Source organism: Pseudodesulfovibrio thermohalotolerans (assembly GCF_021353295.2).
Classification (GTDB): Bacteria; Desulfobacterota; Desulfovibrionia; order Desulfovibrionales; family Desulfovibrionaceae; genus Pseudodesulfovibrio; species Pseudodesulfovibrio thermohalotolerans.
Window position 1 is genome coordinate 397,648 of record NZ_CP120635.1, and the last position, 57,671, is coordinate 455,318.

General features: G+C 61.2%; 44 protein-coding genes, 1 pseudogene and 1 riboswitch (2 of these 46 only partly in view). Of the genes and pseudogenes, 21 read left to right on the top strand and 24 right to left on the bottom strand.

Features of this window, described 5'->3' with window-relative positions:
• The 4 genes from LF599_RS01870 to LF599_RS01885 form a co-directional block, all read right to left on the bottom strand.
• A protein-coding gene (locus tag LF599_RS01870; protein ID WP_279522086.1) for an FtsX-like permease family protein crosses the window boundary here: on the bottom strand, window positions 1-4,199 show its 5' portion. It extends 676 nt beyond the left edge of the window; the window shows 4,199 of its 4,875 coding nt (coding positions 1-4,199); its start codon is at window positions 4,197-4,199; its stop codon lies beyond the left edge, outside the window.
• Window positions 4,200-4,202: 3 nt separating this feature from the next.
• The gene (locus LF599_RS01875) at window positions 4,203-4,967 is read right to left on the bottom strand and encodes an ABC transporter ATP-binding protein (RefSeq protein ID WP_269940981.1); all 765 of its coding nucleotides are present in this window, start codon (window positions 4,965-4,967) and stop codon (window positions 4,203-4,205) included.
• 9 nt (window positions 4,968-4,976) lie between these two features.
• The gene (locus LF599_RS01880) at window positions 4,977-5,636 is read right to left on the bottom strand and encodes an ABC transporter permease (protein WP_279522087.1); all 660 of its coding nucleotides are present in this window, start codon (window positions 5,634-5,636) and stop codon (window positions 4,977-4,979) included.
• A gap of 138 nt (window positions 5,637-5,774) precedes the next feature.
• Window positions 5,775-7,253, bottom strand: coding sequence for a PP2C family protein-serine/threonine phosphatase (locus tag LF599_RS01885; protein WP_279522088.1), 1,479 nt, complete (start codon window positions 7,251-7,253; stop codon window positions 5,775-5,777).
• Between the two features lie 211 nt (window positions 7,254-7,464).
• Here LF599_RS01885 and LF599_RS01890 point away from each other — a divergent pair, with 211 nt between their 5' ends.
• From LF599_RS01890 to LF599_RS01900, 3 genes are read left to right on the top strand one after another with little or no spacing between them, the layout of a single operon-like run.
• Window positions 7,465-8,070: a hypothetical protein gene (locus LF599_RS01890; RefSeq protein WP_279522089.1), complete on the top strand. Its 606-nt coding sequence runs from the start codon at window positions 7,465-7,467 to the stop codon at window positions 8,068-8,070.
• Window positions 8,070-8,999, top strand: coding sequence for a hypothetical protein (locus tag LF599_RS01895; protein WP_269940987.1), 930 nt, complete (start codon window positions 8,070-8,072; stop codon window positions 8,997-8,999). Before LF599_RS01890 ends, LF599_RS01895 begins: the two co-directional genes overlap by 1 nt.
• The gene (locus LF599_RS01900) at window positions 8,977-9,354 is read left to right on the top strand and encodes a PqqD family protein (protein ID WP_279522090.1); all 378 of its coding nucleotides are present in this window, start codon (window positions 8,977-8,979) and stop codon (window positions 9,352-9,354) included. The genes LF599_RS01895 and LF599_RS01900 overlap by 23 nt, the downstream gene beginning before the upstream one ends.
• Window positions 9,355-9,427: 73 nt before the next feature.
• On the opposite strand, the gene LF599_RS01905 is transcribed toward LF599_RS01900, so the two are convergent.
• Both LF599_RS01905 and LF599_RS01910 read right to left on the bottom strand, forming a co-directional pair.
• Window positions 9,428-9,712 (bottom strand): DUF4911 domain-containing protein, encoded by a 285-nt coding sequence (locus LF599_RS01905; protein ID WP_279522091.1) that lies wholly within the window; start codon window positions 9,710-9,712, stop codon window positions 9,428-9,430.
• Between the two features lie 163 nt (window positions 9,713-9,875).
• On the bottom strand, window positions 9,876-10,877 hold the full coding sequence (locus tag LF599_RS01910) for an HD-GYP domain-containing protein (RefSeq protein WP_269940990.1): 1,002 nt from the start codon (window positions 10,875-10,877) through the stop codon (window positions 9,876-9,878).
• Window positions 10,878-10,934: 57 nt separating this feature from the next.
• A riboswitch (cyclic di-GMP riboswitch) is annotated at window positions 10,935-11,009 on the bottom strand.
• A 108-nt stretch (window positions 11,010-11,117) separates the two neighbouring features.
• On the opposite strand from LF599_RS01910, the gene uvrA reads away from it, so the two are divergent.
• Window positions 11,118-13,880, top strand: a complete 2,763-nt coding sequence (gene uvrA / locus LF599_RS01915; RefSeq protein WP_279522092.1) for an excinuclease ABC subunit UvrA — start codon at window positions 11,118-11,120, stop codon at window positions 13,878-13,880.
• Between the two features lie 114 nt (window positions 13,881-13,994).
• Here uvrA and LF599_RS01920 read toward each other — a convergent pair whose 3' ends face one another.
• Window positions 13,995-14,195, bottom strand: a complete 201-nt coding sequence (locus LF599_RS01920) for a hypothetical protein (protein WP_269940993.1) — start codon at window positions 14,193-14,195, stop codon at window positions 13,995-13,997.
• A gap of 242 nt (window positions 14,196-14,437) precedes the next feature.
• A pseudogene (locus tag LF599_RS01925) lies at window positions 14,438-15,213 on the bottom strand (integrase domain-containing protein).
• Window positions 15,214-15,522: 309 nt separating this feature from the next.
• Here LF599_RS01925 and tnpA point away from each other — a divergent pair.
• On the top strand, window positions 15,523-15,954 hold the full coding sequence (tnpA, locus tag LF599_RS01930; protein ID WP_269940994.1) for an IS200/IS605 family transposase: 432 nt from the start codon (window positions 15,523-15,525) through the stop codon (window positions 15,952-15,954).
• Between the two features lie 495 nt (window positions 15,955-16,449).
• On the opposite strand, the gene LF599_RS01935 is transcribed toward tnpA, so the two are convergent.
• Window positions 16,450-18,627 carry a molybdopterin-containing oxidoreductase family protein gene (locus LF599_RS01935; RefSeq protein ID WP_279522093.1) on the bottom strand — a complete coding sequence of 726 codons (2,178 nt, stop codon included), beginning with the start codon at window positions 18,625-18,627 and terminating at the stop codon, window positions 16,450-16,452.
• A gap of 329 nt (window positions 18,628-18,956) precedes the next feature.
• Between LF599_RS01935 and LF599_RS01940 the strand changes: the two genes are divergently transcribed.
• The 3 genes from LF599_RS01940 to LF599_RS01950 all read left to right on the top strand — a co-directional run bounded on the left by LF599_RS01940 (window position 18,957) and on the right by LF599_RS01950 (window position 23,914).
• Complete coding sequence (locus tag LF599_RS01940) at window positions 18,957-19,637, top strand: TetR/AcrR family transcriptional regulator (RefSeq protein WP_279522094.1); 681 nt, start codon at window positions 18,957-18,959, stop codon at window positions 19,635-19,637.
• A gap of 81 nt (window positions 19,638-19,718) precedes the next feature.
• Entirely contained in the window at window positions 19,719-20,837 is a 1,119-nt protein-coding gene (locus tag LF599_RS01945; RefSeq protein WP_279522095.1) for an efflux RND transporter periplasmic adaptor subunit, read from the top strand.
• Window positions 20,834-23,914 (top strand): efflux RND transporter permease subunit, encoded by a 3,081-nt coding sequence (locus LF599_RS01950; RefSeq protein WP_279522096.1) that lies wholly within the window; start codon window positions 20,834-20,836, stop codon window positions 23,912-23,914. The genes LF599_RS01945 and LF599_RS01950 overlap by 4 nt, the downstream gene beginning before the upstream one ends.
• Window positions 23,915-24,468: 554 nt before the next feature.
• On the opposite strand, the gene LF599_RS01955 is transcribed toward LF599_RS01950, so the two are convergent.
• Window positions 24,469-24,861 (bottom strand): 3D domain-containing protein, encoded by a 393-nt coding sequence (locus LF599_RS01955; protein ID WP_279522097.1) that lies wholly within the window; start codon window positions 24,859-24,861, stop codon window positions 24,469-24,471.
• A gap of 109 nt (window positions 24,862-24,970) precedes the next feature.
• On the opposite strand from LF599_RS01955, the gene LF599_RS01960 reads away from it, so the two are divergent.
• Window positions 24,971-25,696, top strand: coding sequence for a type 2 periplasmic-binding domain-containing protein (locus tag LF599_RS01960; RefSeq protein WP_279522098.1), 726 nt, complete (start codon window positions 24,971-24,973; stop codon window positions 25,694-25,696).
• Window positions 25,697-25,740: 44 nt separating this feature from the next.
• On the opposite strand, the gene LF599_RS01965 is transcribed toward LF599_RS01960, so the two are convergent.
• Window positions 25,741-26,457: a glutamine amidotransferase gene (locus LF599_RS01965; RefSeq protein ID WP_279522099.1), complete on the bottom strand. Its 717-nt coding sequence runs from the start codon at window positions 26,455-26,457 to the stop codon at window positions 25,741-25,743.
• 150 nt (window positions 26,458-26,607) lie between these two features.
• On the opposite strand from LF599_RS01965, the gene LF599_RS01970 reads away from it, so the two are divergent.
• Entirely contained in the window at window positions 26,608-27,939 is a 1,332-nt protein-coding gene (locus tag LF599_RS01970) for a M48 family metalloprotease (RefSeq protein ID WP_279522100.1), read from the top strand.
• Between the two features lie 127 nt (window positions 27,940-28,066).
• Here LF599_RS01970 and LF599_RS01975 read toward each other — a convergent pair whose 3' ends face one another.
• From LF599_RS01975 to LF599_RS01995, 5 genes are all read right to left on the bottom strand, one after another.
• Window positions 28,067-29,080, bottom strand: coding sequence for a DUF362 domain-containing protein (locus LF599_RS01975; RefSeq protein ID WP_279522101.1), 1,014 nt, complete (start codon window positions 29,078-29,080; stop codon window positions 28,067-28,069).
• A gap of 134 nt (window positions 29,081-29,214) precedes the next feature.
• Window positions 29,215-30,852, bottom strand: a complete 1,638-nt coding sequence (locus LF599_RS01980; protein WP_279522102.1) for an AMP-binding protein — start codon at window positions 30,850-30,852, stop codon at window positions 29,215-29,217.
• A gap of 97 nt (window positions 30,853-30,949) precedes the next feature.
• Complete coding sequence (locus tag LF599_RS01985) at window positions 30,950-31,498, bottom strand: helix-turn-helix domain-containing protein (protein WP_269941007.1); 549 nt, start codon at window positions 31,496-31,498, stop codon at window positions 30,950-30,952.
• Window positions 31,499-31,676: 178 nt separating this feature from the next.
• Complete coding sequence (locus LF599_RS01990; RefSeq protein WP_279522103.1) at window positions 31,677-33,317, bottom strand: AMP-binding protein; 1,641 nt, start codon at window positions 33,315-33,317, stop codon at window positions 31,677-31,679.
• 10 nt (window positions 33,318-33,327) lie between these two features.
• On the bottom strand, window positions 33,328-33,888 hold the full coding sequence (locus LF599_RS01995; RefSeq protein WP_279522104.1) for a helix-turn-helix domain-containing protein: 561 nt from the start codon (window positions 33,886-33,888) through the stop codon (window positions 33,328-33,330).
• Between the two features lie 301 nt (window positions 33,889-34,189).
• On the opposite strand from LF599_RS01995, the gene LF599_RS02000 reads away from it, so the two are divergent.
• From LF599_RS02000 to LF599_RS02015, 4 genes are all read left to right on the top strand, one after another.
• Window positions 34,190-34,927 (top strand): tetratricopeptide repeat protein, encoded by a 738-nt coding sequence (locus tag LF599_RS02000; RefSeq protein ID WP_319023428.1) that lies wholly within the window; start codon window positions 34,190-34,192, stop codon window positions 34,925-34,927.
• Window positions 34,928-34,929: 2 nt separating this feature from the next.
• Complete coding sequence (locus tag LF599_RS02005; RefSeq protein WP_279522105.1) at window positions 34,930-35,583, top strand: ABC transporter ATP-binding protein; 654 nt, start codon at window positions 34,930-34,932, stop codon at window positions 35,581-35,583.
• Complete coding sequence (locus LF599_RS02010; protein ID WP_279522106.1) at window positions 35,580-36,362, top strand: ABC transporter permease; 783 nt, start codon at window positions 35,580-35,582, stop codon at window positions 36,360-36,362. Before LF599_RS02005 ends, LF599_RS02010 begins: the two co-directional genes overlap by 4 nt.
• A gap of 2,105 nt (window positions 36,363-38,467) precedes the next feature.
• The gene (locus LF599_RS02015; RefSeq protein ID WP_279522107.1) at window positions 38,468-38,926 is read left to right on the top strand and encodes a glycine zipper domain-containing protein; all 459 of its coding nucleotides are present in this window, start codon (window positions 38,468-38,470) and stop codon (window positions 38,924-38,926) included.
• Between the two features lie 48 nt (window positions 38,927-38,974).
• Here the strand turns inward: LF599_RS02015 and LF599_RS02020 are convergent, their stop codons facing one another.
• Complete coding sequence (locus tag LF599_RS02020; RefSeq protein ID WP_279522108.1) at window positions 38,975-40,543, bottom strand: phospholipase D family protein; 1,569 nt, start codon at window positions 40,541-40,543, stop codon at window positions 38,975-38,977.
• Window positions 40,544-40,865: 322 nt separating this feature from the next.
• Window positions 40,866-41,342: a DoxX family protein gene (locus LF599_RS02025; RefSeq protein WP_269941011.1), complete on the bottom strand. Its 477-nt coding sequence runs from the start codon at window positions 41,340-41,342 to the stop codon at window positions 40,866-40,868.
• A gap of 266 nt (window positions 41,343-41,608) precedes the next feature.
• On the opposite strand from LF599_RS02025, the gene LF599_RS02030 reads away from it, so the two are divergent.
• The gene (locus tag LF599_RS02030; protein WP_279522109.1) at window positions 41,609-42,217 is read left to right on the top strand and encodes a MerR family transcriptional regulator; all 609 of its coding nucleotides are present in this window, start codon (window positions 41,609-41,611) and stop codon (window positions 42,215-42,217) included.
• Between the two features lie 115 nt (window positions 42,218-42,332).
• Complete coding sequence (gene htpG / locus LF599_RS02035) at window positions 42,333-44,222, top strand: molecular chaperone HtpG (protein WP_269941012.1); 1,890 nt, start codon at window positions 42,333-42,335, stop codon at window positions 44,220-44,222.
• A gap of 241 nt (window positions 44,223-44,463) precedes the next feature.
• Here htpG and dgt read toward each other — a convergent pair whose 3' ends face one another.
• Complete coding sequence (dgt, locus tag LF599_RS02040; RefSeq protein WP_279522110.1) at window positions 44,464-45,798, bottom strand: dGTP triphosphohydrolase; 1,335 nt, start codon at window positions 45,796-45,798, stop codon at window positions 44,464-44,466.
• A 156-nt stretch (window positions 45,799-45,954) separates the two neighbouring features.
• Window positions 45,955-46,179, bottom strand: coding sequence for a flagellar biosynthesis anti-sigma factor FlgM (locus tag LF599_RS02045; protein ID WP_269941015.1), 225 nt, complete (start codon window positions 46,177-46,179; stop codon window positions 45,955-45,957).
• Between the two features lie 596 nt (window positions 46,180-46,775).
• On the opposite strand from LF599_RS02045, the gene LF599_RS02050 reads away from it, so the two are divergent.
• The gene (locus LF599_RS02050) at window positions 46,776-47,966 is read left to right on the top strand and encodes a PhoH family protein (protein WP_279522111.1); all 1,191 of its coding nucleotides are present in this window, start codon (window positions 46,776-46,778) and stop codon (window positions 47,964-47,966) included.
• A 49-nt stretch (window positions 47,967-48,015) separates the two neighbouring features.
• Window positions 48,016-49,149 (top strand): lytic transglycosylase domain-containing protein, encoded by a 1,134-nt coding sequence (locus LF599_RS02055; RefSeq protein WP_279522112.1) that lies wholly within the window; start codon window positions 48,016-48,018, stop codon window positions 49,147-49,149.
• 120 nt (window positions 49,150-49,269) lie between these two features.
• On the opposite strand, the gene ald is transcribed toward LF599_RS02055, so the two are convergent.
• Window positions 49,270-50,382, bottom strand: a complete 1,113-nt coding sequence (gene ald, locus LF599_RS02060) for an alanine dehydrogenase (RefSeq protein WP_279522113.1) — start codon at window positions 50,380-50,382, stop codon at window positions 49,270-49,272.
• Between the two features lie 45 nt (window positions 50,383-50,427).
• Window positions 50,428-50,910 (bottom strand): Lrp/AsnC family transcriptional regulator, encoded by a 483-nt coding sequence (locus LF599_RS02065; protein WP_269941018.1) that lies wholly within the window; start codon window positions 50,908-50,910, stop codon window positions 50,428-50,430.
• A gap of 261 nt (window positions 50,911-51,171) precedes the next feature.
• Between LF599_RS02065 and LF599_RS02070 the strand changes: the two genes are divergently transcribed.
• A complete protein-coding gene (locus tag LF599_RS02070) occupies window positions 51,172-51,894 on the top strand; it encodes a substrate-binding periplasmic protein (RefSeq protein ID WP_279522114.1) in 723 nt (240 codons plus the stop codon).
• A 94-nt stretch (window positions 51,895-51,988) separates the two neighbouring features.
• Window positions 51,989-53,917 (top strand): sensor histidine kinase, encoded by a 1,929-nt coding sequence (locus tag LF599_RS02075; protein ID WP_279522115.1) that lies wholly within the window; start codon window positions 51,989-51,991, stop codon window positions 53,915-53,917.
• A gap of 294 nt (window positions 53,918-54,211) precedes the next feature.
• Here the strand turns inward: LF599_RS02075 and LF599_RS02080 are convergent, their stop codons facing one another.
• Window positions 54,212-55,678, bottom strand: a complete 1,467-nt coding sequence (locus LF599_RS02080; RefSeq protein WP_279522116.1) for an Rne/Rng family ribonuclease — start codon at window positions 55,676-55,678, stop codon at window positions 54,212-54,214.
• A 48-nt stretch (window positions 55,679-55,726) separates the two neighbouring features.
• A complete protein-coding gene (locus tag LF599_RS02085; protein ID WP_279522117.1) occupies window positions 55,727-56,680 on the bottom strand; it encodes a radical SAM protein in 954 nt (317 codons plus the stop codon).
• Window positions 56,681-56,863: 183 nt separating this feature from the next.
• Here LF599_RS02085 and LF599_RS02090 point away from each other — a divergent pair, with 183 nt between their 5' ends.
• A protein-coding gene (locus LF599_RS02090) for a PAS domain-containing sensor histidine kinase (RefSeq protein ID WP_279523069.1) crosses the window boundary here: on the top strand, window positions 56,864-57,671 show its 5' end (the start). It continues 1,022 nt past the right edge of the window; only the first 808 of its 1,830 coding nucleotides appear in the window; it begins with the start codon at window positions 56,864-56,866; its stop codon lies beyond the right edge, outside the window.

Sequence of the window (57,671 nt, forward strand, 5' to 3'; positions counted from 1 at the left end):
CCGGCCAGGAACGCGCTGGAGGTCTGGGCCAGGATGTAGCCCACCACCACGGAGATGACCGCGAAGGCAAGGGATTCGGCGATGAACAGGAAAGCCACGTGGGGCGGGGCCAGCCCGACCGAGGTGTAGACCGCGATTTCGGGGCGGCGTTCGTAGACCGAGCCGATCATGGTGTTGAGCACGATGAGTATGGAGATGGCCAGCGGTATCAGGATGTTCGCCATGCCCGAGTAGTTGACCGCGTCCGAGGCGTAGTAGAGGGAGGTCCCTTCCGGGCCCCCCTTGAACAGGAGCAGGCCGAAGCGGTCGCCCAGGTCGTCGCCCACCCTGTGCCCGATGTCGGGGCGCACGGCAATGCCCTTGAGGCGGCCCGCCGACAGGGTCAGCAGATCCTCGGCCGGGACGATGACGGTTTCGAAGCCGGGGATGTGTTGGTAGCGGGACTCTGTGGTCATGACGTCCTCGCCGCTTTCGATGGCCTCGGCCTCGACCTCGGAGAGCTGTGTGGCCGCCTGATTGGGAAAGACGATGGGGGTGATGGGCTCGCCGTCCAGGTCCGGGTTGTCCCGCAGCCCGTCGTCGCTGAACACGCCGACGAGGGTGAGGCGCAGTCCCCAGAGGACAACCGTGTTGCGCGCGGGGTCATCGGGGTCGGCGCCGATCCGTTCGGCCATGCGTTCGGGCAGCATGACGGCCTGCCGTTCGCCTTCCCGGAACCAGCGTCCCTTGACCAGGATGCGGTCCAGCCCGCTGACCTGCGGTTCAAGCCAGGAGAGCCCGACAAGGCCGCGTCCCTGCGCCTCCTTCCCGTCGCGGATCACCGGGATGAGCGGGGCGCGGGATTTGTCGGAGGTGAATCCGGTGTCGTACCAGACGCGCGGCGCCACGGTCCCCGTGCCGGAAAAGGCGTTGCGGACAACGGACAGGGCTTCCACCGGGAGATCCTGCCAGTTGAGGTACTTGCCCATGAGCCCTTCGTAGGAGGCGTGGTCGTTGAATTTGGCCCACCCGGCCTGCCGCACCGATTTGACCGTGGTGAAGTTCATGATGGTGAAGGTCAGGATGACCAGGGTGGCGAAGGTCAGGAAGGTGCGCACGGGCCGCCGTTTGAGGTTGCCAACTCCTAGGACGAAGGCCGCGGCGAAGGCGGCCATGGGACTGATGCCGGTCAGCTTGACGTGGGAGGAGCGTTTTTGCAGCTCGACCATTTCCCGCTCGAAACGGAAGAAGATGATGAGCGAGACGAGCAGGGACAGGGCCAGGATGAAGAAGGCCAGGATGACCACCAGCGGCGAATAGGTCAGTTGGAAAGCGGGATGCACCAGATAGATGACCCCGATGATGAGGAGCAGGAAGCCCAGGAAGGCGCTGATCCGTTTCTTGATGTCCACGAAGGAGAAAAAGAGCCGCTCCATGCAATAGGCGAAGGGCACGAACAGGGCCACATAGAAGAGCACCCCGAAGAGCACGTCGCGCTGGGTCTTGTCCACGTCGTTGTAGACCCGGCTCGCCTTGGACAGGGAGGCGCGGGACGCTTCGACGAATTTGTCCCACTGCATGGATTCGCGGTAGCCGACGGCCTCCGCCAACTGCTCGTCGCCCTGCTTGCGCAGCAGCCGGATGCGGTCGTTGACGATGCCCTTTTCTTCGAGGTTGTCGATGCGCGGGCCGAGCAGGGTCCACATGTCCCGGGCGGCCCGGAATTCCGTCAGGGGGATGACCGGCCACCGCCGGGCGATGTAGCCCAGCCCTTGGGGGTGCTCCGAATCCGAGTTGAGGAGCAGGACCTTCTTGTCCAGGACGGTGTCGGACAGGGTCAGCTTGACCGGGGTGTCCGGCTCCAGGAACAGGGTGCCGAGGGTGGACGAGCGGGTGTCCAGGCGGCTGTACCAGTAGCTCACGGGCGGGGCCTCGGTGCGGCCGTCGATGAGGGTGGGGCGGTACAGGTACTTGAAAGTCCTCGGCTCGAACATGTCGAACAGGGTGGTCTGCGTGCAGGCGAAGAGGATCAGGTCCGTGGCCTGCACGGCGCGGGAGAGCTTGAGCCGGTAGGCGTTCTTGCCGGTCTTGGGCTTGTCTATGGCCCAGTCGGCCAGTCCTGTCTCGTCGTTGAACTTGAAGGCTTCTATGACCGCCTTGTGGTAGCTGACCTTCTTGCCCGCGAGCCCGGGGATGCGGAAGTCCCCCTGGGTATCGACCATGCCGTAGGCGCGCGTCTGCCACTGGAAGGCCAGGACGATCATGCCCGTGGCGGGCCGGTCCGGGAAGATTTCCCCCTTGCGCAGGAGATTGGCGCGGCCTTCCACGGTGACGAAGTTGTTCTTGTCCCGCTTGCCCGCGTCGGCCACGGGGGCGGTGACCAGGGCCGAAACCAGGGCCGAGACCAGCCGGGACTGCTTTGCCAGAAATTCGAAGTTGACGCGGCCGGGCCGGTCGTAGGGGGTGCCCCAGGCGGGGCGCACGTCGTGGACCGTGGCCAGGGTGAAGCCGGGCAGTCCCGCCAGTGCCATGGGCTCGCCGCCAAGCTCGGGGCGGTCGGGCAGGTAGCTTTGCCAGGCGCGTTTGCCGGGGCGCAGGGTGTCGCGGAACAGCCGCGCGGTGTCGGGGTCGCTGTTTTTCAACCGCTCCACCGCGTTTTTCATGACCGTGTCCAGGGGGCGGAAGAAGCCGGTCCGGTTGACGTCGGGCTTGAGGTCGATGAGCCATCCCTGGTCGAAGCCGCCCACCCCGTCCCCGTGGGAGGAGAGGTAGAGGGAAACATGGGCCGCGATGCTCGTTTCGCCGAGGGCGTCGCGCACGGCTCGGGCGGAGGCGATGTCCTCCAGTTGGCCTGCCGCGTCCGCGAGCACGGCGGACTGATGCGCCTCGGCGGGCAGGATGAATCGTTGCAGGACGGCCCGCTCGTCGTCGGGCAGCCTGTAGTCGGCCACCGTGGAGCCGATCCAGGAGAGCCGCTTCAGGCGGATGCGCTCGTCGGCCAGGGCCTGGATGCGCGCCTGGTCGGCGGCTTCTTCCCCGGCCAGCAGCCGAAGCCGCATGAGTTCGCTGGTGATGTCGTCCTCGCGGTTGCGGACCACTGCCTTGAGCGCCTTCTTGAGCAGGGCCGCGTCCTTGGGGGCGGCAAGGTCGTCCGGGGACAGGGGGGCCGGAGAGCGGAGCAGCTCCAGGGTGCGCCGGGTGTCGGCCACGAGGTCTTGCAGCCTGTCGCGCCGGGCTTTGAGGTCCTTGCCCCTGGACACCAGGGCCCAGGTGAATTCGCGCATTCCCGCTTGAGCGGACGACTTGCCCGCCGTGGCCAGGAAGAGCACCGGGCGTTTGGGCGGGTGCGCGGCCAGATTCCCGGCCAGGTCCATGAGGGTGGCGATGGACGCGCCTTCGTCCGCGCCGGGCGAGTGCCCCTCCACCAGGGCGGTGGAGTCGTAAAACGCTTCGAGGATGATGGTCTGTTTCGAAAGCTCGGGGTCGGTTCCGGGGATGCGGCAGTAGATGTTTTCAAGCCGTTCGTTGCGCCATTTGCCCTTGGAGGTCAGTCCGACCCTGCCCAAGGCCCTCGGTCCTTTCGAAGCGAGATTTTTGCCGAACAGGGCCTCGGCCCGTTCGCGGGATATCCAGAAGATGGGGAAGTCCACCGGGGTAAGCTCGAACTTGGCCTCGAAGCCCGGCCTGGGGCTTGGCCCGCCGTCGCCGCCCACGCCCACGAAGATCAGGGCGCGCGCGCCGAGCATGGCCGCGTTGTTCCAGTTCTTGCCGGAGTCCATGTTCATGAGGGCCACGGCCCCTTCGACCGCCAGCCCATTGAAGTCGGAAACGCGCCCGTCGCCCACGTAGATGAGCGGCCCGTCGATGCCGGGCGGGGGCACCGCGCCGGGAGACAGGGCGTTGGCCCGCAGTTGGCGCAGGGGCTCCACATGGCCGGTGGCCGCGATCTTCAGGGTCGCTCCCTCCTGGATCTGTACGGGCAGGTGGAAGGTCTGGCGGCCAAAGGCCGCGTTCGGGAAGAATCGTTTCAGCTCGGCCTCGACCAGGTCCGCTGCCTCGGCGCGGCCGGGGCTGCCGGGGGAGCGGTCCTCGATGGCGCTCAGCCTGCGCAGGAACGCCGCGCCGTCGGCCCGCGCGGGAGGCGCGACGGCCGAGGTCAGGACGAACGCCGCGATCAAGGCCAGCAGGACGGTATGGAGATGCGGGCCGCGCCGGGTCATGGCCTACGCCCCGGATTCCCTGTGCCCGGTCAGTTTCTCGCCGATGGAGCCGATGGAGATGTCCAGCTCCTCGCGCCGCTCGATCCGGTCCACCTGGCCGTCGCGCACCCAGACCACGCGGTCGGACACGTTGAGCATCTTGTAGTCGTGGGTGGCCGAGATGACCGTGACCCCGCGATCCTGGGAGAGCATCCTCAGAAGCTCGATGATCTCCTCGCCGGTGGTCAGGTCCAGGTTGCCGGTGGGCTCGTCGGCCAGGACGATGGACGGATCGTTGGCCAGGGACCGGGCCACGGCCACACGCTGCTGCTGGCCGCCGGAAAGTTCAAGCGGCTTGTGCTGGAATCGGTCGCCCAGCCCCACCAGTTCGAGCAGTTCGATGCCTTTATCCTGGGCGTCGTCCGCGTTCATGCCCGCGAAGGTCATGGGCAGGGTCACGTTTTCCAGCGCGGTCATGACCGGGATGAGGTTGAAGGTCTGGAAGATGTAGCCGATCTTGCGGTTGCGAAGCCATGCGAGTTCGAAGGCGTCCAGTTGGGAGATGTCCACCTCGTCGATGAAGACCTTGCCCTCGGTGGGCTTGTCCAGGCCGCCGATCATGTTGAACAGGGTGGATTTGCCCGAGCCGGACGGTCCCATGATGGAGATGTATTCCCCGGCGAAGATTTCCAGGTCCACGCCCTTGAGGGCCTCCAGCTCCACCTTGCCCATGGTGAAGGTTTTCCTCACGCCGATGACGCGGACTATGGTTCGTTTTTCGTCACTCATGGATTATCCTCAATGTTCCGCCCGCATGGCCTTGATGGGGTCCATGCGCGCCGCCAGCAGGGCGGGGTAGAGCACGCCGAGGAGGCTCAGGAAACAGCCCGCCAGGGTAGCCAGTCCGACGGAGCCGAGCACGGAGGCCAACGGCAGGTGCGCGAGGGAGGGAAGGCCGAAGCGCAGGGCTCCGGTCAGCAGGGAAAAGACGCAGCCCAGGACGGCCCCGGCAAAGGCTCCGGCCAAGCCCTGCATGGCCGCTTCCAGCAGGAACAGGCGCAGGATCATGGAGTCCAGCGCGCCCAGGCATTTCATGACGCCGATCTCGGAGAACCGTTCGGTCACGGACATGAGTTGGGCGTTGATTATGCCCACGGTGCAGACCAGCAGGGACAGGATGACGATCCAGCGCTCCTTGGCCGACATGGTCACGGCCCCTTGGGCCATGTCCACGTCGTAGCCCGCCTGGGACAGGGCTCTGGCCGCCTCGCGGCCGCCGCTTTGGAGCATCCCGGTGGCGATGTCGAGGTTGACCAGGACGAAACCCAGGAACGACACGGCCAGGACCAGGCTGGAGACCGTTATCATGGAGCGGAAGAAACGGACTTTCAAACTCTTGAAGCTGATCTCGACGGATTTCGAGAACGGCAGCGAAATGAGTCGTTCCGGTTTGCTCATGGGTGTTCCTTCAGTGGGAAAGTGCTGGATTATATCAATGTCAGCATATCGTTTCACGTCATTCTAAACAAGTGGAAATAGGAATCAGTGTCCCAAAAACCGCCGGGTTGTCGCAAATTCGTCGCCGTCGTGCCCGGGTCATTGGCCCACGCCCTTGACCACCACCAGGGTCAGGTCGTCCTCGCGTTTGCCCGGGCCGGAAAACTCCAGGACCCGTTCGCTGATGGCTTGCAGAATGTCTTGGGCGCTCCGGTCCCGGTTTTCGCGGACGAGCTTGTGGATACGTTCGCGGCCGAACATGTTTCCCTTGGCGTCGTGGGCCTCCCAGATGCCGTCGGTGCAGATCAGCAGGATTTCGCCGGGGCCGGGCTGGTTCATGGTCTCTTCGTGGTATTCCCACTCCGGTTCCACGCCCAGCGGGATGTCGCGGCCCTTGAGTTCGGCGAACGAATCAGCGGCCGGGTCATAGAGCAGCGGCGGCTGGTGGCCCGCGTTGATCCAGGTGATTTTTTCTTCCAGCGGGTCGATGACCATGAAGAACAGGGTCATGAACCGTCCGGTGTCGCCGATGTCCCTGGCGAGGTGGAGATTGGCCCGGCGGATGGATTCGGCGGCGGAGCCGGGCGTGGCCGCGTTCTGGCGAATGACGGCGCGACCGGCGGTCATGAGCAGGGCCGCGCCGATGCCGTGCCCCGACACGTCGCCCACGGCCACGGCCAGTCTGCCGCAGCCATCCGGGTCGCACCCGATGAAGTCGTAGAAGTCGCCCCCGGTCTCGTCCGAGAACAGGCTTGCGCCCGCGATGTCCAGGCCGGGCATGGCCGGGGCCGTCTTGGGCAGGAAGTGCTGCTGGACCTCCTGGGCGATGAGCAGTCCCTCGCGCATCCGCACGCCCTCGCGCAGCCGGGTTATCATGGTGTTGGTGTATCCGGCGATGACACCCATCTCGTCGGAGGTGGTCACGGGCACCTTGCGGGAGAGGTCGCCCCGGCTGACGTTTTCCAGGACCTTTGTTTGGGTGTCGAAGAGAATGCGCATGTTTCGGGCGTAGGAGACCACCAGATTGGTGACCATGACTATCAGGAAGCTCATGACGAAAAGGATTTCCACCAGGACCACGCGGCCGATGATGTCCAGTGTGCCCAGGTTCAGGTCCTGGGTGGCCAGCCAGCCGATGTCGCGGATGACGACCAGCATGATGATGGCGATGCTCAGCACCAGGATGAGGATGGCGATGAGCGAGAATTTGCGGGTCATGGGGATGAGCCGGGCGGGCGGGTCGTAGGCCGCGTTGCCCGCCAGCGCGTTGCGGATGACCTGGCGTTCCCGGGCCAGGGCCATGTCCAGACCTGCGAAGAGGCCCACGGTGAAGATGCCCAGAACCAGCTTCATGCCGCTTTGGGCCAGGGGAAAGCTGAACACGGTCAGGAGGATGAGGGCCGAGACGAATCCGGCGGCCAGGAACAGGCCGAGGTCCATCTGGAACTGGCGCAGGGGCTGCCGCCGGGGGCGGGCCGCTTCCACCAGCCGCTGTTCGAGCATGGGCCGCACCGCCCAGGCCGCGGCCAGGGGGATGAGGATTACCAGTCCGAGCTCCCAGACCGGGAGCCGCGCCATGAAGGGTCAGACCTGGCCGCCGTAGACCGATCCGCCCGCCACGGCCAGCGAATAGTAGAGAAGCGGTCGCCACACGGTCATGGCCGGTTCATTGTTCATCCGTCGCTCCATGTCGGTTGCCTATTTCTTTGCCAATCGGCAAGATGTCGTTTAATCATAGGTTGTGTCCATTATGCGGACAAGTGTAAATTAAAGCAAAGGCGAAGTACCCATGAGAAAAGCGTTTCCGCTGCTGACCATTCTGGCGGTTCTTTTCGCGACCTCGGCTTCCGCCGCCGACGGGTTCCCCAAATCCATCGCCGGATTCACCCTGGGCGAGCCCGTGGAGCGATACGGGCAGTATTGCCGCATGGAACAGTCCGTCCCCGTTTCCGACGCGCCGTTTCTGTCCGAGGTCCTCATCAAGCCCGACGCTCTGCCCGGAGTGCGCGGCGGCAGCCTGGCTTTCGGCAATTGCAGGAACCAGGGCAGTCTGGTGCGCGTCAAGCTCAAGTTCAACGACCGGGGCAAGGGATTTTTCGACAAGCTTTACGACCGCTACGAGAATGCCTTCGGCAAGCCGGACAAGTACCTGGGCGATGCCTTCAAGAACGTTATCGCCTGGCTCTGGCTTTTCAGGAATGACAAGGGCGAGCAGATATCCCTGGTGCTCATGTGGAGCCGCGACAAGGAGGTTCGGCCCGGCGTGTCCATCAAGATGACGCACAGGACCCTCATGGACGCGGAATACGAATGCTATATGGAGAGGTTCGGGGATGGCCCGAGCGGCTCGGGCAAGTCCGCAATCCGGTCCCTGGACACCTACGTGCCGCGCTGATGGTCGATTTCGCCTGGAACGGTATCGGGCTGGCCGCCCCCTTGGGCTGGGAGCCTTCGGCCATCGAGCGGGACGGGCTGCTTCTGGCCGATGGGGCAGGGCCGGTCTGCGAGCTCAAGTGGAACCGGGTTCAAGGTTCCTTCTCGTTTGACAAGCATTTGAAAAGACTGACCAAGGGGAACAGGAGCGCCGACGTCCGCGCTGTTGGACCGGACGAGGTCCCGTCCGACTGGGCCGGGGCCGTGGACCGGCTGGCCGAATCCGGCCTCCGCGCCCGGAGCTTTCTCTGGCGGGCCGGGGAAAATCGCGGTCTGGGCGCGGCCCTGCATCATCCCGGCACGGGCCTGGCCTGCCTGATTCAGTTTTTCATCCGCTCGGCGGCGGACGAGGCTCCTGCCGCCCGGGTCATGGCCACCCTGCGCGACCACACCGCCGGGAAAACCCTGCCATGGGCCATGTTCGGCCTGGCCGCGCGAGTGCCAGCGGATTTCGCGCTCGATACCTTTTCCTTCAGGCCGGGACATTACCGGATGACGTTCTGGCGTTCCGCCTCGGGCGGCCGGTCCGGGCGCGTGCCCGTCGGCAAGGGGCCGGGCGTCCGGCTTGATTTCGAACGGTTCGCCCCGGCTTCGGTCTTGCTCAAGGGAACGACGCTGGAGGCGTGGTGCCGCGACAGGCTGGCCCATGCGCCGCCCACGGCTCTGCCCGTGGAGGGCGGTCCCGGACTGGTTTCATGGTGCGGCGAGGCGCGGACGTCTTTACTGCGTCGGGCGTTGCGCCGGGTGGTTCGGACCCGCGGCCGGGCATGGACCACGGACGCGGGCAATGCCGTGCTGGCGGTCACGGCCACGGGCACCGCGCCCCTTGCGGAGTCAGCCTTCAACGATATTTGCGGGAGTTTCATCCTTGTTCCGGAAGAAGCGGCCTGAGCCGGTCATATCCCGCGCCGAGGCCCTGGAAATGGTCCCCGTGCGCAACGAGGCGGTGGAGGAGATCGAGCTTCCCGGCGGCCTGGTCAGGCTGGCTTATCCCTTGGCCGTCAAACCGTGGTTCGGCCGTCTGGCCGACAAGGTCGGCCTGTGGGACGGCAGGCCCATGACGAAACGGGTCGAGCTTGACGAGATGGGGACTTTTGTTTGGCGGCATATCGACGGCCGCAACACGGTCCGCCGCATCGCCCACGCCTTTGCCTCGGCCTACGAGGTTCAACCCCGGGAGGCCGAGTTGGCGGTGACCGCCTTCATCAAGACCATCGGCCAGCGCGGTATGATCGGGCTGAAATGACGCTCCACGGCAGGGGGCGTCCGCTTTTGCGATGGATCGTCTGGATTCGCTGGGGCGCGAGATCGGCGGGGCGTTAGGATTCCCGCAACGGGGCGGGCAGGATTTCCACCTTCATCTCCGTGCCTGCCGCCTTGAGAAAGGTCTTCACCTCGCGCTTGAGGTGCGGGCTGAATCGCAGGAGAAGGATTCCCTTGAACTTGTTGACCACGGTGAATACGCCGAGGTTGTCGTACCCTTCCAGGATGAACCGGAAGAGCCCGATGTCGCTCGGGGCGACGCGCACGTACACGCGGTCGGACCACAGCGGAGGAGGGGGGCAGACCCTTTTGCGGGGCCTGCGACGCGACGAGGATGCCATGGGGGCTGTCTAGCCTTGGTCGGCGCAAAAGGCAAATGCGTTTTGCGGGCGCGGGTCCGCCCGCCCGGCTCGGCCTCTCGGCGCAGGATCTGTTGCCGCGCTTCGCGGTCGACGCGGTTCTTCACCCCTGCGTGTCGTTTCGCCTTTGCGGCCAGTCGCTTCCCTACGAGGTCAGATCGGCCTTGGACAACACCTCTATGAGACGCCTGAGCATTTCGGTGTCGAATGCGCTGCGCATGGACTTGATCCGGGTCAGGGCCTCGAAAGGCGTCAGACCGCGGCCCGTGCGGCCGCGCGTGAGGTTGTCGTATTCGTTGCAGAGGATAAGCGCCTTGACGTAGGACGGCAGCATGGCCCCGGTTGAGCCGGAGGGATAGCCCAGGCCGTCCTCGCGCTCATGGTGGAACAGGATGCACTGCAAGGCCTCCTGGGGCAGGGGCAGGGCCGAGCACACACCCACGCCCAGGGCGGGATGGGATTTGACGAGGTCCTTGTCCTCGCGGCTCAGCGCGTCGAACTTCTTGGTGAAGATTTCCTGCGGCAACTCGATTTTGCCGATGTCGTGCAGGATGGCCCCCATGCCCACGGCCACGAGCAGGTCGGAATCCTCCTTCATGAACGAACACAGGGTGGTCACGGTCAGGACCATCACCCCGACGCCGTGGTGAAAGGACTCCTCGCCGTCTCGGATGAACCGGGCGAGTTCCTTGAGGGCGTCCTCCCTGGAGAGGAATTTGAGGGAGTCGGCGATGAGCTTGCGGATGCGCTGGAAGTGCCGCCTGTCTATCGGCGACGGCAGGGAGCTGTCGAAGGCCTCGCGGGCCAGCGCCACTGTGGCGTCATTCCAGACGCGGGCGCGCTCGCCCACGGGAATGCTCTCGTCGTCCAGGATTTCCAGAATGTTTTCCTGCACGTAGCGGGTGAATCCGTCGTAGTCCGAGGCCCGGACATAGAGGTGGTCCACGCCGAGCAGGGACAGCCGCTGCTTGTGCGAGTCCGTGAACAGCTCTCCCTTTTCCGCGTACAGGACGTATTTCCCGCCCTGCTTCAGGTAGACGGAAAAACCGCCCACCCGCGAAGGAATGACCATGTAGGGCGAAACCTTTATCATGGTCCGGCCTTTGCCGTCGTGCGCGCCTTTGTCGGCGGAAGGGGTGTTGTCCATGCGTTCTCCTTGCCAAATGCCGTGGCCGCGTGAAGTCCGCAAGGTGTGGGTGGGAGCTTCGGCAACCCGGCTGCCTGCGTGAGGCCCGTGGCTTTCCGTCCCCGTCTCGCGACGGGTTTGGCATTGTCTCTATTCACGCATATACGCGCTGCGTGCGGGCCTGTAAAGGACCGAGGGCGGAGCTGGTGATTCCTTCGCCTCCGCGCTTGCCTTGCCCCCGAGAATGATTACTCTCTGGCGATGCACACCTCCGACTCCAAATCCATTCATATAGAAGGCGCCCGGCACCACAACCTCAAGGACCTGACCCTGGACATCCCCCGCGAAAAGCTGGTGGTCATCTGCGGTCCGTCCGGGTCGGGCAAGTCCACCCTCGCCTTCGACATCGTCTATGCCGAGGGTCAGCGCCGCTACGTCGAATCCCTGTCCGCCTACGCCCGCCAGTTCCTGCCGCAGATGGACAAGCCGGACGTGGACAAGGTCGAGGGGCTTTCCCCGGCCATCTCGCTGGAACAGCAGACCTCCACCCGCAACCCGCGCTCCACCGTGGGCACCGTGACCGAGGTTTACGACTTCCTGCGCGTCTTCTTCGCCCGGCTGGGCAAGTTCTACTGCCCGTCCTGCGGAAAGCCCATCGCGGCCCAGACAACGGACGAGATCGTGGAGACCGTCCTGGGCATGGAGCCCGGTTCCAAGTTCATGCTGCTGGCTCCGCTCGTGGAGCACCAGAAAGGCACGCACAAGGACCTTTTCGCCAAGCTCAAGAAAGAGGGCTTCGTGCGCGTGCGCGTGGACGGCACGCTCTTCGCTCTGGACGAGGTCCCGGAACTGGAAAAGAACAAGAAGCACACCATCGATCTGGTGGTGGACCGCCTGGTGCTCAAGGACGGCATCAAGAAGCGCCTGGCCGACTCCGTGGAGCTGGCCCTAGAAAAAGGCGATGAGCGCATGATCGTTTCCGTGGTCGGCGGGGACAATGCCGGCGACATCTTCATGTCCACGCTGTCCACCTGCCCCTCCTGCAAGATTTCCATGCCGAAGCTTACCCCGCAGCTTTTCTCGTTCAACTCCCCCCAGGGGGCCTGCCCGGTCTGCAACGGCATCGGGTCGGTGGAATATTTCGAGCCGGACCTCATCGCGCCCAACAAGGGGCTGTCCCTCAACGAGGGCGGGGTGATCCCCTGGAAGTCCGCCTATCGCCAGGAAAAATACGGTCCGCAATTGGACAGGCTCGGGCGGAAGCACGGCTTTACCCTGGACACGCCGCTGGCCGACTATTCCGGCGAGGCGTGGGCCGCGCTCTTTTACGGAGATCGGGATATGGATTGGCCGGGCGTGGTGTCGATACTCGAATACGGCCAGCAGCAGTCGGGCGTCTGGGACCACTGGACCGCCCGGTTCCAGCAGTCCAAGCCGTGCCCGGCCTGCGAGGGCGCGCGTCTCAAACCCGAAGCCCTGGCCGTGCGCGTGGCCGACAAGAACATGGTGGAGTTCACCTCCATGTCCATCCAGCGCGCCCTGGAGTGGCTCGAAGGATTGGAGTTTTCCGGCCACGAGACCCTCATTTCCGAGCCTCTGCTCAAGGAACTGACCCATCGCCTCGGGTTCATGGTCAACGTGGGGCTCGAATACCTCTCCCTCGGACGGAACATGGCCACGCTCTCGGGCGGCGAAGCCCAGCGCATCCGGCTGGCCTCCCAACTGGGGTCCGGCCTCGTGGGCGTGACCTACGTGCTCGACGAGCCGTCCATCGGCCTGCATCCCCGCGACAATCAGCGGCTCATCGACACCCTGCGTTCGCTCCAGTCCAGGGGCAACACAGTGCTCGTGGTCGAGCACGACGAGCCGACCATCCGCGAGGCCGATCACATCATCGAGATCGGCCCCTCCTCCGGCTGGCTGGGCGGCGAGATCGTGTTCCAGGGGCCGGTGGACAAGCTGCTCAAGGCGGATTCCCTGACCGGCAAGTACCTGCGCGGCGACATGTTCATCGAGCCGCCCAAGACCCGCCGCAAGCCCAAGGGACATATCTCCCTCCGGAAGGTCCAGACCAACAACCTCAAGGACCTGGACGTGGACATCCCCCTCGGTGTCATGACCTGCGTGACCGGCGTGTCCGGTTCGGGCAAGTCCTCCCTGGTCATGGACTCCCTGTACAAGCACCTGCTCCTGCATCGAGGGCAAAAGGCCAACGACCCCGGCAAGATCGGCGGCATCGAGGGACTGGATTCCATCGAGAAGGTCATTTCCATCGACCAGTCTCCCATCGGCCGCACCCCGCGTTCGAATCCGGCCACTTACACCAAGATATTCGACGAGATCCGCAAGATATTCGCCGGGGCCAAGGAGTCGCGCAAGCGCGGCTACGCGCCCGGCAGGTTTTCCTTCAACGTCAAGGGCGGCCGCTGCGAGGCGTGCAAGGGCGACGGCCAGATATGCGTGGAGATGCATTTCCTGCCCGATGTCTATGTGACCTGCGAGACGTGCAAGGGAAAACGGTACAACGCCCAGACCCTTGAGGTGGAGTACCGGGGCAAGACCATCGCCGACGTTCTGGACATGACCGTGCGCCAGGCCCGTGAATTCTTCTCCAACCACCCGGCGCTCATGCGCAAGCTCGACGTGCTCGCCGACGTGGGGCTGGAATATGTGCGCCTCGGCCAGCCCGCCACGACCCTGTCCGGCGGCGAGGCCCAGCGTATCAAGATATCCCGCGAGCTCGGCAAGCGTTCCCTGCCCGGCGCGCTCTACATCCTCGACGAGCCCACCACCGGCCTGCACATGCACGAGGTGGGCAAGCTCATCCGGGTGCTCCACAAGCTCGTGGACAAGAACGCCACGGTCATCGTCATCGAACACAACACCGATGTCATCATGGCCTCGGACCACGTCATCGATCTCGGCCCTGGCGGCGGCGAACACGGCGGCCGCATCGTGGCCTCCGGCACCCCCGAGGAGATTATCGCCAGCCCGGATTCCGTAACCGGCCAGTTCCTGGTGTAGAGGCCTCCGGCGTCCCCTCCGGGGAGGCCATGGCTCCGCCCTGGACCCGCCCAAGGCCGAGGGCCTTGAGAATCCCATCGCCGCTTTCGGCGGATTAAAACGGCCCCTCTTTCATTAGGAAAAGGGGCCGTTTTTGCGGCCTTGAAATAGACGGTCATAGATGTCTTCCTCGTTCGGAAAGAACCATGACCCACCACGTTTGACGCCGCCGACGTCTTCGGCATGGTCATAGGCCCAGTCCACGCTTTTGCCCAGAAACGCGGCAACGTCCTGGGCGTATAATACGCGGGTCTTCAGTTTGGTGTCAAAAGTCATGTGCCTTCCGGATTATCTTCGTTCCCCATGGGACGGCCTCCGAACCGCTCGCCAACTCGGCCAACCCTTCAGTCTGATCACACCGGCGCCTTTGAACTCAAGGAATCGGGATAGGGGATTTTCACTTTTTCGACTCGTTGCTCATGAAGGACGGTCGTCTGGAGATGAATCGCCTAAGAGATTCATCTCCAGACGACCTCACGCCCAAAAGGGAAACCCCGCCGAAAAGGGCGGGGCTTCTTCTAACGGGAACTGCCAAGGTAGGCATCGGACACGTCACGACCGCCGGGGGAATGACCGGCAGTGACTTCGATGTCGTCACGGGCTTCGGCGTCGAGTCGAGGCCATTCGTCCCCAGCTGTGTCCCGCGCGGCCTTTTGGAAGGCTTCCACGGAAGCGTGTTGGTTTTGCGGCTGGAAACCTGTGTGATCGACGTACCTGTGGTGAAACCGTTCATGGCGGTTGCTGTGCAGCGTCCGGGGGCGTCCACCCTTCGGGCCATACTGGATGTGAAGGGTGCGACCTTCCTTGTGCCAATCGTTGATCAGATCGACTTTCGCCGATTCTTCGCGCCGGAGCCCCAGTTCGTACTGAAGTTGGATCTGAGCGGCACATCGGGGACCGTGCTCGTATGACGATTCGGATTTCAGTTTGGCGACTGCCCCCAAGACGAATTCAGGGCAACCGCCTTGCTGTTGGCGTTAGCAATGGTCCCGCACTTCACGCTGAACACATCATTGGTCGGACTACTGCGGGTGTTGCCGTATGTTTCGCTCAGGTGACGGGCTGCCGAAAAAAAATCAGCTATGCGCCCGTCACCCACGCCCAGTTCTTTCATTTTGTAGGTCACCGCCGCAAAATGTTTGTTGGAAATGTTGGTCCATTTGCGGGCTTAAAATCCGGCTTTACGCAACCGGCCTGCGAAGGTTTTGGCGTTTTGCCGGATTCTGTGCTGTTTCGAGCGCGGGCCGGACAGCGTTGCCCTGTTTGCGTCCAGTACCAGACTGCTGGATTTCAGATGGAATTTCCTTTTTGAAGTTCGGGGCAGTGCCCCGGGGCAAAGCCGGTCGGACTTTTCCCGTTGGCCGGGGAATGACCTGCCCATGGCGCGAATGCGCCACACAACAACCGACACGAGACAAATCAATGTCCATTTCCCACAGAAGGAAAAATCCCGAAAATTCATTTAATAAGGGGTGCCATCACGCAGGTTAGTCCGATGAGAACCTCCCCTGCTTTGCAGGGGGACCAACAAAGTTTGACTTATGCGGGAATAGCATAAAGCCTCTCCTGGTGAGCTGCTCAAAGTGAGCACAGGAGAGGCTTCATGAAGTGCAATTCAAGCCTATGTCACACGCGGTGGGACTGCAAGTATCACATCGTTTGGATACCCAAGTGCCGCCGGAAAATCTTGTTCGGAAATATTCGGACGTACTTGGGAGAAGTCTTCCATAAGTTGGCAAATCAGCGTGAGAGCCAAATTTTGGAAGGGTATTTATGCAAAGATTACGTGCATATGCGTATTGCGATTCCACCCAACTACTCCGTGGCGCAAGTCGTTGGTTTCATAAAAGGGAAAAGTGCAATCCACATAGCTCGTGAAGTCCAGGATCGAGCGCGTGGTTATGCTGGCCAAAGCTTTTGGGCAAGAGGGTACTTCGTTTCGACCGTGGGACGAGATGAAAAAGTGATTCGCGAGTATATTCGTAAGCAAGAGCAGGAAGATCCGCGAATCGAGCAACTGAAATTCCGCCTTTAGGCGGTTCTTAAAGCCGCGTTGAGCGGCTCACAAAGTACTATGACCTTCGTCCTGCGCACAAAGCGGTGGCGATGGGGAATTTTGACAAGGATAGATTTCTAGACATCTACCGTTTATCCGGCGTGGGTGCTGTGCTTCAGTCTGGCGTTTGGATGTGAACGTGTGCCTTTTGGAAATGAACGGCAGCGAAACATAAGCGTTCATCAGTTTAGACTGTTGCCAAAACTTATGAACGCACCTTGGGTGCGTTTTACCCCCGTCTGGTAAGCGACTTATCCGGTGGATATGCCTTACCATATGACGCCGCAAACTCCTCGCGCAAGCACCGGCGACATGATTTCTACACCTCCCGCCGATTTCCCCTGGGAGCGTGACGCAAGCAGTCGCCGGGGCAAGGTCAAGCCCTTTGGGCGGACGCTTCGCGATCCGCCCTTGCCCCGGCGACTTTGCTTATGTCGTCATTTTCGCAGACGACGGTGAGAGGAACAGTGGACTCTACTCTTTTTCAACCCGGCACATGAGCGCGGAATGCGGCCAACTGCCTATTTCCGGGCTACAGAATTCCGGCCCGTCCGGGCAGAGCATGTTGGTGTTCGATTCGAAGACGCCGAACAATTCCGGCAGCTTGCCGTCGCGCTCCGGGAACCACCAGGAGTGCTGGGCGTCCACCATGCTCGGGTGCATGGCGTCCGTGATGTTGACGCGCTGACGGATGGACCCGTGCGGGGTCGAGATCACGGCCCAGTCCCCTTGGGCCAGACCCAGGTTCGCGGCAGTGTCGGGATGCATCGAAACCAGGGGATCGGGGACTTTCTTGCGGGCCTTCTCGATCTGGCGCTGTTCCGACTGGTACATGGGCATGAATCGGCTGCCGGTGATGAGGATGAGCGGATACTCCTTTGCAATGGCCGGTTCGCTCTTCGGGCTCCACACGGGTTCGCGGTACACGGGCACCGGGGACGCGCCCAACTCCTCGAAAATCGAGGACTTGAGTTCGACCTTGCCGGACGGCGTGCCGAAGCCAAACTGCTCATAGCGCCGGTATTCCCTGCGGCCGAACACGCCGTTTTGTTCCGCCAACTGTCTGAAGGTCAGACCGATGGGCTCCAGGCAGTGGTCATAGACGTCTTCGACGGTCTCCCACGGCCAGTATTGCTCTTGGCCAAGGCGCAGGCCCAACTGCCTGTAGAAGAAGTAGCTGTCGCGGCGCTCCTCTATCTTGTCGATGCCCTGAGGACAGGCCACGCAGAACCCAGGGGTCAGCCACATCTCGGGCTGTTCCACCGTGGTGGACGCGGGGAAGACGTAGTCGGCCATGGCTGCGGACGGGGTCATGTAGTATTCCATGACCACATAAAGTTGCAGTGCCTTGAGGGCCTCGAACACTCGTTGCGTGTTGGGCAGGGCGAGCAGAGGATTGTTCGCCAGGGTGATGGCGGCGGTCACTGGATAGGGTTTTCCGGTTAATATGGCGTCCATGACAGGTCTAGCATGGGCAAGGTTCGAATGCCACGCCTCGGGCGGAGCAAGGTAGCCCTTGGGGAGTTTGGCGTTGGTCGCCGTGTTCATCTCCCAGCCGGGAAAGCCGAAGAACGGATACTCGTCGCTGCCGAGTTGCTTGGCCCTTTGGCTCGCGGGGATCATGTCGTTGCGTTCCAGATAGGTCCAGTCGCGGATTTTGCCGATGTCGCCCGCCAGGCTGAAGACGTCGCCGCCCGGAATCTCCAGATTGCCGGTGAGGGCTCGAAGAATCGCCCGCCCCCTGGCGCATTGGGTGGCGTTGATTCCCTGTTTGTCCAACCCCAGGCCGAAGGGGAGCACGGCCGGAGATATTGTTGCATACGTGCTGGCGGCCTCGACCACGAGCGCGGCCGGCACGGAAGTGATTTCCTCTACTTTTTCAGGAGTATAGGGTTCAACAGCGTCCTTAAGCTCGTCGAAGCCCACGGTCCAGTCGGCTACGAAATCCTTGTCGTAAAGTTCGTTGGCGATGATGTGGCGCATCCAGCCCAACATCATGACCATGTCCGTGCCGGGACGGATTTGCAGCCATAGGTCGGCCTTCTCGGCCTCCTTGGTCCGTCGCGGATCGATGACGATGAGCTTGGCCCCGTTCTTTTGGGCTGCCACAATCATCGGATACATGCTCACCGGGGTCGATTTGGATGCGTTGTTACCCCATAGGACGACGCATTGCGCATCCATGATTTCGCTGCCCATGACCATCCCGCCATAAGTGGCGTACTCGGTTGCGTAGCTCGGGCACATGCAAATGGTGTTCACGCCGCAGGTGTTGGGCGAGCCGAACAGGTTGAAGAAGCGACGGCAATCCCAATGATATGTCCGTTTCGTTCCGTGCGTGAAGGCAAGCGTTTCAGCGCCATATTGCTCTTTTAGCTTCGCGAGCTTTTCGGCCACCTCGTTCAGGGCCTGTTCCCAACTGATTCGCTCCCATTTGCCTTCCCCACGCTCGCCGATCCGTTTCAATGGATGGTTCAAACGGTCGGGATGATAGATGTGATCCAACATCAAACGTCCGCGTTCACAAAGGGCTCCCCGAGATATCGGATGATCGGGATCGCCGGTGATTTTCACGACCTTTCCGTCGTCGATGTGCAACAACGTACCGCATCGGGGATGACACAACCCACAATAACTTCTGCGTATTTCCATCGTGGACGCCTCCTGTCCGGTTAAGAATATGGGCCATTGTCAATCGAACGCTGACGTAACAGCCCGGTTCAAGTTCCAGTCGTGGTTCCCACGACCCGCATTATAGGGCCCCGCCTGCCTAGGGGGAGCGGGAGCCCGGCCGCATGTGTTTGGCGCAATTCATCCACTTCATGTTCATGCGAGGGTATAGATTCAACAGTGGATTAAAATAGACCCGTGGTCAATTTAAAAATAGACTTTCAGTCGAATAAAAAGTAAATGACACCCGGTGGCTTGCTTTAAGCCCCTTAGTCGATCCTGTGGTTTGTCGAGTTTGTGAGGTGATATATATGAGAAAATATAAAGAAGATTCGGGGCAGGCCGCGCGTTTGAGGACGCACCGAAGAGGGGCCCCCAGAGGGCCGAGGAAGGCAAAGCAGCGGCGTAAAGTGCTACTTGATTCGGCAGGAAAGCTCTTCGTGGAGAAAGGCTATGAGTCGACAACCATGGATGAAATCGCTTCGGGCGCGGGTTTCGCAAAAGGGACGCTTTACCATTATTTTTCGAACAAGGCGGAATTGCTTCTCAGCCTTCGAGAGGAATTCGACAAGGAGGTCGCCCGTCGCATCCAGTCTCATGTGGAGAAACAGCCCGCCGACGATTGGAGGGGGCGTATCAAGGCATGGGTGATCGGTGCGGTCGAGGCCTATTTTACCATGAGCGAATTGCACGACCTCGTCGTGTACGGCTCCGGGATGCCGTTTCGGAACACGATGGCCCATTCGGAGGTTACTCGGCACCTCGCGCGGCTGATCGCCGACGGCGCACAGGCGGGTGCGTGGGATGTTGAGGATAGCCGCTGGATTGCGTTCATGATGTTTTACTCTTTTCGCGGGGGATGCGATGAAGCCATGGTGGGAGCGCAACCTGCCGAAGATATACCCGGTCGACTTTACCTTCTTTTCCTTCGCATGTTGGGCGTTAGGGAGAGATCCATTCGCACGAAGGAATGGCCGTCAGGCCGAAAATGATCCCATGTTGTTTTTGCGGAGAAAGTCTATCAACCAGTGATTAGCAAGTGGTTGCTTGACCACTTGAAATAGGTCTGACCAGTGAAAAAAAATGTACTTTTATTATTGTTTTTGGTCGTCGTCATCGCGGGATGCGGAGATGCTGAAGAGGATGTGCGGGTGGAGCCTGTACGCCCTGTGCGGGTGTTCACCACAAATAGCAGGAACCAACTGGATTCCCGCACCTACCCTGGCAGAGTGAAGGCCTCGAAGGCAGCTTCCCTGGCATTTCGCCTGTCCGGCGAAGTTGTGGAACTGCCCGTCAACGAGGGGGACTACGTGAAGAAGGGACAACTGATCGCCATGATCGATCAGCGCGATTATCTCGCCGCTGTGGCTGATTATGAGGCGCAGTTGGTCGGCGCCCATTCGCTTCTGAAGGAAGCGACACTCAACATCAAACGCAACACCAAACTTCTTCAGGAAAAGATCATTTCTCAGAGTTCCTTCGACGCGGCGCAGAGCAACTACGATTCCAATCGCGCCAGAGTGCTTTCCCTTGAACAGACTTTGCGCCGGGCCAAGCTGAATCTCCAATATACCGAGCTGGTAGCGCCTTTTGATGGGGTTGTGGCAAAAAAGTACATCTCGAACCATGAGTTTGTTCAGGCCAGGGAGTCCATTGTTGATTTGGAAGATCTGTCATCCCTGGATATCGTTATGGACGTGCCGGAAAATGTGTGGGTACGGACATTCAAAAAAGGAGCCCAAGGGCAGGCGCGCAATGTCGCTCGTTTCGAGTCCCTGCCGGGCAAGGTCTTCCCGCTTCGGTTGAAGGAATATCAGACCAACGCTGATCCCGGTACTCAAACTTACAAGGTGACTCTGACCCTTGACGACGCGAAGGAATCAGGCGTGTACCCCGGCATGACGGCGGAGATTAGCGGGGATATTCAGGGTCGAGGTGAGGATGAGGCTGTCAGCGTCCCGTTCAAAGCGATTACCGGGTCCGCCCAAGAGAGGAAATTCGTCTGGATTCTGAATGAGGACGACACGGTCAGCAAGCGTGAAGTCGAGATCGGAAGGATTTCTGATTCGGGCATGGCCCTGGTGACATCGGGCCTCGTCCCAGGAGAAACCCTGGTGGTGGCCGGCGTGAACTATTTGTACGAAGGCCAGAAGGTGAAGGTGCTTGAGGGCCGTATCGGAGGCCGCCAGTGAGTCTTGCTGAATACGCCATCAAAAAGAGTACGGTCACTCTCGTCCTGACCATATGCTTTCTCCTGGGGGGAATCTTCTCCTTCTTGAATATGCCCAGGCTGGAAGACCCCGCCTTCACCATCAAGCAGGCTCTCGTGGTAACCAACTACCCCGGGGCGACTCCCGGGGAAGTCGCCAATGAGGTCACCGACGTCATTGAAAGCGCCGCTCAGCAGTTGAGCCAACTGGACAAGGTGAGTTCCCAGTCCAACCCCGGCCAGTCCATCGTCACGGTAGAGGTCAAGGACAAGTACGATTCGGATTCCCTGCCCCAGGTTTGGGACGAATTGCGCCGCAAGATAAATGACGCGCAGGGCAGCCTGCCTCCCGGGGCCGGGCCGTCCCTGGTCGTGGACGACTTCAGCGACGTGTACGGCATACTCCTCGCCGTCAGCGGGGAAGGGTATTCCACCCAGGATATTCAGGATTTCGCCAAGTATTTGCGCAAGCAGCTTTTGCTTGTGGACAATGTCGCCAAAATCAACCTGTGGGGTGATCAGACCGAAAACGTATATGTCGAGATGTCCCGCGCGCGCATGAGTCGAATGGGCGTGACGCTGGGGGCCGTGACCGACACCTTGGCGCAGCGAAATCTTGTAGTGCCCGCAGGCAACGTCAGGGTAGGCCCGGAATATGTCCGCATTTCCCCGACGGGAGTCAAACCCACAGTGGAGAGCCTCGGCGAATTGCTCATCGCCAGTGCCGACGGAACCAAACTTGTGGCGCTTAATGAAATTGCCGATATTTTTCGAGGCTACTCCGACACCCCTTCGAGAATAATGCGATTCAACGGCGAACAGGCCGTGGCCATGGGCATCTCCATGGTCCCCACGGGTAATGTTGTTGAACTGGGGAGAGCCATAGACAAGAGGCTGAAGGAGCTTGAAAGCATGACTCCGGTGGGGATGCGGATAGACTCCATCTACTACCAGCCGACTCGGGTGGATAATGCCATATCAGCCTTTGTTCTCAATCTGGCCGAAGCTGTCGCCATTGTTATCGTGGTATTGCTTTTGTTCATGGGGCTGCAAAGCGGACTGTTGATCGGTGTGGTCCTGCTTATCACCATATGCGGATCATTCATTTTTATCCAAATGGCCGGCGTGGCTTTGGAACGTATTTCCTTGGGGGCATTGATCATTGCCTTAGGTATGTTGGTCGACAACGCCATTGTGATCGTCGAAGGCATCCTGATCCGCTACCAAGGCGGTCAAGACCGCATCCAGGCATGTGTCGACGTGGTGGAGCAGAATAAGTGGCCACTGCTGGGCGCGACCATCATAGCGATCATGGCCTTTGCGGGGATAGGTCTGAGCGAGGAGTCTGTCGGCGAATTTTGCAACTCCCTTTTCGTCGTCTTGTGCATCTCATTGTTCATGAGCTGGGTAACGGCCGTGACCGTGACTCCGCTTTTATGCAAGTTGTTTCTGCACCCCAAGCCCCGCGCCGAAAAGGACCCGTATGGCGGGCTCATTTTCCAAATCTACAAACGATTTCTGGAAAGTTGCATTAAGCATCGGTTGCTGACTGTGAACGTCCTCATTGGCCTGCTGGCGGTATCAATATTCGGCTTCGGTTTCGTCAAACAATCTTTTTTCCCAGACTCCACCCAGCCGAGGTTCTTCATACATTATTGGTTGCCTCAAGGGACCGATATTCGTCATACCAGTGAGGAAATAACCGAAATTGAGGCCTTGCTCCACGCAGACGCTCGCGTCAAGTCTGTGGCTACTTTTGTGGGGGAGGGCGCTCCTCGGTTTATCCTTACTTATACCCCCGAAAAGACTAACACTTCGTACGGTCTTCTGCTGGTCGAAGTGGAGGACTATAAGCAGGTCGATGCCGTCTTGGCTGAATATCAGGCCAAGGTCGATGATCAATTCCCGGACGACGAGGCCAAATTCAAGAAGTTCCGGCTTGGACCTGGCCGCGACGCTCCCATCGAGGTGCGTTTTAGCGGCCCCGACACGAAGGTTTTGCGCGAATTGTCGTTTAAGGCTCAGGGCATCATGCGTTCTACCGGGAACGCACGCTCCATCCGCGATGATTGGCGCCAGGCTGTAAAGGTGATTCGGCCAGTTCTTTCCGAAGCCCAGGCGAAACGGGCCGGCATCACGCGCCCGGCTCTTGCCGACACGTTAAAATCCTTCTTCGATGGCCACCAGATCGGGGTTTACCGGGAAAACGACAACCTTCTTCCCATCATATTGCGTCCACCTGCCGAAGAGCGAAATCACGTGCATGAACTCGGTAACGTACAGGTGTTCAGTCCTACAGCCGGACGCATGGTTCCCATGGAGGAAGTAGTGGCCGAATTGCGTACGGAAATGGACTTCGGCATGATCCGTTCCCGTAACCGCATGTTGACCATTACCGCTTCCTGCGAGCCGATAACGGGGTTGCCTTCGGAACTGTTTGCGCAGTTGAAGCCGCACATCGAAGAGATGAAATTGCCGACGGGGTATTCCATGGAATGGGGCGGCGAATATGAGGATTCGACCGACGCGCAGAAGAGCCTGGCCAAAGGCATCATCCTGCCAACCATCATCATGATCCTCATGACGGTCCTACTCTTCAACAAGATCCGCAATCCTCTGGTCATCTGGCTGACTGTGCCGCTGGCCCTCATCGGCGTGACCGCAAGCCTTCTCATCACAGGGCAACCCTTCGGATTTATGGCCTTGTTGGGCTTTTTGAGCCTGTCAGGCATGCTCATCAAAAATGCGGTGGTCCTCCTGGATCAGATTATGCTGGAGTTGATGAAAGGCTCGGAGCCGTACCGCGCCATAGTGGAATCGGCGGTAAGCAGAATAAGACCTGTCGCAATGGCTTCGGCCACGACCATACTCGGCATGATTCCGCTTATGTTTGATCCCTTTTTCTCCTCAATGGCCGTGACCATCATGGGCGGCCTGATGTTCGCAACCATTTTGACCCTCATATTGGTGCCCGTGCTTTTCGCCACATTCCACCGGATCAAAAAACCCGGCGGTCCGATCGTGGCAAGGCAGGCAAGTTCCGGCGAGGATCACGGTTAATGTTTGGACCGTTTCCGGAAGCGGGACAGTTCAAAGGAGGTGAGCCGCAAGGTCCAAAAAAGGTCCAAGGTTGAAAAGCACTTCTCGTTCGCGAGGCCTTGGACCTTGTTGCGGCGAAGAAAGGGCTCGTTGTTTCTCGGAATTGCCCGGTTGTCAAAAACAACCGGGCAATCGTTGAATCGTGAATCGAAGAGTTCCCCCCCTTGGGAGTTACTCCGTTTGGCCCCACGGCGCAGCCCTCAATATTTCCCATTGTTGACATTTACCAGGATTTTCGATGTGTTATATTATAGTAATACTATAAATTTATATAACGTGTGTGAAAAATGTTTAAAATCATTTCTGAAATCACCGAAAGTCATCTGTAATCATCATAAATCTCCAAAAAGCAAGTTCCCGCCGTATTTGAAACATACCGCAGGGACTTACTTTTCATAAACGTGGTGGGTATTTGAGAATTCCATCGCCGCCTTCGGCGGGGGGCATGAAACGGAATCGGCGGTCCATCCTTCAGGATGGGCCGCCGATTCCGTTCGTGAAGCCTACAAACCGCGTCAGCGCCAATAAATCCGGGCCGTGCGTTCGCCGAATTCGCGGGCGGCCTTTACGTCCGTGCCGAAGTAGATGTCGATGCGTTGCGTGAACCGTTGATTCATCTTGTCCAGGACGATGTAGGGGCCGTCGAAGCCGTCGATCCAAACTTCGGTCCGGTTGTTCAGGCCGCGTTCGATCAGGTCGCGGGAGACCGCCACGGCCTTCATGCCGGGCTTGAGCCGGTTGTTCCAGGCCGCTCGGGTCGGGTCGCCGTCGGTCTGGCCGGGGGTGGAATTGTAGGCCGTGACCGTGACCTCCAGATTGTTCCAGAACAGCCTGTTCGGCTGGCTTATGGCGTAGCCGAGCACAATGACCAGCCCGGCCGCGAATAAAAGAATAAGAGCGCGTTTCATATGCCACAATAACCCGAATCCGTGAAAAGGGGCAAGTCGTCCCGATTTCCGAGGGGGCGCGCCATGTTCCCTTTGCCCGCGTCTGACCACCTGTGTTATCCCGGAATTGATGCGAGCCGTTCTGCGATATACTCTGACCCGTCTGCGGCTGATGTGTGGCAATGCCGCCCTCGCGGCCGCGTGCGTCGCGCTGTGTCTGCTGGCCGCCGCGACGGGCCATGCCCGCGAACCCTATCGGATAGGCTTCTCGCCCGACGCCATGGTTCACGTGAAGGCCAGGGAGCGCCTTGAAGCGGTCTACAGGCGGGCGGGACTGCCGGTGGAGTTCGTATCACTGCCGACGAAACGATCCCTGGTCCTGGCCAGCGACGGCATCCTGGACGGAGACGCGGGGCGCATCCCGAATCTGGAAAAGAATTACCCCTCGTTGATCCGGGTGAACGTTCCGCTCCTGGAACTGATCGGAACTGCCTATGTGCTCAAAAAACGGGAAATGGAACGCTTCGACAAAAGCCTGCTCGACGAGATGACGGTGGGAGCGGTCAGGGGAGTCCTCTGGGCCGAGCGGGTCATGGCCGGGCGTCCGCTGGTTCTGGTCAACAATTATGAGACCCTGTTCAACATGCTCCTTGAGGGGCGTATCGACATCGCCCTGGGGAGCAGAAGCAGCGCCGAAAAGGCCTTTCGCGAACAGGCGGGGCGGTTCGACGGAATTCGTGGGCTGTCCCCGTCCGCTTTCAGGACCCCCTTTTATCATTACCTGCACGAGAAGAACGCGCGTATCGTGCCTCGGCTTGAAAAGGCCTTGCGGGAGCTGCGCGCCGAGGGTCGCTGACCCGGCGGAACTGTTTTTTCCGATTCCCCGGAAGCGGGCCCTGTTCAGCGGGACATGCAGTAGGCCGAGAACCGTTCGAGAAGGGATGCGGACTCCGGGGTGTCGCGGACCATTGCCCGGATGCGGGCCGAGTCCAGTGAGTTTTTCCTCAGTTCCGGTTCGCGCCGGGTTATGTAATCGAGGATGGCGGGCGCGTCGAATTCGGGATGGAACTGCACGCCCCAGGCGGATTCGCCCACGCGAAAGGACTGGTGCGGGTCGTGCAAGCCCGTGGCGAGGAGTGTTGCGCCGGGGGGCAGTTCGAGAGCGGTCTGGGAGTGGGTCACGTGCCCGGGAAAGCATTCCGGCAGACCGCGAAAGAGCGGGTCGTCACCGGCCGCGCCGGTCAGGGTGATATCCGCCGTGCCGATCTCCAACCCGTCCGGGTGGTAGCCCGCCCTGCCGCCAAGGGCGTCCGCCATGAGCTGATGGCCGAAACAGATGCCGAGCAGGGGCAGCCGGGCGTGCACGGCCTGCCGTATCCAGGCCTTGGCGTCCTCGATCCAGGGGAACCCGTCCGTGACCATGTCGTGGGAGCCGGTGATTACGCTGCCCGCGAACTTTGCCGGGGCTGGCAGGGGTTCTCCGGCTTGGACATCGACGCTCTCCCACCTGTCGGCGGCCAACCTCAGTCCCTGGGCGGTCCAGTCCACGAAATCACCCCGTTCCACAGCATAGTCGGGAAAAGTGCCGCCTGTTTTCACAATCAGAATCTTTTGCATTTTTGTCCTACGAAAGTGTAGTTTAATTAAGCTATTAAGAGAATAATGTAGCAAGCGGGGCGGGGTGTCAACTCTGCGCGCGCGGCGGTCTCGGGGTTGAACTGAAGGCCGGATTTACGGTATTAAAAAGGCAACAACCGGGAGATAACCATGAAATCCATACGAAACCGTTCGCGTCTCACGCGGCGGGAGTTTCTCAAGGCCGGAGCCATGACCGCGGCCGCCGCGGGGTTGGCTGGCTGCGCCAAGAATCCGGTCACGGGCCAGAGCGAGTTCATGCTGGTCAGCGAGGAGGAGGAAATTCAGCTGGACCGCCAGGCCTCGCCTCAGCAGTTGTCCAATGACTACGGCACCACCCAGGATACGGTTTTGAACGACTATGTGTCCGGTGTGGGCAAGTCCCTGTCCGACAAGTCCCATCGGCCGCAGATGCCCTACAACTACCATGTGGTCAATGCCAACTACGTGAACGCATACGCCTTTCCCGGCGGCACCATAGCCTGCACCCGGGGCATTCTGCTCGAAGTCGACAACGAGGCCGAGATGGCCGCGCTCCTCGGTCACGAGATCGGCCACGTCAACGCTCGGCACACGGCCTCGCGCATGAGTTCGCAGATGGTCGTGGGCGGTCTGACCTCATTGGGCGGCGCGGCCATCGGAGCCAAGTACGGCGGGACCTGGGGAGCCGTGGCGGGCAGCCTTGGCGGTCTCGGGGCCGGGTTGCTCCTCGCGTCCTACAGCCGCGACGACGAACGGCAGGCCGATGCGCTGGGCCTGGAATACATGACCCGCGCCGAATACAACCCGGACGGCATGGTCGGGCTCATGGAGATGCTCAACGAGCAGCACGACCGCGAGCCGAGCGCTCTGGAAGTCATGTTCGCCACCCACCCCATGAGCGCGGAGAGGTTGTCCACGGCCCGTCAGGAAGCCAGCAAGAAGTATTACGGGGCCAGGCAGTACGCCTTTTATCGCGAGCGGTATATGGACCACACCGTTGATCTCCGCAAGATCGGTCCCGCCATCCGGGACTTGCAGGATGCGGAAAAGCTCGGCGGAGAGAAGAAGTACACCCAGGCCGAGGAAAAGGCGGGCGCGGCGCTGCGGCTTGCGCCCGAGGATTACACCGGCCTTTTGCTTATGTCCAAGCTGCTGATTGCGCAGGAAAAATATAATGAAGCCCTGGCCTATGCCCGGCACGCCAGGGAAGTCTATCCCGAAGAGGCGCAAGCCAATCAGGTGGCCGGATTGCTCCTTATTCAGGCCAAGGAGTACGATCAGGCCCACGAGGCCTTCGCCGCTTATGACAAGGCGCTTCCCGGCAATCCCTACGCAGCCTTCTACATGGGATACGCCCGGGAAGGCATGGGCCACCGCGATGAGGCCGCCGAAGATTACTACAAGTTCCTCCAGCAGGTGAACCAGGGCAAGCAGGCGCAGCACGCCTACAACCGTCTGGTGGAATGGGGGTACGTGCGGTAGACGGCCTGCGGCAGCGGCCGCCCGGCATTGCCGGTGAAGCCGCCTCACCTCCGCGCCGGGGCTCGGCGTGGAGGGGGGCGGTTCCCATTCCCTACGACATGTTCAAGGGATGCCTCGAACCGGGGAATCAGGCGTCCAGTTCCTTACGGATTCGCTTCACGAAATTCTCGGCGTCCTGCCCCACGGGCACAAGGTCGATGTCACGGGCGCGGGACGCGCCGAGCCCGAGTTCGGCGGCGCGGCGCAACTGCTCCTGCTCGAAAACGCGGCCCGTTGCGACTTCATGCGTGGTGCCGTACATGCGTAGAATAGCGACGCCCACAGCGTCCACGGCCACAGGATCGGTGCCCGCGATAATGACGTTTGTCGACACCTCGGTTCCCCGGTGAGGGCCGCCGTCGACAAAGGCGGACATGCCGTCCATGACGATGAGGTCGTTGCGGAACGCCTGGCTGATCTCGGCGATGAGTGTGCGCTGCAAGGGGGAGGAGTGGAGCTCCGACATGTAGTTGTAGCCGCTCTCGGGATCGTGTTTGGCGATGGCCCCGACAACGTTTTTCAGGGACATGGTGAAGTGTCCGCCGAACTGATGGGTCTTGAGACAGCAGGTCTGGACCACCTTGTCCGCCTCCGCGAAATGGCGTTCCAGGAGAAATCCCTTTTTCCAGTGGGTTCCGGGCGGCGTCTCGCGCACGAAACCGTTCTTGTCGAGGTCGTCCATGACCACCACGTCGAAGCCAGCGGTCTCGGCGACGCGATACGCGCCCATCTTTCGCAGAACGGAGTCGGTCTCGCCCATGCCGCTGCGTTCCACCAGGGTCATCGATCCCGCGCCCGCGCTCTTGAGCGCCCGGGACAGGGTGAGCAGGGTGTCGGGATGCGTGGAAGCGGGAAACGGGTCCGCGCTGTTGTAATTGGCCTTGAGGGCCACGGATTTTTCCTTGAACCCGGTCAGGTCGAATTCGGCCAGCGCCTGCTCGACCCCTTTGACCCGGTCCCCGGTGCGGACCACCGCGACCCTGGCGCGCGGGGCCGGTTCCGCGCCGTAAACCGGCTTTACCCCCGCAAGCAGTCCGGCCCCGAGGGTCAGCATGGTCTTGACGCACCTTCGCCGATTCATGATTCGCTCGAAAACGTCCATAGGGAGTCCTCCATTCCTATTCCATACGGGGAACGGCGGAATCTGTAAACCACGCCCGGAACGGACGGCGTCGAAGAGGGGGGGGAAGAGAGCGGCCCGGGGAAGGAGTCTCCTTCTCCGGGCCGTTTGAAGTTCTATTCAGCCAGCTTGGCCAGGTCGGCTTCGCGGATTTCCTTGCGTTTGATCTTGCCCGAGATGGTCTTGGGCAATTCCTCCACGTATTCGATGACGCGCGGGTACTTGTAGGGCGCGGTCATCTCGCGGACAAAGGCTTGCAGCTGTTTGGTCAGTTCCTCGGACGGTTCGTAATCCGGCGCGAGGACCACGGTGGCCTTGACCAACTGTCCCCGGACATTGTCGGGGATGCCGGTGACGGCGGCCTCGATGACCGCGTCGTGCGCCACCAGGGCGGATTCGACCTCGAAGGGTCCGATACGGTAGCCCGAGGACTTGATGAGATCGTCGGTGCGGCCCATGAACCAGAGGTAGCCGTCCTCGTCGGCCCAGGCCTTGTCGCCGGTGTGGTACCAGCCCGCGCACTTGACCGAGGCGGTCTTTGCCGGTTCGTCCATGTAGGAGTCGAACAGGCCCATGACGGGCTTGTCGATGCGGATGCAGATTTCGCCTTCCTCGCCCTGCGGCACGAAGTTGCACGCCTCGTCCATGAGTGCGATCTCCCAGCCGGGAACGGGCTTTCCGATGGAGCCGGGCTTGGGTTCCATGAACTTGAAGGTGGCCACTTGCAAGGTGGTTTCAGTCTGGCCGTAGCCCTCGTAGATGGGCAGGCCCACCGTCTTCTGCCAGGCGTGGAAGACCGAGTCGTTGAGCAGCTCGCCAGCCGTGGTGCAGTGGCGCAGCGCGGAAAGGTCGTATTGGGACAGGTCTTCGCGCACGAGGAAGCGATAGATTGTCGGCGGCGCGCAGAAGGTGGTGATCTTGTTGTCGGCTATGACGCGCAGCAGGCTGCCGGGATGGAATTTGCCCCGGAAGTCCCATACGAAAATGACCGCTTTGGCCATCCACTGGCCGTAGAACTTGCCCCAGACCGACTTGCCCCAGCCCGTGTCGGACACGGTCAGATGGATGTCGCCTTCCTCCAGGTCGTGCCACAGTGCGCCGGTGGTGTAATGGGACGCGGCGTACTTGTGGGTGTGCAGGACCATCTTGGGCAGCCCGGTGGTGCCGGAGGAGAAAAAGATGACAAAGGGATCGTCGCCGCCCGGGGAATCCGGGGTGCGGGGGAAGCTCGGGTCGCCCGAGGCCACGAGGTCTTCGAAGCCTAGCCAGCCGTTTTCAGCCTCGCCGTCCACCTGCACCAGCAGGTTCAGGCCGGGGCAGTCGGGCCGGGCCCTGTCCACGCGCTCGACGATGGAGTCTTCGCAGATCATGGCCGAGATGCCCGCGTAGTTGACGCGCTCGGTGATGTCCTTGCGGGTCAGAAGGGATGGGGAGGGGATGGGCACCGCGCCGATGCGGTGCAGGGCGAGCATGACCACCCAATACTCCACGCGACGGTAGAGGATCAGCATGACCCGGTCGCCCTTTTTCATACCTTTGGCGGCCAGGGCGTTGGCCAGCCGGGAAGATGATTCCTGGAAGAAGCCGAAATTGAAATCGCGCCGGTTGAAATCATCGTCCACATGAATGAGTGCGAGGTCATCGGGGTTCTTGCCGTCCAGAACGTCGAAGGCAAAGTTGAAATCCTCGGGGCATTCGGGCGTGAAACGTTGGCAAAAATCTTTGTAGTCGGCGTATTCTTCTTTGGTAAACATGGGGTTTTTCTCCGTGATTCAGATCGGATAGCTTGATTTTTTGGGGAACAAAAATCGTGGAACTTTTCCGGGCGGGTCGGATATTATCCGACCGGCCCTATAGAATCACGTCGAGAAAACGAACCGGCTTGCCGTCCAGGCCGCGCAGGGCGTGGGGCGTTTCGGAGTTGAAATAGAGGGAGTCGCCGGGTTCGACGGCGATCGGCTCGCCGCCCAGGCGCACTTCGAGACGGCCTTCGAGCACGTAAATGAACTCCTGGCCGCGGTGGGCGGTTTCGACCATATCGTCCCCGGACTTGGGCGGGACCGTGATGAGGAAAGGCTCCATCGAGCGGCCGACGAACTTGTAGCCGAGCGACTTGTAGTCGTAGTCCTTGCGCCGGTCCACGGCAAAGCCCTCATCCTTGCGCACGAGCGAATAGGACTTGAGGTGCGGCTCGCGGCCGGAGATGAGCGTGGTCAGGTCCACCCGGCACAGCCGGGAGACGTCGAGCATGTAGCCCACCGGAATCTCAACGGTTCCGGATTCATAGGTAAGCACCTTCTCTTCGGATACTCCGAGCAGGTCGGCCATCTCCTTGGGCGTCCAACCAACGCCTTCACGCACGCCCACCAGACGGGGCGCGATTTCCTTGTACTGTTTCATTCATTCCTCCTGGAATTTGCCTCCGGTGGCCGGGATATCGTCCCTGCCCTGCGGGAAAGCCCCTTTCCCGCTTACGGGCGTGCCGCCGGATTTGCCCTACTCCCTGCCGAAACGGACGGCAAGGAATTCCGGGGGACCCTCCCGATGGAGGCGCCCCCCGGCAATATGCTCTATATGTCTACGCGTCGGGCCACAAATCCGTGGCCATTTCGCGAAGTTTGTATTTCTGGATCTTGCCCGACGCCGTCATGGGGTAGGCGTCCACGAAGGTCACGTATTTCGGAATCTTGTACCGGGAAATCTTGCCCCGGCAGAAGTCGATGACGTCTTCGACCTCCAGGTCCGCGTCATCCTTGCGGATGACGAACGCGCCGACCTCCTCGCCGAGCCTCTCGCTGGGGACGCCCGCCACCTGCACGTCGAGCACGCCGTCCATCAGGTAGAGGAACTCCTCGATCTCGCGCGGGTAGATGTTCTCGCCGCCCCGGATAATCATGTCCTTGAGACGGCCGGTGATGGACAGGTAGCCGTCCTCGTCCATGACGCCGAGGTCGCCCGAGTGGAGCCAGCCGTCCTTGTCGATGGCGTCCCTGGTGGCCTTTTCGTTGTTGTAGTAGCCCTTCATGACGTTGTAGCCCCGGCAGCAGACCTCGCCGGTCACACCGGGAGCACACTCCTCGTTGGACTCGGGGTCCACCACGCGGACTTCGATCTCGGGCATGGCCCGGCCCACGGTCTCGGTCATGTGCTTGAGGCTGTCGCCGACTACGGTTTGGCTCATGACCGGGCTGCCCTCGGTCAATCCGTAGCAGATGGTGATCTCGCGCATGTTCATCTTGGCGATGACCCGCTTCATGACCTCAACCGGACAGGGCGAGCCGGCCATTATCCCGGTGCGCAGCGACGAGTAGTCGAAACGCTCGAACAGCGGATGGTCGAGGATGGCGATGTACATGGTGGGCACGCCGTACACGGCGGTGCATTTTTCCTGGTCGATGGCACCCATGACGTCCAGGGGCACGAAATCCTCCAGGATGACCATGGTTACGCCGTGGTTGACCGCGGCCATGACGCCGAGCACGCAGCCGAAACAGTGGAACAGGGGTACGGTCAGGCAGAGCCGGTCACCGGTCACGAACTTCTGGTTCGCCCCGATCCAGTACCCGTTGTTGACGATGTTGTAGTGGGTCAGTTGCACGCCCTTGGGGAACCCGGTGGTGCCCGAGGTGTACTGCATGTTGACCACGTCGTGCGGATCGAGCGAGGCCTGTCGTTCGGCATACTGCTCGTCCGAGACCATGGCGGCCATGGCCTGCAGCTCGGGGATGGAGTACATGCCCCGGTGCTTCTCGTGGCCCAGATAGAAGACCCGCTTCAGGTGCGGGAACTTCTCGGTCCGGAGATGCCCCCTTTCCTGGGTGCGCAGTTCCGGCACCAGGTCGTAGGTGGAGGTCAGGTAGTCGTGGTCACGGTACTGGCCGATGATGAACAGGTTTTCGGTCTCGGAGTGCTTGAGCAGGTATTCCAGCTCATGGGAGCGGTAGTGGGTGTTGACCGTGAGCAGGATGGCCCCGATCTTGGCCGTGGCGAACTGCAACGCCACCCAGTAGGGCACGTTGTTGGCCCACACTGCCACCTTCTCGCCTTTTTGCACGCCGAGCCCCATCAGCCCTTTGGCGATGGTGTCGGTCAGCTCGTCGAATTCGGCATAGGTCAGACGGAAATCGCGGTCCACGTAGACCACGGCTTCCGTGTCCGGATATTTGTCGGCGGTCTCCTTCAGGAGGTTGCCGAGAGTTATTTCGCGAAGCGCCTTCATTCGTTCCCCCTTATTCCGGGAAATAGAGAACGGCGTAGATCTCGGCCTTCTCTTCTCCGCCGCAGGCCACGTTGTGGGGCACGATGGAGTTGAAGTAGATGGAGTCGCCGGTTTCGAGAATTTGCTCCTCCTGGCCGTAGCGGACCCGCAGCTTGCCGGAGTGGACCACGATGAATTCCTCGCCCTCGTGGGAGGACATGGCTTCATCCTTGCCCGACTCGGGCATGAGCTCGATGAAAAACGGCTCCATGTGGCGGTCGGTCTTGCCCTTGCCCAGGGAGTGGAAGATCAGCCCGGCTTCCTTGCCGTCCGGGTGCATGATGATCTCCTGTTCGCGTTCGTCCAGGCGGGTAATCAACGGATCGCTCGAAACCTGATCGTCCAGAAAGGTTCCCAATCGTACTCCTAGCGCGCGAGCCAGCTTAACCAGAGGCCGTAGAGAGGGGTACATCTCCTCTTCTTCGACGGCACGGATGAAGTTTTCGGACAAGGTGGTTCTGTTGGACAGATCCTCGATGCTCAGATTCTGCTTTTCGCGATAGGCACGAATCCTCTTCCCGATCGTAGTCATGTTCTTTCTCCGTTTTCGATGCCAAGGTGCTGGCGCAAGGTTTCTTCCGATTCGGCGGATCGCCGGGGACGTCCGTCGCTCCTGCCTTTAGCGGATATACGGCCGATTGTCACCTTTTGGCGAAATCGTCTCCCGGCCGGAGGGGAGCGGTTGCCTTCGGTTCGGGCGGGGTGTATCTTCGCCCCTCGCTTCGAAACACAGAGCACGAGGCAGCAAGGTGACCCCAGAATCCATTTATTTTCCGGACCAACCCCGCAAGGATTCGCGTTCCGGGCGCGCCGCGATCCCATCCGATGTCCGCGTGGAGAAAATCTCCGGCGCTTTTTCCACGAAGTCCGAGACCGTCGTGGGTTCCGGGGCGACCCGGCGCAAGGCCGTCAGGAAGGCCTACTGGTACGCCGAGGAGGCCGACCCGGCCGACGACGGCGTGCGCATGATTCTGGTCCGGCCCCTGAATGCGAACAAGGTTCCGTCCGGCTCCGGCGACATCGTCCCGCTGCCCGACTTCCTCACCCGCTTCAGCCCGGAGCTGGAGTTCTACCAGACCGAGGTTTACCCCCGGATACGCGAACTCGGCGACACCCTCGCGCGGGCCGAGGAACAGCGCGGCCGGGGCGCGCTCTATTCCGCGCAATTCGAATTCGAATCGGCCCTTGGGCTGGACGAGCAAAACATCCGGGCCAACTTCGGCCTGGGCCTCACCTACATGCAGCGGGGCGACGCCGAAAAGGCGGGCGACATCTTCAAGCGCGTGGTCTCCCTGGACGCGGCCTTCTCCCCCGAGCACAAGCATCTGTTCAACGAGTTCGGCATCAGCCTGCGCAAATCCGGGCTCACGGATCAGGCGGTGGAATACTACTCCCGTGCGCTGGAGATCGCCGATGATGACGAAAATCTCCGCTACAACATCGCCAGGGCCCAGTTCGAGCGCGGCGACGAGGCCGAATGCCGGGCCAATCTGATGAAGGCCCTGGAGATCGCCCCGCTCATGGACGAGGCCAATCGGTTTCTGGAATTTCTCGATAAGAGGAAAGGGTAGACATGCCCCTGGCTTTGGACCGAGTCTCTTTCGCCTATCCGGACGGCCCGGCCATCCTCAAGGACGCGGACCTGGTGCTTGAAACCGGCGGCTATCATCTCCTGCGCGGCCCGTCCGGAGCGGGCAAGTCCACCGTGCTCCGGCTTCTCTGCCGCCTTGAGGAGGCGCAGGACGGAACCATTTCCTTCAAGGGAGCGTCCATCCGGGACATCCCCCCGGCCGAACTGCGTCGGAGCGTGGCCTACGTGCAGCAACTGCCGACCCTGCTGCCCGGAACGGTGCGCGAGAATCTCCTGATGCCGTTCGGCTTCAAGGCCAATGCGCCGCTGACCCCGCCTTCCGACGAGGACATGGCCGGACGGCTTTCGGATTTCCTGCTTTCGGGCGTGACTCTCGACTCCCGGGCCGACAAGCTCTCCGTGGGCCAGGCCCAACGGGTCTGCCTTATCCGTTCCCTGTTGCTTTCGCCCGAGGTGGTCCTCCTGGATGAGCCCACCGCCTCCCTGGACGCCCACTCGGCCGGAGTCGTGCTGGACCGCGCCCGGGAACTCTGCGAAAGCGGCGTGACCGTGGTGATGATCTCCCATTCCGAGACCGTTCCCGAGGGCGTAACCCGCTTCATCTACATCGAAAAACAGGGGCTGGTGATGGCATGACCCCGCACATCATCGAGATAGGCCCGTTGCAGCTCGCCCTTTGCCTTGGGTTCGTGCTTCTGGCGGGCGCGACCTCCTTCGTGCATCGGCTCGGGCTGGGCCGCGACCTGGCCGTGGGCACGGTGCGCACGTTCGCCCAACTCTTTCTCATGGGCTACGTGCTCAAGTTCGTTTTCGAAGTGCGCATCTCCTGGCTGGTCCTGTCCATGTTCATTGTCATGGTGGCCGCCGCCGTGCACACCATCCGGGGACGGGTCAAGGAGCGGACCGTTTCCTTCGCCGTTCCCGTCTTTCTGTCCATGCTCGTGTCCTATTCCCTGGTTTCCATGGTCGTCACCGGGGTGATCGTGGGCGCGAAGCCGTGGTGGACTCCCCAGTATTTCATTCCCCTGGCAGGCATGATCGTGGGCAACTCCATGACCGCCATTTCCATCTGTCTGGACCGGCTCTTCTCGGACCTCAGAAACCGCCGCAACGAGGTGGAAATGAAGCTCGCCCTCGGCGCGGACTATCGCGAGGCGTCGCGGGAAATCCTGGCCGGAGCCATGCGCGCGGGCATGATTCCGTCCATCAATTCCCTCATGGCCGTGGGGCTGGTCTCCCTGCCCGGCATGATGACCGGCCAGATTCTGTCCGGCACCGACCCGCTCATCGCCATCCGCTACCAGATCGTGGTCATGCTGATGCTGGTGGCGTCCACCGCGATGGGGTCGTTGATCGTCACCAATCTCGTGCGGAAGCGGTGTTTTTCCCAAGGGCAACAGCTTTTGTTGCGATAATCCTCGGACGTTTTTTTCTGTAGGAGTTTGGTTGCGGGGGAGGGGATTTTTTTTCGGGATGGTGCACCAGCTTGTTGAGGCTGTGAGAGCCAGTGTGGAGGCTTTGCCTCCTCAGCTTCCATGCCCTGCGCGGGCGGCGGATCTTTTTTGCTTGCCCAAAAAAGAACCAAAAAAGGGCCTTGCGCCAGCTTGGCCGCCCGCAGGATCTTCGGCAAGAATCCGATCCGCTCGGGTCGGCTCCACCCGATCAAAAGTATAGGGCCTTCTCTGGTGGGCCGCTCTCCACTCTCACCAGCCCTTCCTTACTCGTAACAGGAGCCGCCGTCCCTTCGCGGTCGGCTTCTACGCCGCTGATCCAGGGCTGGGGTTGGGTTATTCTCCGCAGGAGCTTGGTTGCGGGAGAGGGGCCTTTTTGCCGGACGGTGCGCCAGCTTGTTGAGGCTGTGAGAGCCAGTGGGGTCGGCTTCGCCTTCCCCAGCTTCCATGCCCTGCGCGGGCAGCGGGTCTTTTTTGCTTGCCCAAAAAAGAACCAAAAAAGGGCCTTGCGCGAGCTTGGCCGCCCGCAGGATCTTCGGCAAGAATCCGATCCGCTCGGGTCGGCTCCACCCGATCAAAAGTATAAGTCCTTCTCTGGTGGCCCGCTCCCCACTCTCGCCCGCACTTTCTTGATCGTCACAGGAGCCGCCGCCCCTTCGCGGTCGGCTTCTACGCCGCTGATCCAGGGCTGGAGTTCGTAGTCCCTTTGAAGGTGCGCGGTCGCCTTTGGGCGTTCATTGGAGACCGAAGAGCCTGAAATAGGGCTTCCCGCGTTGGAAGACAGAACCTCGCTTGCGCGGGAGACGTTCGAAAGCCGGGGCCTAGAGCCTGTCTGAAGCGGCGAAGCGTAGGCCGACTGCGTCTGCCGGAGGCAGACATCCTGTCGGGCAGCGAAAGCCGCTACAGGCTCTTGGCCACTGCTTTCGTGAGTACGCAGGGCCAAAAAGCGCAGTTTTTGCTTCCTTTTTTCTGCGCCAGCAAAAAAGGAAGTCGCCGTAAAGGCGAAATAAAGCGTAAGGATGACGCGCGCCGTCGAACGCGAAGCGCGCTAATATCCACGCGCTACATCACGCTTGCCTTTGGGAGGGCCTTCGTTTCGCTCATGGGTGTTCCTTTGAGAACGAAGAACCTAAATGAGCCTTCCCGCGTTGGAAGGCAGAACCTCGCTTGCGCGGGAGACGTTCGAAAGCCGGGGCCTAGAGCCTGTCTGAAGCGGCGAAGCGTAGGCCGACTGCGTCTGCCGGAGGCAGACATCCTGTCGGGCAGCGAAAGCCGCTACAGGCTCTTGGCCACTGCTTTCGTGAGTACGCAGGGCCAAAAAGCGCAGTTTTTGCTTCCTTTTTTCTGCGCCAGCAAAAAAGGAAGTCGCCGTAAAGGCGAAATAAAGCGTAAGGATGACGCGCGCCGTCGAACGCGAAGCGCGCTAATATTCTCGCGCTACATCATACTCGTCTTTGCGAGGGTTTTCGTCTCGTTTATGGAAGCTCTTTCCGAGAACGAAGAACCTCAAATAAGCCTTCTCGCGCCAGAAGGCAGAACCTCGCTTGCGCGGGAGACGTTCGAAAGCCGGGGCCTAGAGCCTGTCTGAAGCGGCGAAGCGTGGGCCGACTGCGTCTGCCAAAGGCAGACATCCTGTCGGGCAGCGAAAGCCGCTACAGGCTCTTGGCCACTGCTTTCGGGAGCACGCAGGGCCAAAAAAGCGCAGTTTTTGCTTCCTTTTTTCTGCGCCAGCAAAAAAAAGGAAGTCGCCGTAAAGGCGAAACAAAACGTAAGGATGACATGCACCGTCGAACGCGAAGCGCGGTGTTATTCTCGCGCTACTTCCTTCTCCCCGCAAAAAAAACAGTACACCCGCAGCCCGCACCGCCAGGCGCTTTCCCTCCCCTCCCTCTTGGACGATTCTTGCGTTCCTGTGCGCACACAACGTGCGCACGTCTTTGCGGACTCATAAAATAATCAACAAATTCAATCTGCAATCAGTGGCACGAGCTATGCTCCTGTGGGATTGAGAGCAAGGCCGAGCGGCCTTTAACCCGAATTTGCCGTGAGGCTTCAGGGAGGATGAAATCATGAAGAGAACCATTTGGAAGACCGCCATATCCCTGGTGTTGATGGTTTCCCTGCTGGCGGGCTGCCAGACCACCCGGACGCAGAACGCCGCCGGAATCGGCACGTTGGCCGGGGCGACGCTGGGCGCGTTGACTTTCAAGAACAAGGTGTCCGGAGCGGCCATCGGCGCGGGCGTCGGCCTGCTGGCCGGGTACATCGTAGGCAACGAGATGGAAAAGGCCGACCGCGCGCGGCTTTCGGATACCTTGGAAACCACGCCGTCCGGCTACGCCACCGAGTGGGTCAACCCCGACACCCGGACCCGTTATGAAGCCATTCCCGAGCCGCCCCGCGAGTACGCGGACGGCCGTGTCGAGCGCGACGTGACCATCAACGCCCGCATGGCGGACGGCTCCACACAGACCGTGTACGGCAAGGCCTACCGCCAGCCCGACGGCTCTTGGCAGCTTGTGCAGTAGGGGGAAAGAGCGGGGTCGCTGTGGCGCGGCCCCGTTTGCGCCCGGCGTCTACAGTTGCGATTCGATGGGGAGCAGGCTCAGAAATCCCGTTCCGAACCGTTTCCAGAACGAGGCGTTCGGTTCGGAGCTGTATATGATTTCCTTTCCGTTCTCGAGGGTGCTCCAGCGCAATCGTTCGTGGCCGCTTTTGTCGGTTACGAGCGTCACCTTGTATGCGTGTTCGGCCAGTTGCAATTCCACCCCGTCGACGATGGTCCCGGCCATGGCCGAGGAATGGAACACGACACCTATCTCCGTGTTTTCGATGGAGGAGCGCGGGTCGAGGTTCATGGACCCTATGAAAACCGTTTCGCGATCAAGGACGAACGTCTTTGAATGCAGGCTTGCGCTTGATGATCCGAATAGCTTTTGCGATGAGCGTTTTTCACGTTCTTTGAGGGAAGGCTTGAGTTCGTATAACTCGACACCTGCCTTGAGAAGCGCCAGCCGGTAGCGGGAGTAACCGGCGTGGACAATGGGCACGTCGTTCGATTCGAGGGAGTTGGTCAGAATACGGACCTTTACACCCTGTTGGGTCAAGGATTTCAAATATCTCACGCCAGATCGACCCGGGACGAAGTAGGGCGACACCAGGAACAATTCCTTGGACAGGGCTTCGAAATTCGGCCCGAGCCTTGAGATGAGATGGAGATCGCGCCTTTCCCGTTCATTGGAGAGTTTTTCGGGGCGGTCGTACACGGCCGTTGCCTGTCCCCATTCGAATGGGAGATCGGCGGGAGTGTCCACTCGCAGGATTTTGGCGTTGCGGACCTTGGCGAGGTAAGCTTGATGGCGTTCTTCGCTGTTGACGACCGCTTCGAGACGGTCCGCCCGCTCGGTTGCCCCCTGCGGGGTCGGCATGTCTTTGAGGAGGACCTCCGCCGGGTACGCCAGGTCGCTGTTCCAGTATTCGTCGAAGGAAACGGAGACTTCCTTGACGACGTCTCCCACACACAAAACATCGAGGTCGTAAAAGGCCACGTCGGACCCGGCGTTGAAATACTGGTCGCCGATGTTGCGCCCGCCGAGGATGGCAAACTGGTTGTCGGCGATGAAGCATTTGTTGTGCATTCTTCGGGTCACGTCGCCGAAGCGCGTGATGAACTGGGCCATCTTGCCGATGTTCCGTCCGAACGGGTGGAACAGCCGGACCTCGAAATTGGGAAGGGCGCTGAGAGTCGCTGCTTCGGCGTCCCTGCCGAAGAGGTCCAGGTCGTCCACCAGCAAGCGGATCCGGACGCCTCGCCTGCTGGCCCTGACGAGCGCGTTGGTGAATATCTGGCCCGTCATGTCGTCGTGGAGGAGGTAATATTGAGCGTCGATGCTCTTTTGCGCGGACTCCGCGAGGAGAATCCGGGCGGCAAAGGCGTCGATCCCGTTTGAGAGAAGGAGAAGACCGGACTCCCCGATGTGCTGCGCCGTCAACGCCTGGGACGCCTTCCCCAGGGGGGTGCCCTGGGTGTCGGTCAGGGCGTGGGAAACCGGTCTTTCAAAATCTTTGGGCAGCGATGCGCATCCCGCCAGGATGGCCGACGCCGCCAGGGCGATGAGTGAGAGCCTGATCGTCGATTTTACCATGCTACCCCGTTTCAACCGCGGCCCCGCTGTTTAGGGAAATCACCATCGCTTCGGTCGGGCCTTGTCCGTTGCTTCCCGTAGCGCAGTTTCTCGCCATGCCTTGCCGATAACGCTTCCCGGTTCCCGTATGGGGTGAAAAAAATTAGAACGGGGATATGTATTATTACATCATGACGTGAATTGCGGCAACACGATTAGCCGGGGACTCCCAGGCTGCGCAGCGAGGCTGCCCGTTCGGGCTGGAGGCTCGGCGCGATTGGGGCTAAACCGGCACGTTGGGCCGGACGCCTTGTCTTTTCGGGGAGTTGCCGGTGACTGTTATCTAGCGGGCTTTGGTGAAAAGTCGGCCGATCGGCCTGGGCCGGAATCCGGCCGCGCGGCGTTGGAGATAGAGGAGTCCGCAAGCGGCGAGCATGAAGCAGTCCCGGATGAGGGCCATCAGGGGACCGGAGGGCGCGTTGTCCGTGTTCTTTGGGGTGCCGAAGCAGCCGCAGTCCGCGTCGAGCCCGATGTGTAGGGCGTAGATCAGAATTCCCATGAACACCAACAACTGTGCGACAATGAGGGACAAAGCCCCGCGTACGTCGAAAACGAGGGCGAGACCGGAGAGAACCTCCACAATGGGGATGGCATAGGACAGGAACCCGGCCATGCGCCAGGAAACCAGGCCGTAGATGTTGATGGTCACGGCGAATCCGTCGGGGTTCATGAGCTTGAGCGTCCCGGCGTAGACGAAGAGCAGACCGAGGATCACGCGGACGACTGTGTATAGCGGTTTGGAGGCGATCGGCGATTTCATGGGTCTCCCTTTGGGGCTGCGCAAGGATGCCACGCACCATAAATGGTTCCTTGGTCGAGTGCAAACAGGAACCGGAGACCGATGGCCGGCCCGCAAAGTCTAGAAAAAATCAAGAATATCAGCCGGAACAGGTTGCGGTCTGTTGCGGTTGTGAAAAACCTTTGTGAAATGAGTTAGATGGGATATGCTATTCCTTGTAGATAGACGGGATTTCCGGTACTTCAATGGAGAACGACCAAGATCGCAATCCGCGAAGGGAGCGTGACATGACTGGCAAGAAAGTGCTTTCCGTGGCCGAGATTGCCCGTGAACTCGACCTGCCCGAATCCACGGTGCATTACTGGAAGAACAGGTTTGCCCAGCATCTGCCCAGTGTGGGGCGCGGCCGCCAGAAGCGTTTCCGGCCCGAAGCCGTGGATATTTTCGCCGCCATCTCCCGACTGCTGAAGGAAGGGCACACCGCCCGCGACGTCATGGACCAGCTCGCCCGGGATTACCCGTTGCAGGCGGACGCCGTACCCGTGTCGGCGGACGGCGGGCAGCCGCCCCTTCCGGCCTCGGGGGGGATGGAGCAGGTCATGGGCATGGCTTCGGCCATCGGGCTTGAGATCGCCAGGTCCGTTGGCGAGGGCATCCGCTCGGCGCTTGAATCCGGGGGCGGGACCGCGCCCGACGTTTCCGACATGCGCCGGGGGCTTGAGGAAGCCGCCTCGCGCATATCCGTGACCATGGAGGAGACCGAGGCCCTGAGGGCCGAGAACCGGGCGCTCAAGGAAAAGCTCGCGGTCATGGAAGCGGAGATGGTCCGTTTGCGCAAGGATCGGCGTGAAATGGAAAAATACCTGCTTGACAAGATAAAATCCGTATCTACTTAGTCCCTGTTCCCGGGATGCCATTCCCGAACACACTCTCTCTGAATAAAGTCCCGCCGGGTGCGCAGTCGACGCATCCGGCGGGCGTGCATTACATTCCATCCGGAGGTATTCTTTCATGGGCAGGAAAACCACCCACAAATTCAAGGCTGAAATTAGCCAACTCCTCGATATTCTTGTGCACTCGCTGTACACCAACAAGGAAATATTCCTTCGGGAGTTGATCTCCAACGCGTCCGACGCTCTGGAAAAGGTCCGTTTCAAGACCCAGGCCGAGGGCAATGCCGAAGAACTCGCCCCGGAGATTCGCATCTCCTGCGACGCGGACGCCAAGACGCTGACCGTGACCGACACGGGCATCGGCATGACCCGCGACGAGCTGATGCAGAACATCGGCACCATCGCCCACTCGGGCACGGCGGAGCTGGCCAGGCTGGCCGAAGAGGGCAAGGAATCGCTCGATTCGCTCATCGGCCGGTTCGGCGTGGGCTTCTATTCCGTGTACATGGTCGCCGACGAGGTCACCGTGACCACCAAGTCGTTCGACTCCGAGGCCAAGGCCGTGTCCTGGACCTCCGACGGCCGCACCGACTACAAGTTGCAGGACTTGGACGAGGACCGTCCCCACGGCACCGAGATCACCCTTCGACTGAAGGATGACGAAGCCTCGCAGTTCACCAATGAGGCGCACCTCAAGCAGATCGTCAAGAAGCACTCCAACTTCATCAATTTCCCCATTTACGTGGGCGACGAGCGGGTCAACACCATCCAGGCCCTGTGGCGCGAGCCCAAGTTCCAGATCAAGTCGGAGCAGTACGCGGAGTTCTACAAGTTTCTGACTTTCGACTCCGAGGACCCCTTCGACACCTTGCATACTTCGGTTGACGCGCCCGTGCAGTTCAACGCCCTCATGTTCATTCCCAAGGACGGCGGCGACCCGTTCGGCCTGGGCCGCGAGAACCGGGGCCTGGACCTGTATGTGCGCCGGGTGCTCATCGAGAAGCAGAACAAGGACCTGCTCCCCGAGTACCTGGGCTTCGTCAAGGGCGTGGTCGACACCGAGGACCTGCCGTTGAACATCTCGCGCGAGACCCTGCAGGACAACCTGCTCATGCGCAAGATCAGCTCCACCCTGGTCAAGCAGGTGCTCGATCATCTGACCAAGATGGCCAAGGACGACGCCGACCGCTATGCCGAGTTCTGGCGCGCCCACGGCGAGCTGTTCAAGGCTGGCTACATGGATTTCCTGAACAAGGACAAGTTCGCCGGACTGGTCCGCTTCAACTCCTCGTCTCTGGACGACGACAAGGCACTGACCTCGCTGGCCGACTATATCTCCCGGGCCAAGGAGGAGCAGAAGGAAATCTACTACGCTTACGGCCCGAGCCGCCAGGCCCTGAGCCTTTCCCCGCACCTCGAAGTGTTCCGGCGCAAGCATCTGGAGGTCCTGTACCTCTATGAGCCCATCGACGAATTCGTCATGGACGCCCTGCGCGAGTACGAGGGATACACCCTGGTCTCGGCCGAGCACGCGGACATGGCCAAGCTCGACAAGTTCGAGTCGGTGGAGAAGGAGGACAAGCCCGAACCGCTGTCCGACGAGCAGAAGAGCGAGCTGGACAAGCTGCTCGCGCGCATGAAGGAGGCGCTCGGCGACGCCGTGACCGAGGTCAAGGCGTCCACGAGGCTGTCCGAGTCCCCGGTCTGCCTGGCCAACCCGGACGGCAACGTGACCTCGTCCATGGACAAGATCATGCGGGTCATGAGCAAGGACACCTCCATTCCCAAGAAGATTCTGGAGGTCAATCCGGACCATCCGCTGGTGCGCAACATGCTCGCCATCATGGAGCGGGACGAGAGTGACCCGTTCATCGAGCAGGCCGCCAACCAGCTCTTCGAATCGGCCCTGCTCCTGGAAGGCTACCTGACCGACCCCCACGCCCTGGTGGGCCGCGTCCAGGATCTGCTGACCAAGTCGAGCGGCTGGTACGTGGCTTCCGGCAAGTAGCCTCGTCGAAACGACTGAATAATGAAACGGCCCCGGACATGTCCGGGGCCGTTTTTTGTGCTTCAGGGAAAGCCGGGGCCGCGCAGATTATAACGGCGCGCAGCCTGCGGGCGTGTTAGGTTTGAGGCGATAGTCGATTCCATACCCTGACCACGCCCGCCCTTTCAGGCCGGGCGCGAACCTCCTTACGGGGAGCGGTCGGCTCAATCGACGCCGGGCCGGCCGTTCCCGCCTCCGAAGTCTAGTAACCCATCCCCAGCAGTTTGCGGCACAGTTCCGTGGCGTAATGGTCGGTCATGCCGGAGACATAGTCCACGATGGCCATCATGACGCGGTACTGGCAGAGCTTGTCGTCCTTGGGAATGGCGTCGATGATTTCGTCGCCGAGGATGGTCTTGATCTTCTTGTTGGCGGGTGAAAGTTCAGGATCACAGAATCCGTCCACGTCGACCATGGCCTGGTCGAGGAGCCTGCCCAGGGCGTTTTGGGCGCCCAGTTCGAGGATGGCCTTCCGGCGCGAGAAGAATATCTTGCCCGAGATGTTGTCGTAGACGTCGTGGATGCGGCGGCAAATGCCGTTTTCCGATTTTTCCATCAGGCTGGATTTCTTGTCGAAGCTGCCGGTCATGATGTCGTCGTAGTGCGTCTGGAAAATGGCGGCTGCCTCATCGGTCGCGGCGGAGATGAGTTTGGCCCGCAACAGGCTGTTGCGCTGCCGGAAGTGCGCCTTCCACACCCAGTCGTACCGCTCTCCCGGAGCGGTCGCGAGGTCCAGGTATTCCGCAAAGGATTCGAACATGAACCAGTCGTCCAGGATGTCCAGTTCCGTGGCGTCCTCGATGTCGATAATGCGGTAACAGATGTCGTCGGCGGCCTCGGTCAGGTAGGCCAGGGGCGGCCGGGACCACCTGTTGTCCAGGGGAATGAGCCCGAGGGCGCCGGCCACCTTTTCCATGGCGTCGGCCTCGGTCTGGAAATAGCTGAACTTGTCCTTTTCGGCGGCCAGGGATGACCACGGATATTTGAGCAGGGCGCCCAGGACCGCATGGGTGGGGCTTATGCCGGACTGGTGGAAGCCCGTGGACAGGAGCACGCGCACCGCCATGGCGTTGCCGTCGAATCGGGTGAAGTCCGATAGGCATTCTTCCGGGAGGTTCCCGAAATCGTCTTTTCTGCCCTTGAACCAGTCCTTGATGGCCTCCTCGCCGCTGTGCCCGAAGGGCGGGTTGCCGATGTCGTGGGCCAGACAGGCGGCCTGCACGGCCTCGCCCACGTCGCGTGGCTCCAGCCCGTCGGGCAGCTCTCCGCGTTTCTCAAGGAACGCGCCTGCCAGCTCGCCCAGGGTTTTGCCCACCGAGGCCACTTCCAGGCTGTGGGTCAGCCGGGAGTGGATATGGTCGTTCTCGTTCAGGGGGTGGACCTGGGTTTTGCGGGCCAGCCGCCGGAAGTGGTCGCTGAACAGGATGCGGTCGACATCGCGTTGAAAGGGGCTGCGGCTGCCCTTGTTGTCGCTTTTGTAACCGTAGCGGGTCGTGTCGAGCAGCTTGTTCCAGTCCATTCGGGTTTCTGGGCCCATGGTCGTTCCTCCGGGAGGCTTGAGGCGTTTTTTGACGAACGTTCTTTACTCATCAGATTATCCCGGGGCGGTCAACCTCCCGGACTCACGGAAAAAAGCGCGGGGCCGGGGCAGGGTTTATCCCAGCCCCGGCCCCGCGAGCCGGTCGGCTGAAATTTAGAGCGTCGGGTCCATTGCCGAGGTCAGCAGCCTGGCGATGTCCATGACGTCGGGCTTGTATTGGCCGGAGTTCACTTCGGCCTTGAGCCGGGCGATCTTGCTGGCGCGCTCTTCGGCGGTGTCCCGGTGGCGGCCGGAGCACACTTCGTCGAATTCATCGAGCACGTGCTCGGTCTCCATTTTGCCCGCGGACAGTCCGCGGCGGTTTTCATAACCCTTCATTAACCCCTCCCTGGGTTATTGAAGTCAGCGGGAAGGGCGGCTCGGCGTCCTCCCCCGGTGTTTCCCCCATCCGTTGCGTCAGCCCCGGCCGCGTCCCTGCGCCCGATGCCCTGCACAACCGTGCGGATGCGTTCTCCGCGCAACCGGACCGGGCGCACGGAGTTGCTACTCTTATCGGACGCCGGACGCGAATGCTTAGGGGGGCTGGCCGGATTTGCGATATTGGCATTGATGTCCGGTTTCGACGTGCCGGATTCGGCGGCAGGGTGAACACTGGGGTCTGGCTCTACGAGGCATTCCGGGCGGTTGCGGACGGGCCGGGACTTCCGGGAGATCATGCCCGGCGCGTCCGACGTGTCGTCGGGCGCGGTGTCCCGCCCTTCTCCGCGCCGTCCGATCGTCACCCGTTCGCCATGACGCTTCAAATGGCGTCGGGCATGTTGCTTCTAGACTTTCTCGTGAAAACTGGTCATGATTCAGATAACCGGATGCACATATAACGGAGGCTCAAAATGAAATTGATTCGCTGATTCCCGGCCACGGATGCCACGGCGTAAAAAGCCCAGGAATCAACTTCAACCACCGGACGGGGGATTATGGCCCAGAAGCAGTTTGTCCTCGATACCAACGTCCTCATTGAAAATCCCAAAAGCATCGTCGCTCTGAGAAACGGGGCGGAAAACCAGATATACATTCCCTACACCGTCCTTGGCGAGTTGGACGGACTGAAAAAAGACCCGCGCATCGGCCACATCGTCTCCCAGGCGGTGCGGGCCATCCTCGAAGACGAAGCCGTCAACATCTTCCCCCCGGATTTTGCCGAGACCCTCACGGACCCCGTGATGGACGATCGCATTCTCAAGGAAATCCTGCATGTGGGGCCGGAAGACGCCACGCTCATCACCAACGACCGCATCCTTCAGATCAAGGCCAAGTGTTACGGCATTCCCTCCGAGGAGTACCGCGACTCCGACCCGTTTCGTTCCGAGTCACAGCGGTACACCGGGTTCGTGGAGGACGGAGAGGAGCCGGTACGCAACTGTTTTCGATGGGAGAGAGGCACCCCGGTCTTCTACGGCCCGGAAGGTGCCAGGGAGATCAGCTATACGCATGAGATATGGGGAGTGAGGCCGCGCAGCGTGTACCAGAACCTGGCGCTCGAACTGATGCTTTGCGAGGGCATCGACCTGGTCTCCATCCAGTCCGAGGCGGGCTATGGAAAGACTTTCCTCTCCCTGGCCGCCGCCCTGTACCTGATGCTTGAGCGCAAGGACAATCCCTACCGCAAGATATACCTGGTCAAGCCGGTGGTGGAGATCGGGGCCAAGATGGGCTACCTGCCCGGCGATATCGAAGAGAAGATGCTGCCGTACATCAAGTACATCCAGGACCTGCTCATCAAGCTGCACGACATTCGGCCGTGCAACCGCATCTGGCTCGATCCGCAGGGCGATTCGTTCAAGTTCAACCCCAAGAAGCTGGAGGTCCAGCCCGTGGCCTTCCTGCGCGGCATGAACATCGAGAACGCCGTGGTCATCGTGGACGAGATGCAAAACCTGTCGCGCGGCGAGACCCGCGCCCTGCTGACCCGCATGGGCGAAGGGGTGAAGTGCATCTGTCTGGGCGACACCCGGCAGGTGGACAACCCGTACCTCAACGAGGCCAACAACGGCCTCAACTGGACAGTCCGCAAGCTCAAGGGGTACAAGAACTATGCACACATGGTTCTCAAGGGCGATCGTTCACGAGGCCCCATCACGGACATTGTGCTGAAATCGAAACTGTAACCGGCCGTCCGGAGCGGCGTTCCGCCCGGCGGACCCGACGGGAGCTTTCATGCACAGGAGGCGGACAGCCCTCCCGCTGCTTGCGGGAATCCTTTTCCTTTGCATCGCGTTGCCCGGCCTCTCGCCGTTTTCGGTCGAGGCTCGGGCCGGGGATGTGGAGATGCTCGCGCCCATGCAAACCGCGGCCTTTCCGTCGCTGGAATCGGCTATCCGCATCAAGGGCCCGCTCCGTTTCTGCGGCGAGTTCGTGCCTCTGCATCTGCCTGAGGTGCGCGAGCGGCTGGAGAAGGAACTCCTGCTCATGCTCTGGGACCGCGCCCAGGTCATCCTCTGGCTCAAGCGCACGGGCCGCTATTTCCCGCATATCGAGACCGTGCTCCGGGCCGGAAACATGCCCGACGACCTCAAGTTCATCGCGGTCATCGAGTCCGCGCTGAAGCCGGGGGCGGGGTCCCATCGGGGCGCGCGCGGGGTGTGGCAGTTCATTCCCTCCACGGCGGTCAATTACGGCCTGACCGTGGATCGGTTCATCGACGAGCGGCGCAATTTCTTCTTCGCCACCCGGGCCGCCATGGCCTATTTCAAGGACCTGCACGGGCAGTTCGGCTCCTGGACCCTGGCCTGCGCGGCCTACAACATGGGCGAACAGGGGCTGGAGCGGCGGATCGAGAAACAGGAGGTCGACGACTACTACCGCCTCCATCTGCCTGTGGAAACCCAGCGTTACGTGCTTCGGGCCATCGCGGCCAAGCTTCTCTTGTCCGATCCGTCCCGATACGGCTTCGACCTGCATCCCGAGGATTATTACACTCCCCGCAGGTTCGACCGGGTCAAGCTGCGAACCAAGCACCCCGCGCCCCTGACCCTGGTGGCCAAGGCCGCCGGGACCTACTACAAGCTTATCCGCGACCTCAATCCGCAGTTCCTGGGCGAGGCCGTCCCTTCCGGCCAGCATGTCCTTTTTTTGCCCGAGGGATCGGCCAGGGAGTTTGCCGAGCGGTATCACCCGCTCATGGCCAAATACCGCGAGACCCTCAAGCCCGGGACCTACGTGGTCCAGCAGGGCGATTCCCTGACCGGCATCGCCCGGCAGCACGGTATGAGCCTTGCCCAACTGTGCAGGCTGAACAAGCTCGGCAGACGGGCGACCATCCATCCCGGCCAGAAACTGCTCGTCCGCTGAAAAGGAAGAGCTTGGCGCGTCCGCACAACGGCAGCGACCCTCTTTCGGCCCTCCAAACACAAAGACCAAAACAAAGGCCCCGATTATCGGGGCCTTTGTTCTGTGCGGAATCGAAAACCGTTACATCCGGGCAAGAGCCTCTTCGGGCGTGATGGATTCGATGTCGAGGGCCGCGCCGACAGCGGGGCAGGTCAGCTTGCCGTCCCAGGTGTTCAGGCCGAGGGCCAGGCCCGAGTCGTCCTTGAGGGCGTCCACGCCCTTGGCGGCCAGGCGCAGGGCGTAGGGAGCGGTCTGGTTGACCAGGGCGAAAGTGGAGGTGCGGGGCACCGCGCCGGGCATGTTGGCCACGCCGTAGTGGACCACGCCGTCGATGACGTAGGTCGGGTTGTCGTGGGTGGTGGCGTGGGTGGTCTCGATGCAGCCGCCCTGGTCCACGGCCACGTCGACGATGACCGCGCCTTCCTTCATCAGCGGCAGCATGTCGCGGGTGATGAGGTTCGGAGTCTTCGCGCCGGGCAGCAGGACCGCGCCGATGACGAGATCGGCGCGCTGGACCATCTGGCGGATGTTGGGCTCGGTGGACATCATGGTGGTGATGCGGCCCTGGAAGACGTCGTCCAGGTACTGGAGGCGCTGGTGGGAAAGATCGAGGATGGTCACGCGCGCGCCCATGCCCATGGCGATGCGGGCGGCGTTGGTGCCGACAATGCCGCCGCCGAGGACGAGCACTTCGGCGGGATACACGCCGGGTACGCCGCCGAGCAGGATGCCCCGGCCGCCCTGGGTCTTTTCGAGATAATGCGCGCCGACCTGGGTGGCCATGCGTCCGGCGACTTCGGACATGGGGGTGAGCAGGGGCAGGGTGCCGTCGTCGGACTTGACGGTCTCGTAGGCGATGGCGGTGGTTCCGGCGTCGAGCAGGGCCTTGGTCAGTTCTTCGGCGGCGGCCAGATGCAGGTAGGTGAAAAGGATCATGTCCTTGCGCAGGTATTTGAACTCGCTTGCCAGCGGCTCCTTGACCTTGATGACCATCTTGGCGCTCCAGGCTTCCTCGGCGGAAACCATTTTTGCGCCTGCGGCAACGTATTCCTCGTCGGTCAGCCCGCTTCCCAGACCCGCGCCGACTTCGACGAGCACTTCGTTGCCCTGGCGGACCAGGGATTCGACCGCGCCGGGGGTCATGGCGACGCGGTTTTCCAGCGTTTTGATTTCCTTGGGGATACCGATAATCATCTGAAGCTCCTTTTCAAACTCTCCGCCCTCTCCGGCGGCTAAACGTTATTGAGTGAAGGTCTCGACCACGGCGTCGGGCAACAGCAGCCACTTGCGCCGGGATTTCATGACGACGAAGGATTCGGAGGCGTTGATTCCGCCCACCTGGGAAAGGTCCCGGTTCAGGAACGCATAGAGATCGTCCATGCCTTCCCGGCAGATGATCTCGACGATGATGTCGTACCGCCCGGTTACCACGGCGGCCCAGTTCACGCGGGGCAGTGCGCCGATCTGGTCCAGCTTTTCGCCGAGCTGTTCGTGGCTCATCAGGCTGATGCCTACCAGGGCCACGGTCAGCCCCTTGACGCGCATGGGGTTGACCAGCCCGGCCACTTTGAGCGCGCCCATCCGCATCAGGTTCTTCAGCCTGGAGCGGACCGTGGGCGCCGTCACGCCCGTGGCGGCTCCGATTTTGCCGGGCGAGAGCTGCCCGTCGCGGGTCAGTTCGGCCACCAGCCGCTTGTCTTGGGAATCCAATGAGTTTTTCATTTTTGTCAGTCCATGTTTTCGTTTTGGAAAGCGTGACAGTGTTGTTTTTACCTAAAAGTAAAAAAAGTTGTCAATTGTTTTTTGACAACCGAATGAAACGCTGTGGCTGACTGACCTGCCGTACCGCGCAAGGAGAAAGCCGCCGCTCGGGATGATTACCGTGGCGGGCGAACATGGCGTCGCGCCGCCGCTGTTGCGCGTTGCTTTTTGCCTGAATGCATTCTAGATTAAACGATGGTCCACGGTTCGGTACATTTTCATTTGTTTCCGGTCCTGCTGCTCGCCTTCTTGTCCCTGGCCGGTTTTTTGGACGAGGCGCGGGCCGAAGACGAGGCGTTGCGCATCGTCACCATTGAGCTGGGTGTTGGCGGGCGGCTGGAAGACGGGCATCCGATCGGTTTTTGCTATGATCTTGGCAACGCCCTTGCGCGCGAGGCCGGGTTCGAGCCGGAGAATCGGCTCGTGCCCCTGGCTCGCGGCGTGGAGGAGGTGTCCCTGGACCTGGCCGACATGATAATCGTCGCGCCGGACGAGCGGCTGGATGAGGCGGCCGAGAATATCGGCAAGGTCGAGACCCTTGTTGTTGTTGCCTGGGGACGGGTGGAGACCCCCCTGCGCAACAAGCGGGACCTCATCGGAAGAACCGTGGCCGTGGTCCGGGGGTCGCGGCTCGATCGCGAACGGGCCGGAGAACTGAGGATCATCCCCTTCCCGTGCCGGAACCACGAGCTTGGCTTCAAAATGCTCATGGCCGGACGGGTGGACGCCGTGATCGGTCCGCTCCAGGGGTTGACCTTCGCCGTTGAGAAGGTCGGCCTGCGAAGCCGGTTCCTGGGCGAACCGCTTGTCCTGGGCGAAGCCCCCGTGAACGTTTACGTGTCCAGGCGGCTGCCGTCGGCCGCTCGGAATCGACTGCGCCGCGCTTTGGAGCGGTTTCTCGAAGACGGCACCGTGGCCAGATTGCGCGGCAGGTATCCCTTATAACTGAGATGACAGGGTGCGGGGAGTCGTGTAGATGCTTTCAGGTAGATGCGAGATCCTGGAATCGTTCCCCAAATCCCCATTTTCCGGATAACAGATGCTAGCAGACAAACCCAAGAGAAAAAGGCCTCTTCTGACCAGCAGGTCCATCTCTCGGGACCTGACGCTCAGTCTGGTGGTCATTGTCATGCTCATCGCCACGGCCCTTGGCGGATTCATCTACTGGCAGCAGTCCGAGGAGATGTGGGCCACCGCCAAACGCAAGGGGGAGGACACCATTTCCTCGGTGGCCGAAGTCCTGGCCGTGCCCATCTGGAACCTGGACTACGACAACGCCCGCCTCATCGGCTCCGTCTATACCCATGACGACATGGTCCAGGGCATCCGCATCTACGGTTCGCGCAACGAGGTGGTCTTCGCCCACGAGAAATTTTCCGGCGCGCCCTCGGACTTCAACGAGGTCCGCCCCATCGTCTTCGAGGGCAGGACCATCGGCCGGGCCGAAATCGACTTCACCCTGGAACGAGAGAAAAAACGGCTCGACGAACAGATGTTCGTGTCCATCATCATCATTGTCGTGTCCATCTCCGTCATCCTGGCCATCACCGGCCTGCTGCTGCGTGTTTCCCTGAACAAGCCGCTCATGGTCCTGCAATCCGGCATCGCCCGCGTGGCCAAGGGCGACTTCTCCTACGATTTCGGCGAGGTCTACCATGCCGAGCTGCTGGAGATCGCCAAGCGGTTCCGGCGCATGTCCAGCGAGATCGAGGGTCGTGAAAACAAGCTCCAGACCATGAACAAGACCCTCCAGGAAGCGGAGGAGAAGTACCGGAGCATCTTCGAAAACGCCATCGAAGGCATCTTCCAGGCCACGCCGGACGGCGTGCTCCGCCGGGCCAACCCGGCCATGGCCCGTATCTTCGGCTACGACTCCCTGGGCGAGTTCCTGTCCAACGTCCGTTCCCTGAGTTCCCGGATCATGGTCAATCCCGACCATATGCAGGGTTTTTTCGACAGGGTGCGCGATCAGGGCGAGGTCAAACGGTTCGAGGCCGAGTACTACCGGCGGGACGGCAACACTATCTGGGGCTCCCTCAACGCGCGCGCCATTTATGACGAGAAGGGAAATTACGTCTTCGTGGACGGCATTCTCGAAGACATCACGGACAGGAAAAAGGCCGAGCAGGATCTGGCCGACCTCAACCGCCATCTGGAACAGCTCGTCCGCGAACGCACCGAGGACCTGGTCAACAAGGCCCGCGAACTCGAAGAAGCCAACCAGCGGCTTCGCGAACTGGACGAGATGAAGTCCGCTTTCCTCTCTTCGGTGTCCCATGAGCTGCGCACGCCCCTGACCTCCATTCTCGGCTTCGCCAAGCTCCTGAACAAGGAATTCACCCGCAACTTCCTGCCCCTGGTCGACCCTGAGAGCGGTCTGGCCCGCAAGGGCAAGCGCATCCGCGAGAACCTGGCGATCATCAGTCACGAGGGCGAGCGGCTGACGCGGCTCATCAATGACGTTCTCGACCTGAACAAGATCGAGTCCGGCTCCATGGGGTGGCGCGACGAGGAACTGGACATGAACGAGGTTATCGAGGTGGCCGCCAGTTCGGTTTCCGGCATGTTCTCCCAGACCGCCCCGGAGCTGCGCACCGAGATTCAACCCGACCTGCCGCGCATCTTCGCCGATCGCGACCGTATGCAGCAGGTCTTCGTCAACCTGCTCAACAACGCCTCGAAGTTCACCGAGAAAGGGTCCGTCACCCTGCGCGCCTTCCCGCGTTTCGGGCAACTGCGCGTGGAGGTGGTGGATACCGGCACCGGCATCCATCCCGAAGACCAGTCGCAGATATTCGAGAAGTTCCACCAGACCCACACCGACGACACCATGGTCAACAAGCCCAAGGGTACCGGCCTGGGCCTGACCATCTGCCGCGAAATCATCGAGCACTACGGTGGCCGCATCTGGGTCGAGTCCGAAGTCGGCGTGGGCTCCACCTTCATTTTTACTTTGCCTTCCATGTAATAGGGCGGGAGGGGCCTCGCCGGCCGGGCGTCTCCGACGGCTCAAGAACCCTTTGAAAAGGGTTCTTGAGAATCTCCCAAACTTTTTATAGCCGCTTCGCGGGGGCGTTTGTTTCGAAGCCGTGCTCCCTCTGCGGATGGCGGACTCGGCCACAAGCAATGGCGAGATATCATCGGAGACCGTGTCCCTTTGCGGAAAGCATACGCTGAATATAGGGATGGTTGCCGACAACGAAAAGCCCCCGTCCCGAAATGTTTCGGGACGGGGGCTTTGAATTTTCGTGTCCGGACGCGGCTATTCGTCGTACTCGTATTCGATGTCGATGTGCACGGACTTGCCGTAGCGCGTCTCCAGGTCGGCCAGGATGCCGCGCTTTTTGTTGAGCAGGTAAATGGCCAGCTCCTCTTCGCAGTTGTATTCGACCGGCTCGGTGCCGGGCTTGCGCAGATCGCGGTGGATATCCTTGAGGGCCTGGAGGGCCTGCCATTCCATGTTGCGGCGGATACCGGTGCCCTTGCAACAGGGGCAGGGCTCGGTGGAGATGGCGATGGCGGAGGAGCCGAGCCGCTGGCGGACCAGCTCCATGAGGCCGAAGGAGGAAATGCGCGACACGTCGGTTCGGGCGCGGTCGTTTTTCATCTCCGCGCGCATGACCTTTTCCACCTCGCGGCAGTCCTTGGGGTTCTTCATCTCGATGAAGTCGATGACCACCTGGCCGCCGATGTCGCGCAGCCGCAGTTGGCGGGCGATCTCGCGGGCGGCTTCGACGTTGGTCTTCAGGGCCATCTTCTGGAAATTCTTTTCGCCGCCGATCTTGCCGGAGTTGATGTCCACCGCGGTCAGGGCTTCGGTGGCGTCGAAGACCAGCCGTCCGCCCGAGGGCATGGAGGCCTCGCGGGAGTAGATTTCCTCAACCTGCTTGACCACGTTGAACCGCTCCAGCAGGGAGAGGTCGTTGTCCTCGTGCAGCCGGACCAGGTTGTTCTTGCGCGGGAAGGCCAGCTTAACGAACTGGTGAATCTGCTCGAAGGTCTCCTTGTCGTCCACCCAGATTTCGGTGATGTCGGACGTCAGGTAGTCGCGCACGGCGCGCGCGGCCAGTCCCAGTTCCTGGTAGACCCGGGCGGGGGCCTTGACCTTCTGGGCGTTGGAGCGGATGTCGGTCCACAGCCTGTTCAGGTACTTGAAGTCGCGTTCCAGGGCGGCCTTGGACTGCCCCACGGCGGCGGTGCGGGCGATGAGCCCAACGCCCTCGGTGGTTTCGAATCCTTCAAGTGCGGATTTGAGCCGGGCGCGTTCCTTTTCGTCCTCGATCTTGCGCGAGACCCCGATCTGGCTGCGGCCCACGGTGTAGACGAAGCTGCGGCCGGGCAGGGAGAGATAGGAGGTCAGGAAAGCGCCTTTTTTGCCGGTGGGTTCCTTGACCACCTGGACCAGGACTTCCTGACCGGGCTTGAGCACCTTCTGCATGAGCGGAAAGCGCTGGCCCTTCTTGGTGGGCGCTTCGTTGATGTAGTATTCGGGGTGGACCTCGTCTATCTGGAGGAACCCGTTGCGTTCGGCGCCGTAGTTGATGAACGCGGCCTGGAGCCCGTTGTCGATGTTGTGGATGTAGCCTTTGTAGATGTTGCCTTTGGTCTTGGCCTGATGGACCATCTCAACGTAATATTCGTTGACCTTGCCCTCTTCGGCGATGACGACCTCTACTTGTTCTCCCGGCAGTACGGAGATGAACATCTTCTGCCGTTTCTTTTTGGTCATGGGGAACCTCTCGACGAGAAATGTGGGTGTCGGGTCCCGGCGCGCCCCTTAGTCTTCTATGACATGGCCCGTTCCGTGGTAGAATGTCTCCCCCCGGTCATCCCGACGGGTGACGTCGCCCATTTTTTCCAGGGCTTCCACGGCCAGGCGAACCTTGTCGAGATCCGCCCCAAGGGCCAGGGCCAACTGCTCGGCGGTCTGGGGCCTGCGGCTCAGGGAGGCGGTCACGGCAGCGGTCATCCGCTCCATGCTCATCTCCTTGCCGTTTCTGCCCCGCCGCTCCTTTTCGCGGGTTTCCCCGCCTCCTAGCGCCAGGCGCCACCGGCTTAAGACCTCCCCGTCCACGGGGCGGACCCCCTTGACCGTTCCGGGGCGGGTCAGCGTGACCACGTCCACCCGGTCGGGGGCAAGCCGTTGGCAGAAAATGCGTAGCCTGCCGAGGTTCTCGTCGGAATCGTTTATTCCTTCGGCAAGCAAAATTTCCAAAAATATCTTTCCGTTGAATTCCTTCCTGAAAGTCAGGAGCCCTTCGGCCACAGCCTCGGGAACAACGGATTTGTCCGGCCGGTTAACCCTGGCGAATTCTTCACTTACCAGAGAGTCCAGGCTGGGCAGGACCACGTCGGCCGCGCAGAGTTCGCGCCGGACCTCGGGGGCGGTCATCAGGCTGGCATTGGTCAACACGGCCACCGGAATCCCCGGAAAGAGCCGCTTGGCCCCGAGAATGATCGCTTCCATGTCCGCGTTCAGGCAAGGTTCGCCCAGGCCGCCCAGCGTAATCATGTCGGGCGGCTCCAGCCCTTCCTCCTTCCACAGGGAAAGCTCCTTGAGTATGTCGGCCGCCGGGACGTACACCCTGCGTTCGCAGGTCCGGTCCCTGGTGGCCCCCACCTCACAGTAAACGCAGTCCATGGAACAGATTCGGTCGCCGAGCAGATCGAGTCCGAGGGAGCGGCCGAGCCGCCCGCTCATTACCGGGCCGAAGATGTATTTGTATGCCATGTCGCGTTGAGTCCCTTGCAGTAGGTATTCCGTAACCTTTGCCAGCTTATTAAGTACCGTGGCGATTCTGTCAAGCTCGCCGGCAAGATCCTGTCCCGCAGGAATTTAATAATGGTTCTCACGCGGAGGCTCGCGTAGATTGGCGAAGATTCCCGTTGCCTGAAGGAGCCGGTAGTGTTGGAAATGGTGCTTGTAATCCTGCGTTTTATCGTCATTGCTCTGGCCCTGTGGCTTTTCATCCGCGCCGACAGGAGCGTCAGCTATGGCCGACGGGGTTTCCTGTTCGTCCAGGTCGGTTTCCTGCTGCTGTTGTTCGCGAGCTTCATGGAGATCGTCAAAATCGCGAATAATCCGGGCTGGTCCGCTAGCGGCCGCTTTGGCCCGAGCGTCCATGTGGTCGAGATGGTGAGCGGGCTGGCCGGGGGCGTTCTGCTGCTGTCCGGGCTGTGGCTGTGGCTGCCGTCCATCCGGACCATGGGCGAGGTGCAGGAAAAGCTCGATCGGACCAAGGCCGATCTGGAGGAACACTTCCTGGCCAGGACCAGCGAGCTGGAGGAGGAAGTGGGGCGACGGTGCCGCGCGGAGACGGAAGGCCGCATCTCGGAAGAGCGCCGCCGCATTTTGTTCGAGAACAGCCCGGTGGGCATCTCCCACGGCTACATCGGCGGACGGTTCGTGGAACGCAACATGGCCTATGCCCGGATGCTCGGCTACGACTCCCCCGAGGAGATGGCCCGGGTTCAGGCCCTTGAGGGCGACACGTTTTCCCATGTGGTCGACTCCGAGGATGTGGCTCTTATCGTGGAGCGGGCGAGGACCGAGGAGTTCGTCCAGGGGCTGGTCGTGCGTATGCGGCGCAGGGACGACGTGTTGCGCTGGATTCGCCTGGACATGGCCATGGCCAGGGATCGCCACGGGAAGAACTATTATTTCTACGCCTTCGCCCTGGACGTGACCGAGCGCAAGGAGCACGCCGACGGGCTGGACCGGG

Bases quoted from the DNA above. Each gene is read 5' to 3' on its own strand.
- tnpA (WP_269940994.1), top strand. From the start codon at position 15,523: ATGAAGTGCAATTCAAGCCTATGTCACACGCGGTGGGACTGCAAGTAT.
- LF599_RS02050 (WP_279522111.1), top strand. From the start codon at position 46,776: ATGGCCCAGAAGCAGTTTGTCCTCGATACCAACGTCCTCATTGAAAAT.
- LF599_RS02075 (WP_279522115.1), top strand. From the start codon at position 51,989: ATGCTAGCAGACAAACCCAAGAGAAAAAGGCCTCTTCTGACCAGCAGG.
- LF599_RS02005 (WP_279522105.1), top strand. From the start codon at position 34,930: ATGCCCCTGGCTTTGGACCGAGTCTCTTTCGCCTATCCGGACGGCCCG.
- LF599_RS02010 (WP_279522106.1), top strand. From the start codon at position 35,580: ATGACCCCGCACATCATCGAGATAGGCCCGTTGCAGCTCGCCCTTTGC.
- LF599_RS01965 (WP_279522099.1), bottom strand. From the start codon at position 26,457: ATGCAAAAGATTCTGATTGTGAAAACAGGCGGCACTTTTCCCGACTAT.
- LF599_RS02045 (WP_269941015.1), bottom strand. From the start codon at position 46,179: ATGAAGGGTTATGAAAACCGCCGCGGACTGTCCGCGGGCAAAATGGAG.
- LF599_RS01890 (WP_279522089.1), top strand. From the start codon at position 7,465: ATGAGAAAAGCGTTTCCGCTGCTGACCATTCTGGCGGTTCTTTTCGCG.
- LF599_RS01935 (WP_279522093.1), bottom strand. From the start codon at position 18,627: ATGGAAATACGCAGAAGTTATTGTGGGTTGTGTCATCCCCGATGCGGT.
- LF599_RS01960 (WP_279522098.1), top strand. From the start codon at position 24,971: ATGCGAGCCGTTCTGCGATATACTCTGACCCGTCTGCGGCTGATGTGT.
- LF599_RS01880 (WP_279522087.1), bottom strand. From the start codon at position 5,636: ATGAGCAAACCGGAACGACTCATTTCGCTGCCGTTCTCGAAATCCGTC.
- LF599_RS02080 (WP_279522116.1), bottom strand. From the start codon at position 55,678: ATGACCAAAAAGAAACGGCAGAAGATGTTCATCTCCGTACTGCCGGGA.
- LF599_RS02065 (WP_269941018.1), bottom strand. From the start codon at position 50,910: ATGAAAAACTCATTGGATTCCCAAGACAAGCGGCTGGTGGCCGAACTG.
- LF599_RS01910 (WP_269940990.1), bottom strand. From the start codon at position 10,877: ATGGACAACACCCCTTCCGCCGACAAAGGCGCGCACGACGGCAAAGGC.
- LF599_RS02015 (WP_279522107.1), top strand. From the start codon at position 38,468: ATGAAGAGAACCATTTGGAAGACCGCCATATCCCTGGTGTTGATGGTT.
- ald (WP_279522113.1), bottom strand. From the start codon at position 50,382: ATGATTATCGGTATCCCCAAGGAAATCAAAACGCTGGAAAACCGCGTC.
- LF599_RS01995 (WP_279522104.1), bottom strand. From the start codon at position 33,888: ATGACTACGATCGGGAAGAGGATTCGTGCCTATCGCGAAAAGCAGAAT.
- LF599_RS02025 (WP_269941011.1), bottom strand. From the start codon at position 41,342: ATGAAATCGCCGATCGCCTCCAAACCGCTATACACAGTCGTCCGCGTG.
- LF599_RS01985 (WP_269941007.1), bottom strand. From the start codon at position 31,498: ATGAAACAGTACAAGGAAATCGCGCCCCGTCTGGTGGGCGTGCGTGAA.
- LF599_RS01975 (WP_279522101.1), bottom strand. From the start codon at position 29,080: ATGGACGTTTTCGAGCGAATCATGAATCGGCGAAGGTGCGTCAAGACC.
- LF599_RS01940 (WP_279522094.1), top strand. From the start codon at position 18,957: ATGAGAAAATATAAAGAAGATTCGGGGCAGGCCGCGCGTTTGAGGACG.
- LF599_RS01895 (WP_269940987.1), top strand. From the start codon at position 8,070: ATGGTCGATTTCGCCTGGAACGGTATCGGGCTGGCCGCCCCCTTGGGC.
- LF599_RS02030 (WP_279522109.1), top strand. From the start codon at position 41,609: ATGACTGGCAAGAAAGTGCTTTCCGTGGCCGAGATTGCCCGTGAACTC.
- LF599_RS01955 (WP_279522097.1), bottom strand. From the start codon at position 24,861: ATGAAACGCGCTCTTATTCTTTTATTCGCGGCCGGGCTGGTCATTGTG.
- LF599_RS01990 (WP_279522103.1), bottom strand. From the start codon at position 33,317: ATGAAGGCGCTTCGCGAAATAACTCTCGGCAACCTCCTGAAGGAGACC.
- LF599_RS01920 (WP_269940993.1), bottom strand. From the start codon at position 14,195: ATGACTTTTGACACCAAACTGAAGACCCGCGTATTATACGCCCAGGAC.
- LF599_RS01970 (WP_279522100.1), top strand. From the start codon at position 26,608: ATGAAATCCATACGAAACCGTTCGCGTCTCACGCGGCGGGAGTTTCTC.
- LF599_RS01875 (WP_269940981.1), bottom strand. From the start codon at position 4,967: ATGAGTGACGAAAAACGAACCATAGTCCGCGTCATCGGCGTGAGGAAA.
- htpG (WP_269941012.1), top strand. From the start codon at position 42,333: ATGGGCAGGAAAACCACCCACAAATTCAAGGCTGAAATTAGCCAACTC.
- uvrA (WP_279522092.1), top strand. From the start codon at position 11,118: ATGCACACCTCCGACTCCAAATCCATTCATATAGAAGGCGCCCGGCAC.
- LF599_RS02055 (WP_279522112.1), top strand. From the start codon at position 48,016: ATGCACAGGAGGCGGACAGCCCTCCCGCTGCTTGCGGGAATCCTTTTC.
- LF599_RS02020 (WP_279522108.1), bottom strand. From the start codon at position 40,543: ATGGTAAAATCGACGATCAGGCTCTCACTCATCGCCCTGGCGGCGTCG.
- LF599_RS01980 (WP_279522102.1), bottom strand. From the start codon at position 30,852: ATGTTTACCAAAGAAGAATACGCCGACTACAAAGATTTTTGCCAACGT.
- LF599_RS01885 (WP_279522088.1), bottom strand. From the start codon at position 7,253: ATGGCGCGGCTCCCGGTCTGGGAGCTCGGACTGGTAATCCTCATCCCC.
- LF599_RS02085 (WP_279522117.1), bottom strand. From the start codon at position 56,680: ATGGCATACAAATACATCTTCGGCCCGGTAATGAGCGGGCGGCTCGGC.
- dgt (WP_279522110.1), bottom strand. From the start codon at position 45,798: ATGGGCCCAGAAACCCGAATGGACTGGAACAAGCTGCTCGACACGACC.
- LF599_RS01905 (WP_279522091.1), bottom strand. From the start codon at position 9,712: ATGGCATCCTCGTCGCGTCGCAGGCCCCGCAAAAGGGTCTGCCCCCCT.